We start from the raw sequence: 57,671 nt of genomic DNA on the forward strand, positions 1-57,671 counted from the left end.
ACGTCCAGGGTTTGATGATCGTGAAGTGCGTCATCACAACCGAGGGAAAGGTCGAGCGCTGCCGAGTCATCAAGCCGCTCCCTCACATGGAGAAGGCGGTCCTGGACGCGCTGGCGGCCTCACGCTACAAGCCGGTCATGTTCCAGGGGCGCGCTGTCCAGGTTGATTACACCTTCAATATCAAGCTTGCCATGCCGCGTTGAAGAACGCGTCACGAAAATAAGTAGCAGCGACGATTTTCCCCCGCGCTCGTGAGGAGGAGCGCTCGAAAGCCATGCACTTTACCCTTACTGAAATCTGGGCGCAGACGGGCCTCTTTGCCCGCCTTATCATCATCACCCTGGCGATCATGTCAGTCTCTTCGCTGGTTGTGATGGCGGAGCGCATCTTCGTCTTCCGCAAGACGCGTTCCGACAGCCGCAACTTCGCGTCCAAGATGGGCGCCATCCTCGCGAAGGGCGACCTGACCACCGCCGCGAACACCAACCTGGGCAAGGACGTGGGCCACCTGGGCCGCGTCATCAACTCGGGTCTGACGGCCTACCGCATCAGCCCTGGGAACAAGGAAGTCGCGGTCGAGTCGGTGGCTCGTGCACTCGAGCGCCAGGCGCAGCGTGAGGTTCAGAGCCTCAAGCGCGGTCTGGGCGTGCTGGCGACGGTCGGCTCCACGGCCCCCTTCGTCGGTCTGCTCGGCACCACGATGGGCATCATCAACGCCTTCTCGATGATGGCCGAGTCTGGCGCCGGCGGTTTGGGCACCATCTCCGGCGGTATCTCGGAGGCGCTCATCACCACCGCGTTTGGTCTGCTCGTGGCCATCCCCGCCGTGATGGCATACAACTTCCTGCAGGGCTGGGTGGATGCTCGTGCGGTGGACATCTCTGAGTCCTCCAACGAGTTCCTGGACGTGGTCGCCCGGCACATGGCCGGCGGCGGGACGCAGTCCTCGCACGCGGCCTAGTTCCCCGCGCACGCGGGGGAGTCAGGGCCCGCCTCGGCGGAATCTCCGAGAGGCGGGCCTCTCCATCCAGATCCAGGTGCACGCATGGGAATGTCAGCAGGCCCCAAAGGGGGCATCAAGAGCGAGATCAACGTCACGCCCCTTGTCGACGTGGTGCTGGTGCTCCTCATCATCTTCATGGTCATTACCCCCATGCTCCAGCGCGGAAAGTCCGTGGAGCTGCCCAAGGCCACGGAGATTGACAAGGACAAGAAAGACACCTCCGAGCCGATCATCCTGTCCATTACCCCTGACAAGAAGGTCTTCGTCGAAAACGACGAGGTGAACGAGCAGGGGTTGCAGGAGAAGCTCGCCGCGGAGCTCGTGAAGGATCCGAGCAAGAAGATCCTGCTCAAAGGTGACAACGCGCTCAACGTGGGCGACGTGCGCAAGGTGCTGGACATCGCCCGTAAGGCGAAGGCGAAGCAGATCGCGCTCGGCGTCGAGGAGAAGAAGTAATGGCCCGCGGACACAAGTCGCGCCAGTGGGTGCAACCGCAGAGCGCCCCTAATTCGGACATCAACGTCACGCCGCTCGTGGACGTGGTGTTGGTGCTCCTCATCATCTTCATGGTGGTGACTCCGCTGATGGAGAAGGACATCGTTGTCCGCGTCCCCGACACGGAGATGCAGGAGAACACGCCTCCGGATCCCAGCGACGATCAGCTCGTTGTCCAGGTCGACAAGAACGGCGGCTACTCCATCAACACGGAGCAGATTCCCGCGTCCGACTACGTCGCGCGCCTCAAGCGGATGCTGAACGCCAAGAAGCCGGACGACCGCATCGTCTTCTTCATGGCGGATGACTCGACCAACTACGGGAAGCTCGTGGGTGCGCTAGATGGCGCCCGTGCCGCAGGGGCCAAGATCCTCGGCATGGCTACGGAGCTGCCTGAGAACGCGGTCGTCCAGGGCACCCAGTCCGGCCAGCCGGAGACGCCTCCCGCCACGCCGTAGTCCAAAGCATTGCTGGCTCGTGTCCCAAGCGAGCCGAGATGAAAGAATGCCCGTCGGCCGGAGTACTCCTCCATATGGCCGGCGGGCATTCGCTTTTATGGCCTCTGGGAGCCTCGCTGGACAGCGCCAAGGCCTCACACCGTGTGCTCCGAAACTCCGCGCTTCCGCGACGCCCATGACGCCATTCTGGACGTCTCGTTGAACTGGACCAGCATCCGACCTGATGGACGCCCTGCCCTGCGTTTCTGCTTGGGGCATATCAGGTACGACGTTTGCTCTCCTTTCCTCACAAGAAAGGGAGGGGAGCGCAATGCTGGCAAGGGTGCGGTCGGGAGCCTTGATGGGCGTCGACGCGGTCGTGGTGGAGTGTGAGGTCGATATGGCGCTGGGCCTGCCCTACTTCAACGTCGTAGGGCTTCCGGAAGGCGCGGTCCGCGAGTCCAAAGTTCGCGTCATCTCCGCACTGAAGAACGCGGGGTTCGAGCTTCCCCAGAAGCGCATCACGGTGAACCTGGCTCCCGCTGAGCTGCGGAAAGAAGGCGCTGCCTTCGAACTCCCCATCGCGCTGGGTGTGCTCGCCGCTGCGCGCATCATCGAGGCGCAGAGCCTTGAGCCCTTCCTGTTTGGGGGCGAGCTATCGCTCGACGGCACCGTGAAGCCCATCAAGGGCGTCCTCGCGCTCGCGGCAGCTGCACGTGACCACGGCTACGCAGGCGTCATGGTCCCCACAGCGAACGCTGCCGAAGCCGCGCTGGTCGAGGGAATCCAGATCCTTCCCGTGCCGCATCTGCGCAGCGCGGTCGAACACCTCACCGGCACCTCGATCTTGCCGGCCTACGCCAGAGACATGAGACCTCGGGCGAAGGAGCGGGAAGCCATGCCTGACATGGCGGATGTGCGTGGGCAACCTGAGCTGAAGCTCGCGCTGGAACTTGCCGCAGCAGGAGGCCACAACCTGCTCATGTGCGGGCCTCCTGGCTCTGGCAAGACCATGCTTGCGAGAAGGCTGCCAGGAACTCTCCCAGAGATGGCATTCAGCGAGGCCCTTGAGGTCACAAAGATATACTCAGTCCTGGGGCTCCTTGGAGAAGAACAGGCGTTGATGTGTGAGCGACCGTTCCGCGCTCCACACCACACCCTCTCGGATGCGGGACTCGTTGGAGGAGGCCCTACTGCGAGACCCGGAGAGTTGTCCCTCGCCCATCATGGTGTCCTGTTTCTCGATGAGCTTCCCGAGTTCCGGAAGAACGTCTTGGAAGTGCTCCGACAGCCGCTTGAAGAGGGGGCCATCCATCTCGCACGTGCCAATCAGCACGTGACGTACCCATGTCGGGTCATGCTGGTTGCCGCCATGAATCCGTGCCCCTGTGGCTACTTCAACGTCCCCAGCCGGACATGCACGTGCTCGGAGCACCGCGTCTTCGACTACCACTCCAAGGTGAGCGGCCCCCTTCTCGACCGCATCGACATCACGGTGCAGACCCGTGCCGTGGAGTACCACCAGCTCTCATCGACAGCCCCACCGGAACTCCCCAGCCTTCACTATCGACTGCGCGTCGCCGCCGCGAGGGAGCGCCAGCGCGAACGGTTCAAATCCGAGACTGGCGTGCACTGCAACGCCCAGATGCCGGCTCACTTGCTACGTCGGTATTGTGTCCTCGCGCCCCGCGCGGAACGAACACTCGAACTCGCCGTGCGCCACCATGGACTCTCAGCTCGTGCGCATGACCGCATCCTCAAGCTGGCCCTGACGCGTTCCGACCTGGAGGGGCATGCGCGCATCGAGGACGTCGACATGCAACTCGCGGTCGACTGCCGGATGCTGGACAGACGAACCTGGTTGCATGCCAACGCACAGGGCAGCCGCTCCTCCAGGAGCGACACATTCTCCCGCCTCCTCGAGCCTTCTTGAGCCTCGCTCTCAGCGAGGCGATTGAAGCGGCTCGGACTCGGCTGGGCGTGCGTCGTGTTGCGGCGGTGCAGGAAGTGCCGTTGGATGAAAACTCTCCTCAAGTTTATCCAGACGCGGCACAGCACCCGTGATGATGCGCGCAGAACGGCCAAACGTCAGATACGAATAGGACCAGTTGAGGAGCACCGCCAGCTTGCTGCGGAAGCCGATGAGGAAGGTGATGTGGATGAACAGCCAGGCAAACCACGCGGAGACACCTGCCTGTTTGATGCGACGGAAGGCCACTCCCACGGCCTGTCCGCGACCAATCACCGCGTACGTTCCTCGGTCCCAGTAACGGAACGGCAGCATGGGCTGCCCCTGAACCTGTCGGAGGATGTTGAGCGCAGCATGCTTCCCTTCCTGCATGGCCGCAGGAGCTACGCCGGGGACAGGAGTTCCATCGTCCTGCTTCACGAATGACAAGTCGCCAATGACAAAGACATCCGTTCTCCCGGGCACTGTCAACGCAGGGGACACCAACACCCTTCCGGCGCGATCCAGCGGCGCACGCAGCGAGCGCGCCACGGGTGAGGCAGAAACTCCCGCGGCCCAAAGTACTGTCCGCGCCGGCAGATGCTCCGAGCCAATGAAGACCCCAGTCGCATCGATGCTCGTCACCCGCGCCCCCGTCAGGACCTCCACCCCGAGACGCTCCAATGCCTTGCGCGCGCGAATCGAGAGCGCTTCGGGGTAAGTAGGGAGAACATGGCCCAGACCCTCGATGAGCAGGATTCGCGCTTGGTTCGGATCGATGTTCTGAAATTCGCCAGGCAGTGAGTTGCGACTGATCTCCGCGAGCGCTCCGGCAAGCTCCACGCCCGTAGGTCCCGCGCCAATGATGACGAAAGTCAGCAGCGCTCGCCGAACATCGGGATCGGGCTCTCGCTCGGCCATCTCGAAGGCAAGCAGGACCCGGCGGCGGATCTCGACTGCGTCCTCAATGGTCTTCAGGCCCATGGCGTGTCGCGCCCACTCGTCATGGCCGAAGTAGGAATGCGTTGCACCCGTGGCCACGACCAGAAAGTCGTAGCCCAGCTCTCCGTCCGCGAGCAGCAGCCGCTTGTGCTCCAGGTCGACCCCGGTTGCCTCCGCCAGCAGCACCTGGATGTGATGCCGACCCAAGATGCTTCGTAGAGGGGCTGCAATTTCGCTGGGGCTCAGCGTCGCCGTGGCCACCTGGTAGAGCAAGGGTTGGAAGAGGTGGTGGTTGTGTCGATCCACCAGGGTCACCCGAACCGGGGCCTTACGCAGCTGCCGGGCTGCATAGAGGCCACCGAACCCTCCACCGAGGATGACCACGTGCGGCAGGTCTGCGCGGTTCTTGGTCACGAGTGGAAAGGTTGGGCAGCGCTCCTCGAATTTCAAATGCAGGAAGCCCCGACTGGCATGGAACCGATTGTGCGCACGGCGCCTCGGTCCCTTGCCCTCCTGGAGAACAGGCGTCCTCGCGAGGCGGAGTCACTCCAGTTGGTCGGACTCTCTGAGTCACTCTGGACGCTTGACGAGACAGCCTCCGAGGGCGCGCAGCGGCATGGCCATTGCTCGATGGGGCCAGCGACGCGTGACCGGCTCAACCTCGACACTTCCGGGAGCGCATCGAACATCACCCATCAAGGCGGCGAGGGAGTCGGACTCAATGAGCAAGCTGACGGAGAAGCTGAAGGCAGTGGCGGCCGCGGTGGCGGCGATCGAGAAGCAGTTTGGCCGAGGGGCTGTGATGCCTCTGGGGGCCGAGGCAATGGTCCAGAAGGTCGCGGTGATTCCCACGGGCTCCGTGGGGTTGGATCGAGCACTCGGGGTGGGGGGATACCCTCGAGGCCGCGTCGTGGAGTTGTTTGGGCATGAGTCCTCCGGAAAGACCACGCTGACCCTTCATGCCATTGCCCAGGTCCAGGCCGCTGGCGGTGTCGCGGCGTTCATTGATGCAGAGCATGCGCTGGACGTGACCTATGCGCGCAAGCTGGGCGTTCGCGTGGAAGAGCTGCTGGTCTCTCAACCCGATACGGGGGAACAGGCGCTCGAGATCACCGAGCACCTCGTTCGCTCCGGCGCCGTGGACCTCATCATCGTGGACTCGGTCGCGGCCTTGGTTCCTCGCGCAGAGATTGAAGGCGAGATGGGAGACGCTCACATGGGCGTGCAAGCACGATTGATGAGCCAAGCGCTCCGCAAGCTCACGGGGGCAGTCAGCCGCTCCGGCACCTGCATCATCTTCATCAATCAGATTCGAATGAAGATTGGTGTGATGTTTGGGAATCCCGAAACCACGACGGGTGGAAACGCACTGAAGTTCTATTCCTCGGTGCGCATGGAGATCCGCCGCACCGGCAGCCTCAAGGAGGGCGACTCCGTCGTCGGCTCCAGGGCCCGGGTGAAGGTCGTGAAGAACAAGGTCGCTCCACCGTTCCAGGAAGCAGAGTTCGATGTGCTGTATGGCTCAGGCATCCATCGTCCCGCCGAAGTCCTCGACATGGCAGTCGCCAGCGGACAGGTGGAGAAGTCCGGCAGCCACTTCAGCCTCCGCGGGGAGCGAATCGGGCAGGGGCGCGAGCGAGCCATCGAGTGGCTGCGCGAACATCCCGAGACCTTGGAGTCGCTCGCCCGTGAGCTGGTGGGCGCCGTCGCCCTCCCCTGCCCGCCTGTCTCGGCCGAGGCCGCCTAACCTTGGACGGCTGCCAACGACATGGGGACGGGCACCCGACGCTGCCCCGCGCACAAGAGCAACGCGCCCTCCGGCCCCTCTTCGAGGAGCTGGCCCAGTTGGTACTGCGCGTCGCGCGAGAAGCGGGCCTTGGCCCGTCCCTGCTTCACTCGGCAGCCCAGAACCCCGTCCGACTCGACATGCAGGGTCGCGACATCGAGGGCCTCGGCCGTACGGTCACTCAGCCGGATGGAGACGACGTCCGACGGAGACACATCCACGGTCCGGACTTCGTAGGCCGAGTCCTCCACCTGGACGTAGCACCAGTCATTCCCAATGCGGAGCTGGTAGCGCCCTTGCTCGTCCAAGACGAGCGACGCATTGAACAACTCGACAATGCGCGGGTGGAGGATGGACTCGTCGTCGTGCCACCAGCGCAAGGTGGAATCGAGGCGGATTCCACTGTCCTCGCGGGTGTGCCAACGCTTGCCTGGGGGCGGCGGACCACTGGGGGGTTCCATGACCTTCCTTATCTGCTCCCGCGAACGGGACGGAGCAACTTCTCGTGGCCTGGAGGTCCCGCCCTACCAGTTCCGGACGAGTTCCGTGTAGCCACGAAAGGCTACCGCCCCCCAGAAGTTCACCAGCATGCCCAGTACGACCACTCCCAGGACTGCTCGGTTGCGCAGCGACCATCCGCCCAGCGCGAACAGCACGAGCAGATACGGCGTGTAGTCCAGGCTGAATCGGAAGCCGAACTGCATGTAACCGGTGTTCTGGTAGAACAGGCCCGGAAGTGCGCACACCGCCACGGTCAGCCACATGGGCCAATGCAGGCGCGGTCGCTCCTTGGGAATCAACAGGAAGACAATCAGCGGCAAGGTCAGCAGGAGCGTCAGCCCATATGGGTCATACGCAAGGCGCAGCGGCTCCCAGGAGATCCGCGGGAGATTGAGGAACGCCGCCTGAAGGTTGCGTGCCAGATAGACGACGTTGAACAGCCCCCAACGATCGATGTCTGCGTTGACTCGATTGTTGAAGAGGAACGCGTGTCCGAACTCCCCCGGACGCCCGAAGCGATAGACATTGTAGGCGGCAGCGAGCAGGCCCAGGGGCGCAGCTCCCGCCGCGAAGAGTCCCAGCTTCCGCGCCCCGGCCCTCCAGTTCACACCAAGCGCCTTGAGCTGAGCGAGGCGATCAGGCCCAGGACACAGTGCCTCGAGGACGAAGAAGAGCCCCGCGAACAACAGCGGGGTCCGCGTGAGCACCGCCATCGAGAAGAACAGGCCCGCAAGCACAGGGCGACGTGCCTGAACCGCATTGCGCACATAGAGACAGGTCCAGGCCACCCCCATGACCTCGGCACTGAACCAGACTTCGCCCCGGATGGCGCAATAGAAGAACAGCGTTCCGAACGCGAGGATGAGCGACAACGCGATGTTGTCATTACGGTCGCGCGAGGTCTCCCCTTCCTTCGCCAGGAAGCGCAGCAGCGAATAGAAGAGCGCCACCGCCAGTGCACCAACGAAGACTCCAAAGCTCGTGTCGTTGAACTGGTACCCGTGCAAGGCAACAAACGGCAGCATCACCACGGCGGGGAACGAGGGGAAGCTGACGAACCAGCGATCCTCCGCGAGGGGCCTGCCTTCACAGCGCACCTTCGCGCCATTCACCTGACGCACGCAGGCCCAGTCCTCCAAGTTGGGCAAGACCTGCGGGTCCACATCCAGACGCCCCTCCAACCACGACTGCGCCTGGTAGATGAAGTGAGGCGCCGCGCTCTGCCTGAGAAACCGCTGCGAGCTGAAACTGGCGAGCACCGCGAACGACACAAGGAAGAGGACGACCTCGACACGGTATGCGCCGAGCCAGATGCGAACGGCCGAGGTGCCGACCGACCGCGGCGTGGGCTCGGCCGACGACAACGGGGCAACAGGCGACTCCGCAGAGGGGGGAACCGCGGGCTCGGCCCCGGACGGGCCATTCTGTTTGGATTTGGAGCGACTCATGGGGTGGCAGACGCGGTCAGCAGGTGCCGCCGCAACATTTCCAGAGAGTGAGAGGCAGCAAAGAGGCGCACACGCTCGCGATCGCCATGAATGAAGATGCGCTCATATCGCGCCGGCACCCCGGGCCCGGCCATCCCGCAATACACCGTCCCGACCGGGTCTTCTTGGGTTCCACCGCCCGGCCCCGCATACCCTGTCACCGACAGGCCATACGTGGCTCCAGTCACAGCGCGAACACCCTCGGCCATCGCCAGAGCCGTCTCCGACGACACGGCGGAGTGCCGCTCGAGGACCTCGGCGGGAACGCCCACCCAGGCGGACTTCATCTTTTCCGAGTACACGACAGCCCCCCCCAGGAAGACGTTACTTGCCCCTGGGACGCTCGTGAGCTGCTGCGCGATGAGTCCGCCAGTGCAGCTCTCCGCCACGGCCAGGGTCGCGCCGACTTGCGCCAACATCCGCACGAGCACCGCGGCGTACTCATCGCCGTCCACGCCGAAGACATGCGCCCCGAGCACGTGTCGAGATGCGGCCTCCGCGGCATCCAGCGCAGCATCCGCCTCGCGCTGCGAAGCGCCCTCCGACATCAGCTTCAGATGGTTCTCTGGTGCGTGTGTGCGGAACCCGAAGACGACGTGGGGATGCCGTGGTGCCAGCGGCATCACGGTCTGATCCAGCATCGACTCAGACAGGGAGACCGTGCGCAACAAGCGGAAGGCTCGGAAGGTGCGCCCCGGAGCGGATTCCAAGGCCGCGCGGAGTCGAGGGAGGATTTCGCCATCAACGAGCGCTCGATACTCGCGAGGAACACCGGGGAGAAAGAAGAACTCGCAGTTCCGGATGCGCAGGTGGACCAGGGGTGCCGAGCCCACGGGATTCTGGATGGCCTGAGCCCCCTCGGGAATCCGCGCCATCCGCAGGGCACTCGGATTCAAGGGCACTCCTCGTGCCGCGAATCGCTCCTCCAACCACCGGACGACCTGGGGCTCGTTCTTCAGCGGTACTCCCGCCGCCTCTGCCGCGCACTCCAAGGTGAAGTCATCTGCAGTGGGGCCCAATCCGCCAGAGACGATGACGACGTCCGCCCGGTCGGCGGCCTCCACCAATCGATCCCGGATGTCCGACCGCACGTCGCCCACCAACACAACTCGCCCCACCTTCACGCCCAGGTCGAAGAGCCGGGCCTCCAGGTAGCTGCTGTTCGTGTCCGTGACGAGGCCAGTGACCAGTTCGTCACCTGTGCACAGAAGTTCGACGCGCATGGGTGGGACATCCTACCGGCTGCACAGGCCCAGAGCACGGACGACGCGTCCCCTTCACTCCGCCGAGCAAGCACTCGCCTGGAGTGTCCCTGCGCCATCGAGCGCGCTCCCCTCTCTTTGCTGGCGCGGGGCCGTTGGGTTCCCCTCTGTGTCCCAATGGGAGGGGGCCCGATTACTGGGCGATTCATCCCATCGCTCAGCGCAGTTCCTCCATGGGCGTTGGGGATGGGCCATTGGTCGAGGATGCGCGCCTCGCCCTCCGGGAAAGCACCACGGGGCTTTCTCTGCGTGCCCAAGCGCTGGGTCCGTGCAGTTGGGTCCTTCGGTCAGCCGCGCGCCACACGCCAGGCCCCTTTGTTGTCGAGGACCTGCCCGTCGTCCTTTGAGCAGGCAGCCCAACGGACTCTTTTCAGCATCATTCCTGCGGGTTCTTCAGCGATTGACGCTGCTCACAACTCCACACCGAACGTCTTCGCGACCTCGTGGAACCCGCCGAGCCACGGTGCGGAACCCAGCTGGCGCATCTTTGCCAGTACGAACTCTGGCAGTGAGGACTTGGGGTCCGGCGACCCGAACGCTAACGAGTCCGCGTCTCCACCGGGATGTCGAAGTGCAACACATCTTCTCGCGTGCCGAGGCTCGTGTAGAGCGCAATGGCCGGTTCGTCTCCGTGGTCGGCCTGGACGAACACGACATAGGCCCCTCGCTCGGCACCGAGTTGCTGGAGTTCTCGAATCAACGCTGTCGCAATGCCTCGGCGACGATGCGATGACGCCACTGCGAGGTCGTAGATGTAGATTTCGCTGCGCTCTTGCTCGAACTTCCGCAGTTCGTATGCCGCCAGCCCACCCACGACCGTCCCCTCGTCCATCGCCACGAGGGCAATGAATGAGTCTCCCGAGAGCAAGCGCCCAAAGTAGTCGGCACTCGGACGCGCTCGGCCATACGTCTCGACGTCTTCAAAGGCCTCGCCGAATACGGCCAGCATGCCGTGCATCAGCTCGACATCGGACGGGGCCAGGCGTTTGAGCATCAAAGGGGGCGTCTCCATTCGCCGAATCTACTTCGCAACTCCGCGGCACCACCAGAAGCGTGAGGCCTTGCGGTGGATACGGTCTTCCGCGCCTCGCCGCCACGCCATCCTGGGCCGCCTGTGTTTGATTGATTCAGCGAACAGCGCGCTGTGCGCCCATCGGCATCACGCCTTGCCGAGACCGATGCCCACTTCGACCAATGGGTCGGGCCTCATGCTTGGGAGCGAACCGCCCTCTTCATTCTCACAACGTCGACCTGCTTGCCCTCGCGTCAGGATCCAACCGAGTCGTTCTTGGTGCGTGTGTTCAAGTCGCCCCAACACAGCAGTCGAGAATCCTCGGTGGACCTGCACCTCATGGATGAGACACGGATACTCGAGCGGCCACCACGATTGCGTTTGAGTGAGAGTCACCGGCCTTGCTGATGCGGCCTGCGACTTCAGCTCGGCACTCCGCTCGTCCTCGACGGAGCTGACTTGGCCGAGGACGGCGTGCGGCGCCTGTGGCGACAGAGCGCATCGATGACTTCTTGCATCCACCGCAGCTCTTCGGCTTCGCGCGTTGCGACGCCCCGTGAGCTTCACGCTGTACGCCGGCGAGGACTACCGGCAACCCCTGGCCTTCGGGGAATCGAGTGCAGCATGAGCCGCAAGTGCACCTGCTGGGACAACACCTTGACCGAGAGACTCTTCAGCACCTTGAGGCTGTGGCTCGTCCACGCTGCGGACTGCGCGACAGGGCCTCGCCACGCTCTTCGAGGACATCGAGAGCCTCTGCTGCCGTCGGCGCCGTCGCTCCCCGCTGGGCGACGTGAGCCCCGGAGGGTATGCGCGGCTCGACCCATCGGCAGCGCTGGCTACAGGGCCACGCTGTCCACGGAGCTGGAACAAGCGCTGGGCCTTGGACTTCAGAGGTAAGCCGGGCCGTCGCTTCCGGGACCTTCGTCCTCGTCTTCGTCATCGTCGATGACCGCTGCGACGGCTGCGGCACCGCCTCCGACCTTGCGCGCCACCAGCCGATTGCCCACCTGCGCCGCCGACTCCACCAACCCCAGGAGCAAGTACACGAAGCTGTAGGCGACGAGGACCCACGCGGGATGGAACTGCCTCGCAATCACTCCGCCCGCGACCGCCATCACCCCACAGACCAGGGCCGTCTTCCTCGACGGCCGAGCGTCCTTGAACGTTCGATAGCGCACCGTCGACACCATCAACAGCGACAGCGCAACCACCGCCACCGCCACCGGCACCCGCGCGCCCACCGTCAAGGGCTCCCCCGCCGCCGCCACATGATGCGAGATGATCAACGACACCAGCACGCCCGCCGCCAACGGGATGGGCAACCCCACGAAGTAGCCGCCCCCACCCCCATGCGGATCGCGCTGCGCCAACACGTTGAAGCGCGCCAGACGCATCGCCCCACACGCCGCGAACGCGAAGGAGATGAACAGCCCCAGGAACCCCATCGGCGCAAGCGCCCACTTGTACACAAGCAGGGCAGGCGCCGCCCCGAACGAGGTCACATCCGCCAGGCTGTCGAGTTGCATCCCGAAGTCGCTCTGCGTCTTCGTCAGTCGCGCCACTCGACCATCGAACCCGTCGAAGAACATCGCGAAGAAGATGGCCAGCGCCGACTGGTAGAACTGCACCGGACCCGCCTCGCCCGTGCACAGGGTGATGGCGTAGAACCCACAGAAGATCGACGTGACGGTAAACAGGTTCGGGAGCACGAACATCAGTTTCCGCAGCTTCATCGTTCCCTCGACTTCCCCTGATGGCCGTGAGTCCCGGCGACAGAAACGGCGAGGGAACGGACCTTAGCAGGGTTTTATTCGCTGCGTCGTCCGACCCGAGTCGGTAAGGAGACGAAATGGGCGCCGTGCGGTGGGCCATGTGGGGGCTGGTCGCGGTGCTGGCCCTGGTGCTGTGGAACGTCGCCTGGGTGGCGCTCGTCAGGCGCTGGTACCGACTCCGAACACCTCCCCCGCAGACCTTGCGGGCTCGCTGCGCGGACGGGTGGGAGCTGGCCGTCCATGTCCGCCGCGCCCCCGTTCGGCGCTTCCAGGAACCCGTCCTCCTGTGCCACGGGCTGGCCGCCAATCGATTCACGTTCGACTTCGAGCCTCCCTACTCCGTCGCCCACGCCCTCACCGAGGCCGGCTTCGATTGCTTCAGCGTCGAGTGGCGCGGCACCGGCCACTCTCGGCGCCCTCCGCCTGGCCGGCGCTACACCGACTTCTCCATCGATGATCACGTCCTCCAAGATGCCCCCGCGCTCCTCGCGCTCGCGTTGAAGGAGACCGGTGCCACGCGCGCATTCTGGTTGGGGCACTCGCTTGGCGGACTCGTGGGCTACGCGGTGGCGCAGGGCCCCGTGGCCGCTCAGCTCGCGGGACTCCTCGTGCTCGGCTCACCGGTGCACTTCAAGTCCGAGCCCTTCCTCCGCACCCTCATCTCCCTGGGCGTCCGTGCGGCCTGGCCCGGTCAGCTTCGCCAAGAATGGATGAGCGCCAGCCTCGCGCCCTTCCTCGGATACGTCACCCTGCCCCTGTCGGATCTCGTCGTGAACCCGAAGCACATCCCGCCGCGGATCCAACGACAGGTCTACGCCAACATGATGTCGTCGATGAGCCGCAAGGTCCTGCTCCAGTTCCAGGATTGGATCGAGCACGACGCGTTCCGCTCGTATGACCGGCGCGTGGACTGGCGCGAGGGCATCTCTCGGCTCCAGCTCCCTGTGCTCGTCATGGGTGGCAGCGCGGACCGACTCGCCACCTCGCAGAACGTCGAGGCCCAGTACGCGCTCCTCACCACTCCCGACAAGTCCCTCCACGTCTTTGGTCGCGACCATGGCGACCAGCAAGACTATGGGCACGGAGACCTCATCTTCGGTCAGGGCGCCCCCACCGAGGTGTACCCCGTCATCCGGGAGTGGTTGGAGCGACATGCCACTCCGCTGGCCATCGATGCGGCCTCGGGTCAGAGCGCGTAACGCGATCACCTTCGACGCGATGACTCCCCCTTGACGCATCCTCTGTGTGGAGGAGAGCGAATGAGTGCACAGGGGCATGGCGCTCCGTGTGCCCTGTTCGAGTGGGCCTGAGCGAACGGGACTGTTCCGTTCAGGGTCGAGGACTCGTGGTCGGCTCGCTGGGTCGCGTTTCCAGGCACAGGACCTGCGTCTTCTCCAGATTCGGCGCGCGGACCCGACCGAGGATCACCTTCGTTCCGCTCTCGCACTCCGCCCAGAGGAAGGGCTCCGTGGGCTCCTCCACTCGCAGCCCATCGACCGACAACACGCCCCCGTTCATGGCCGCCAGCGCGTGTCCCTTTCCGCTCACTGAAATTCCATTCGCCTCCAGGTGAGCCTCGGTGTCCACGCTGAGCCCCGCCTGCGTGCACCCTCGAAGCGCGGCGTCACGGAGCAACACCCGCGCGGCCTGCGCCGCCCACACGCACGCTCCCTCCACATCGCGCACTTCGAGCCCCGCGACGTCCGCGGCCACCTCTCGCAGGTGCAGCCCTTCTCCCGTGTCTCCAGTCGCCGAGCGGACTCGCGTCACAGCGCCATCCCGAAGTCGCAGCGAGCCTCGCACCGCCACGAGCCCGTATTCCGCGGCACCGTCCACCCGCAGCCCACGAATCGTCACCTTCGAGTCCGTGAGCTGCACGCCCCCCAGGGTCCCACTCGCCTGGACCACCACGCCTTCCATCAGGACGTCCGACCCGGACACGCCGAGGCCGGCGCGCTCCGCTCGCACCGAAGTGAAGTCTCGCACCGCGACCTTCGCGTGCATCGACGTGAGGCCGTATTCATGTCCGAGCACTCGAACCCGACTGAGCGACATGCTCCCTTCGACGACGCTGAACGCTGGGCCGCGCCCTCCCTCCGCCACTGCGTTCACCAACTCGACCCACCCGCCGTCCTGCCCTACCGCAGTCTGGGTTCCGTCGAAGTGAACGTCCTGCAGTCTCGCTCGGCCTCCACCTCGCACTCGCACCGCGCGCCGATAGGGCCCCACGAACTCCGTCTCTCGCACGTCCAATCGAGGTTCACTTCGGGAGCCCTCCCGGGCCTCGACGTGAATCCCCACGGCGCTCGTTCCTCGAGGGTCCCTCACCTGGGCCTCGGCGTGCGGCCCGGTGGACTGCGCCCCTTGGGCCTCGAAGTGGCTCCGTTCCACCCACAGCGTTCCTGCCGTCAGGTGGATCGCCCCGTTCGACTGGCCGCTGAAGCGCGCTCCCTTCAGTCGCACCTCGGAGTCCGTGTCCAGGACGAGTCCCCACTGTCCACCTTGGAACGCCAGGCCCGATAGCTCGGCGCGTCCCTCCAGGCGGAGCACCGCCTCGGCTCCGGCTTCGGCCCACACCACCGTGTCCTGGCCCGCGCCGATGAGCCGCGCCCCGTCAGGCACCCGGAACGGGCCGACGTACCGCCCCGGCGCCAGGTGCACCCGGGGACGGCCCGGCCGCGCCAGGGCCTCGGCCAGCGAGCGCAGGGGGTGCTCCCGCGAGCCGTCGCCGGATTCCCGCCCCGCCACGTCCACCCACACCGCCCCTCGCTCGCCAACCTCCGCCAGCGGGCCCGGGCTCGCGGACACCGGCCCTCGGCAGGCCGTCAGCACGAGGGGCACGTAAACGAAGAACCACCGGGACATGGGGCCGCAGTCTACCCGACGGGGCGTCCACCCACGCGATCAGACCCACCCGCCAAGTGATCGATTTTCCAAAGACATTCATCCCAACGCGATCATTCCCAAACCATTTCCAGCCAGTCCGGGGTGCGCCGGTGTGTCAAAAGATGCGATCAGACTCCTGTCTACGCTTTGTGTTTCAAGCGGCCAAATTTTCGTCCAGAGGCCGATTTTCCGGCTCGGGAGCGCCTGCTGCATTGACAGTCGAAAGCGCGATTTGTTACCTCCGCTTTCCGCTCGTTCAACGCCAGACAACGCACAGACGGAGGGGCGTAATGACCAAGGCAGAGCTCGTGGAGGTGGTGGCAGCGCAGACGCGGCTGACCAAGAAGTCGGCAGCCGAGATTCTCGACATCGTCTTCACCAATATCGGCAAGGCGGTGAAGAAGGACTCGCGCTTCAGCTACCCCGGGTTCGGCACCTGGTCCATGCGCTCTCGCAAGGCCCGGAAGATCCGCAACCCGCAGACGAATGAGATGATGAAGCTCAAGGCGTCGAAGACCATCGGCTTCCGGCCGGCGAAGGAACTGAAGAACTCGCTCTAAGAAGCGGCCGTGCGTGTGGCGGATGTGCTCATCAGGGGCGCTGACCCGAGGTCGTCGGGTGGCGCCCCTGATGCGTTGCGGGCCACGCACTTCCACCATGCGCCACGGGCTCCGAGCCCGCCGCATCCGGAGTCCCCAGCGCGTCCAGCGGATCCATGGACTCGCCGCCGTGCCACAGCTCGAAGTGCAAGTGCACTCCCGTGGCCAGCCCGGTGTCCCCCGCGAGGCCGAGCGCGTCCCCTCGCTCGACGACCTCGCCGGGCTGCACCAGCACCTGGGACATGTGGCTGTAGCGCGTCACCCACGGCCCCGCGTGCTGCACCTCCACCTGCAAGCCGTGGTCGCCGTTCCAGCCCGCGCGCAGCACCACACCCTTGGCCGCGGTGTAGATGGCCTGTCCCGGCCGCGCGGCCAGGTCCACGCCCAGGTGGCGCCGACGCTCGTTGATGATGGGGTGCCAGCGCTCTCCGTAGAGGCTGGTGACCGTCACCGGCTCCACGGGCCAGACGAGCGTGGGCGGGCCTCCCACGGGCTCGGGCGGGTGCTCCAGGCGCCGCAGCTCGGCCATGCGCACCGCGAGCCCTCCCACGCGCAGCACGACCCCTTCCGCCAGGGCCGAGGACATGTCGCCGTACAGCCGCGCGTCCTGCTCCAGCTCGGCCTCCAGCACGCTGCGCGCTCGCGCGACGTCTCGTGAGTCCGTGCGCTCCACCGGACGCGCGAGGAACGCGTCCAGCGCGGCGTTCATCCGCTCCCAGTTCCGGGCCTCGTCCGCGGGCATCGCGCTCCCCCGCTTCACCTGCTTGCGGAGCGCCTTCGCCTGCTCGGCGAAGTCCGTCAGCGTGCGCTGAAGCTCCAGCGCGGGCTCGGGCGCGAGGAGGAGGGAACGCCCGCTTCCGGACAGCGCGTTCGTTCGCTCCCGAGCCTCGGGCATGGCCGTCGCGTCATCGGGCCGGCCACGCGCGGTGGCATACAGCTCGTCGAAGCTCATCTTCTCGGCGCGCGGCGTGGCGCACGCGGAGAGGAGCATCAGGGAGAGGACGGCAGGTCGGCGCACGACGGCAGAAGCCTACCATGCCGTCGCGGGCACTCACGTTTACGGCCGGAGTGCACCGTCCTCCACCGCGCTTCGCACGCGCGCCACCGCGTCGTCGATGTCCGCCCCGGACACATCCAGGTGGCAGACGAAGCGCACCGCGCTCGCCCCCATCCCGTTGGCGAGCACCCCGCGCGCGGCGAGCACGCGAGCCATCTCGGACGCGGGCTTCGAGAACTCGGCGAAGACCATGTTGGTCTCCACGAGCGTCAGGTCCACGCGCACCCCGGGAATCCTCGCGAGCCCCTCCGCCAATCGGCGCGCGTTCGCGTGGTCCTCCGCGAGCCGCGCGACGTGGTTCTCCAGGGCGTAGAGGGCAGCGGCCGCCAGGATGCCCGCCTGCCGCATGCCACCGCCCAAGCGCTTGCGCAGCCGCCGCGCCTCGCGAATGACGTCCGCCCGGCCCGCGAGCGCGGAGCCCACCGGCGCCCCGAGGCCCTTGGAGAAGCACACCGACGTCGTGTCCGTGAGCTTCGCCCAGGCCGAGGCAGGCACGCCCAGCGCCACCTCCGCGTTGAACAGCCGCGCGCCATCCAGGTGCACCGCGAGGCCTGCGGCTCGGCCCGCCTGCACCACCGCGCGGAAGCGCTCCACGGGCCACACCGTGCCGCCGCCTCGGTTGTGCGTGTTCTCCAGCGAGAGCAGGCGCGTGCGCGGGTTGTGGATGTTGTCCTCGTGGACCGCCGCCTTCACTTGCTCGGGCGACAGGAGGCCGCGCTCTCCCGGGATGGGCCCGGGCTGCACGCCCCACAGGGCCGGAACGGCGCCGCCTTCGTACTGGATGATGTGGCTGCCCGCCTCGGTGAGCACCTCATCGCCCGCGCGGCAGTGCGCGCCGATGGCGATCTGATTCGCCTGCGTGCCCGAAGGGACGAAGACCGCCGCCTCCAGCCCCAGGCGCTCGGCCACGCGCTCCTCCAGCCGGTTCACGGTCGGGTCCTCGCCATAGACGTCATCGCCCACGTCCGCTTCGGCGATGAGGCGACGCATGGCGGGGGTGGGCTTCGTGACGGTGTCGGAGCGGAAGTCGATGGGCTTCATGGTTCTCCAGGGGCTGCGTCCAGGGCTTGGGCGCGCAGCAGGGGTGACATACAACGGCGGCGTGGCTCGGCGAGAAACGGCGGCGGAGAAGCGGCAGCGTGCGGTGACGGTCCTGGACAGGCTGGAGGCGGCCATGCCGGACGCCCGCATCGAGTTGGACTACCGCACCCCTCTGGAACTCCTGGTCGCCGTGGTTCTTTCCGCCCAGTGCACGGACAAGCGCGTGAACATGGTTACGCCCGCGCTCTTCCAGCGATTCCCGGACGCCGCCGCCTACGCGCGCGCGGAGCCCTCGGACGTGGAGCCCTTCATCCGCACGTGCGGGCTGTATCGCGCCAAGGCGAAGAACATCGTCGCCGCGGCCCGCGTGCTGGTGGAGGAGCACGGCGGACAGGTGCCGCTCGTGCGCGAGGTGCTGGAGAAGCTGCCGGGCGTGGGGCGGAAGACGGCGGGCGTCGTGTGCATCCACCTGGGCGGAGACCTGGCCTTCCCGGTGGACACGCATGTGAAGCGGCTCGCCTACCGGCTCGGCTTCACGACCCGCGAGGATCCGGACCAGGTCGAAGCGGACATGCAGGCCCTCGTGCCTCGTGAACGGTGGACGCTCGGGCACCAGCTGCTGGTGTGGCACGGGCGGCGCACCTGCTTCGCGCGCTCACCCGATTGCGAGCATTGCCCGGTGGCGGACCTGTGCCCGAAGCGCGGCGTGAGCACCGCGAAGGCCGAGCCCGCCCCGAAAGCTAAGCCGACGACGCGGCGTCCTCCGCGCGCGAAGTCTTGAGCCGCTTCATCTTCCTGCGGATGATCTCCCGCTTCAGCGTGGAGAGGTGGTCCACGTAGACGGTGCCATCCAGGTGGTCCGTCTCGTGCTGCACCGCGATGGCGAGCAGCCCATCGCACTGGAGCGTCTGCTCCTGGCCTTCCGCGTCGAGGAAGGTGACGGTGACGATGGCGGCGCGGTCCACGTCCTCGGCCTCGCCTGGGATGGACAGACAGCCCTCGGTGTACGTGGTCTCGCCCTCGGTCGCGATGATGCGCGGGTTGATCATCGCGAGGGGCTTGGACTCCGGCTGGCGGGGCGAGGCGTCGATGACGACGATGCGCTGGAGCACGCCCACCTGCGGGGCGGCGAGGCCCACGCCGTCGGCGGCATACATCGTCTCGAACATGTCCTTCACCAGGGCGCGGACGGAGTCGTCCACCTTCGCCACGGGCTTGGCCTTCTGCTTCAGGATGGGGTCAGGCCAGATGAGGATGTCTCGGACCATGGCCGCCGTCTTAACTCCGCCGCGCGGGACGGGCAACCATCGGCGCCCGCTCCGTCCCCTTCCAGGCGCGGGGCCGTCCACCCTCCGTCAGTCGAGGAGGTTCCTCGCATACTCCGCGCGCAGCCGGTCATCGCCCAGGGCTCGAGCCGCCTCGGAGAGGATGACACGGACCTGCTGCGCCCGATGCTGGAGGGCGGCATCCGGGTGGCCGGCGAAACGCAGCGGGTGGAACTCGGCGGACAACAGCTCGTAGGCGCGCTTGACCTCCTCGCCCCCCGCCGAACGCGCGAGCCCCAGCACGGTGAAGTAGTCCGCGTCCTGCACTTCTTCGAACTTCGCTTCGAGACGCCGCACGTCGAGTTCCGGCGGATGATCCCCCGCGCCGTCCAACGTGTCGGGCTGCAACGCGACGAGGCCCAAGGTGCGCGCCACCGAGAGCGCCTTCAGCGTGACGTCCTGCGGCATCCCCGCGCTCAGCAGGAGCGCTTCGAGCGTGCGCTCACCATCCACCCCTTCCAACAGGTGGAGTTCGCGCGATGGGAAGCCGAACTCGCTGGGTGCGACGTGGGCATCTCCTCGCGTCACGCGGGCTCGCAGTGAGCCCGCTGTCTCCAGCAGGGACTCGGAGGTGAGGGTGTTGCGCAGAGCCTCCGTCAACAGATGCAGCGGTGGGCGCGTGGCGGCGGCCAGGGCCACCTCGTGAGGCGCCGGCTCCTGGACGAGGCGATAGAGCGTGGAGGGCTCGGCCAGCGCGTCCAGGAAGACCTGCTCGGTGTAGCGCTGCACGAGCGGCACGGCCTCGGTCTCGCGCAGATAGCCGCGTCCGCGCAGTGCCTCCAACAGCGCGCCCGTGGTGGCGCTGCGCACGAGCCGCAGCTCGGCTTCCTGTCGCGCGTCGATGAGGCCATCCGCGCGCGCTCGGTCGATGAGGGACTCTCCCGCTGCGGACGAGGCCGCGCCGACCAGGGTTCCATCTCGCAGCCAGAGAATGCGCAGGGCGTTGACGACCTTCAGCTCCAGCCGCACTTCCATGCGCGCATCGCACAAGCGCAACAGCAGCCGGGACAGGCCCTCTTGCGTCACGCTGCCACTGCGCGCCACCGCGAGCTCCGGGCGGCCCGGGGCCTCCAACGGGAACAAGGACGCGCGAGCCTGGGCCGCGGCCTCCTCGGCATCGCGATGCGCACGCTCCTCCAGGGCCAGCCGCTCTCGCTCGGCATGGGCACGTTGCTCGATGGCGTCGGCCTCCAGCTTCGCTCGGGCGGCGCGCTCCTGGAGCAGCGCCTCGTGATGGCGACGTGCCTCGGCCTCCGCTTCTGTGCGGGCTCGTGACTCCGCGTCGAGTCGCGCCTCGGCATCCGCGCGTCCTCGCGACTCGACCTCCATGCGGACTTCCAGCGCGGTCCGATGGCGCCCCTCCGCCTCTGCTCGCTCCATCGCCTCGGCGCGGCTCCGGGCCTCTGCCTCGGCGCGGGCCTCGGCTTCCGCGCGGGCTTCCGCCTCTGCCTCGGCGCGAGCCTCCGCGGCCTCGCGCGCCCGAATTTCCGCCTCCGCGCGCGACTCCATCTCGGCGCGGGCCTGCATCGCCTGCTCCGCGCGGAGTTCGGCCGCCGCTCGGGCACGCTCTCCCGCCGCGACCTGAGACTGGGCCTCCTCGCGGGCTTCAACTTCGCTGGCGACCCGGCTCTCGGCGGCGGCGCGTGTCTCCGCGTGCGCCGCGACCTCGCGTGTCAGCCGCGCTTCGGCGGCGGCTTGCGCCTGTTCATGGGCGGCCCGCGCTTGGGCGAGCAGCGCTTCGGCGGCGGCGCGGGCCTGTTCATGCTCGGCCATCTCTTGCGTCAGCCGAGCCTCGGCGGCATCGAGCTCCAGCCGAGTCACCTCCGCGCGGGCCTCGGCTTCGCGATGGGCCTTGCCCTCCGCCGCGACCCGCGCTTCCGCGTCCACTCGACCACCGGACTCAGACGCGAGCCGGGACTCGAGTTCCTTCAGGGCCTTGAGCGTCTCCGCCCCTCGGGACTCAGCCTCGAGGCGCGCCTGGTGCTCTCTCGTGAGTTTTTCCGCGAGCGACGCGCGGCCTCGCGCCTCGGCTTCTGCTCGCGCCTCCGTCTCTAGGATTCGCGCGGTCAGCAGCTCTCGCTCCGCCTGCGACTCACGCAGCCGTGTCTCCAGGTCCTCGTGCGCGTGGAACTCCGACTCGGCACGCGCCTCGGCGGTGGCTCGCGTCCGGGTCTGCTCCGCGAGGGCTCGCTCAAGCTCCGCGAGTCGCGACTGAAGCGCGGTGACGTCCTGCTCACGGCGCTCGACTCGTGCGAGCGCGGCCTTGGCTTCCGCGTCCACCGCGGCGCGGGCCGTCGACTCCGCCTCGATGCGCGCACGCGCCTTGTCGAGCTGTGCTTGCAGCGCTGTGGTCTGTTCCGTTGAGCGGGCCTGGGTGTCAGCCCGCAGCGTGGACTCGCGCTCCAGCGCGTCGTTCAACTGCGAGAGCTGCGCTTCGAGTTCGGCGATCCGCTGCGCGGAGTCGCTCGTCAGCCGAGCCAGCTCCGCCTCGCGGGCTTCGAGGGTCTCGGACTGGTGCGCAGACAGCTCTCGCAGCGTCTGGAGGTCCGCCGTGAGCGCGGCCTCGCGCGCGCTTGCGCCCACGAGAGACTCGGCGCGCGCGTGCTCGGCCTCCGCGCGTGCTCGTTCCTCCGCGACACGGGCCTTCGCGAGGTTGGTCTCGGTCTCAGCTTGCTCGGCCTGCGTTCTCGCGAGGTCCAGCGCCGCACTGGCCTCCGTGGCGCGCGCGGTCGCGGCATCGAGCAGCGCCTGGAGTTCGGCGACCTGGGCTTGGGACTGCTGGGCTCCAGCCTGGATCCGCGCGATGAGTGCCACCGCGGCTTCGGCCTCGCTCCGCGCCGCATCGGCCTGCGCGAGCGCGGCCTCGGCTCGTGCGGCCTCCTCGTGGAAGGCTTGCTCGAAGTGGGTCCGCTGACTCCGTTCGCGCTCCAGCTCCGCGAGGACATGACGCACCCGCTGATGCGCTTCCTCGAACTGGTGCTCGACGGCCTCTTGGTCCGCGAGCTCCGGAGGCACTGCCTCTTGCGCGGGCTCTTCCTCGCTCGGCGCGGGCATCGCGAAGCGCTCGGTCGGGGCCGAGACACCCATCCCACTGCCCTCTTCGCTCAGGCCCGAGAAATCGGTCTCCGACAACGGGGCCACCGCGGTCGGTGGTGGTGTGCTCGTCGCGGGATCTGTCTCGGTGTCGAACCAATCAGAGCCCACCGAGGGTGAGCCTCTCGCGGGTGCCAGCACATTGCCCACGCTGGGCGATTCGGTGTCCTCGGTGGCACGCGCGCGTGCCTCGGCCTGGAGCTGCGCGTCGAGTTCGTCCCAGTTCGACTGGGACATCTCCTCCGTGCCCTCCCCACCTGACGCATCGAGGCGCTCGGCGGCCTCGGCGCGAAGCTGTGCTTCCAACTCGTCCCAGTTCGAGCGGGCTGACTCCGAGCCCTCGGCATCGTCCTGCTCGGACGATGTGGGAGCCGGCCCTGCGACTGGCGCGTCTGGTTGGGAGCTGGCGCCATCTCGCTCGGCGGCTTCGGCGCGGAGCTGTGACTCCAACTCGTCCCAGTTCGAGTGCGTCTCTTGAGGGTCTGCGTCCTCTTGCGCGGAGGGCTCGGATGCAGGGCTCGCTCGAAGCTGCTCTTCCAGTTCGTCCCAGTTCGTGCCGGTTCCGTCAGTCGCCGAGTCCAGCTCGGGATCGGGCGGCAGCTCGGTCCAAGTGCCTCCATCCGCCGCCCCCCGCAACCTTCGGAGTTCGGCTTCCGCGGCTGCGAGCGGATCCGCCGCCCCTGCGGCCTCCGGAGCATCGACCTCGAAGAAGCCTTCGTCCCCCAGCTTGGGCGCGGGCTTCGCGGGGCGCAATCCGGGAGGCCGCAGGTGCTCCTCGCGAAACGCGAGCCGCCCCGGAAGTGGCACGGACTCTGTCGCCGCGGCGCTCTCGGAGGCCATCGCGGGGACGTGTGCGGCCTCACCAGTCCACATGGACTGGAGCGACGAAGCCTCGTCGTGCTCGGCACCGTCGTTGTCGATGAACCAGCTCGCGCTGGGATCGGCATCCGTGGGGCTCTCGCCGGCCTCGGATGGTTGGGGACTCGCGCTCTCGGGTGACTCAGCGCTCCAGTCCGCCTGGGCGCTCACGCCTTCGGACGTCACACCGGACCCGTCCGACTCCGCGCTCGCTCCTTCGGGTGCCGTTGCACTCCAGTCCGTCTCCGCACTCGAATCTGCAGGCGCCGTCGCGCTCCAGTCTGTCTCCGCGCTCGCACCCTCGGACGCCGTCGCACTCGCGTCCGACTGTGCGCTCGCACCTTCAGGGTCCGTCGCGCTCGCGTCTGTTGCAGCAGCGCCCCAGTCCGCCTCCACGCCCGTGGCTGTCGCGGCGTCGCCCCAATCCGGCTCCGCGCTGGCGCCTTCGGACTCCGCGGAGCCCTCCCACTCCGTCGGTGTCCCGTCGACCATCGCCGACTCGGCCCACTCTCCCGCGCTCCCGGCCGTACCACTTCCCGCCAACACCGAGTCGATGGAGGCCATCGCCTCCGCCTCGACCTCCTGATGCGTCTGCTCGAAGGCGGCGTCCATCGCGAGCGCGGTCTGCTGCTCACGCTGCTGGTTCTGCTCCAGCGCGTTGCGCTCCTCATCCGTCATCGCCGCCAGCTCCCAGTCCGTCTGGGACAGCGGCGCCAGATCTCCAAAGAGCGCGTTGGCCAGCGCGGGATCGCCACCCACGACTCGCGGCGCGGTGGCGTGCCACGTCTCTTCTGCCGACGCGCCCGCCTCACTCCCATCCACCGGAGGCGCGAGCGTGCGGCTCTCCATCACCCGCCACCCATCCGCCTCCGCCGGCGAGTGGATCAGCGAGTCCACCAGCGCCACGAAGCTCGGCCCATCCAACGGGAGCGGCGCCACCGGAGCGCTGAAGCCCTCGATGGACTCAGACAGGAGCAGCACGCGAGCCCGGTGCCCCTCCGGGTGCTGCACCAACTCCTCCAACACGACGCGGCCTCGGCCGCTCTCCACTCCCGGCGCGAGCACGATGAGCTCGGGCAGGTGGTGACCGAAGGCGATGAGCGCGTCCGCGGCGGAGGTCGCGAGGATGACCTCGTGTCCTTCGCGCGAGAGCAGGCGCCGCACCGCGGCGATGGTGGCGATGTCGTCGTGTACGAGAAGGACCGAGGCGCCCATGGGGGGGCGCCAAGTCTACAGCATGGCCCCTGGATCCACGTCGAGGACGACCTTCACTCCGGAAGGAACCTCGGCGAGCGCCGCCTCCAGCCGGGCGAGCAGCGGGGCGAGCGAGGCATGGGTCGGCCCTTTGACCAGGAGCTGCCAGCGCGTCTTGCCCCGGATGCGGGCGATGGGCGCCAGCGCGGGCCCCAGCAGTCGCACCCCCGCCGAGGCCGGCGGCATGTGCCGTCCCACGAGGTTGCCCAGATAGCGCGCGACGCTGGCGGTCTGCTCGGGATGCTCCCCTTCCAGCCGCACCGAGGCCATGCGCGCGTACGGAGGGTAGGCCAGGGCCTTGCGCCACTCCAATTCCTGGTGCGCGAATCCGTCGAAGTCGTGGGCGAGCACGCGCTTCACCGGCTCGGCCTCCGGGTTGTACGTCTGCACCAGCACGCGGCCGGGGTCCTTGCCGCGCCCGGCTCGGCCCGCCACCTGGGTGAGCAAGTGGAAGGTCCGCTCCGAGGCGCGGAAGTCCGGGATGGCCAACGACGTGTCCGCCATCACCACGCACACCAGCGTCACGCCCGGGAAGTCGTGTCCCTTGGCCACCATCTGCGTGCCCACCAGGATGTCGATTTCCCGACGCGCGAACGAGGCCAACAGCTCCGTCAGCTTCTCGGCGCTGGTGGCCGAGTCGCGATCCAACCGCGCCACCCGAGCCTGCGGCAGTCGCTCGGCGACCTCCGCCTCCACGCGCTCGGTGCCGATGCCCAGCTTCAACATGGGTCCCGTGCACTCACGGCAGCGGTCCGGCACCGGGAACGCCACGCCGCAGTAGTGACACACCACGCGGTTCTGCGAGCGATGGTGCGTGAGGCACACGTCGCAGTCCTGGCACTTGAGTGACAGGCCGCACACCTCGCACAGCAGGATGGTGCTGTGCCCGCGGCGGTTGAGGAAGAGGATGACCTGCTGGCCCTTGGCCACCGTCTCCTCCATGGCCTGGAGCAGCGGAGGACTGAGGATGGGCGCCTCCTCCGTCACCACGCCATCGCGCGGGCGCTCCACGCGCAGATCCACCATCTCGATGGTGGGCATGGGGCGGTCATCCACGCGGCGCTTCAGCTCCAGCAACTTGTAGCGACCGCTGCGCGCGTTGTGCAGCGTCTCCAACGCGGGCGTGGCCGAGCCCAGCACCACCACCGCGCCCGCCTGCTTCCCGCGCACCACCGCGAGGTCGCGCGCCTGATAGCGCAGCTTCTCGTCCTGCTTGAACGAAGGGTCGTGCTCCTCGTCCACCACGATGAGCCCCAGATTCTCCACTGGAGCGAACACCGCCGAGCGCACGCCCACGGCGATCTTCACCGTGCCCTTGCGCAGCGCCTGCCAATGGAAGAGCCGCTCGCGGTCCTTCAGCCCCGAGTGCAACACCGCCACGTCCCCACCGAAGCGGCTGCGGAAGCGCCCCACGAGCTGCGGCGTGAGGGCGATCTCCGGCACCAACACCAGGCTGCCCCGCCCTCGCGACAGGGCATGCTCCACCGCGCGCAGGTACACCTCGGTCTTGCCGCTGCCGGTGACACCGTGAAGGAGATACGGCTGGAAGCCGGCCGCGTCGACGGCGCCCTGGAGTTCGCGCACCGCCACGTCCTGCTCGGGCGTGAGCTGCGCGGGGCGACCCTGCTGGAGCCCCTCGCGCACGCCGGGCTTCAGCTCCACCTCCTCCATCCGCACGAGCCCCTTCTCCGCCAGCTTCTTCAGCGTCTCGCGTGCACCGGGGATGGCGTGCGCCACTTCTTCCAGCGGCGCGCGACCGCCCACCGCGAGCAGGTACGCCATGGCCGCGGACTGGGCCGGCGCTCGCGAGAGCTGGCGAGGCGCTTCCGTGACGAGCGCCACCGCGAAGTGCTGCACGTCCGCCTTCGCCGCCTTCTCGTCCACGGCGGTGGAGAGGCCCGGCGGCAGCGCGCCGCGGATGGCCTCGCCCAACGGATAGCGATAGTGCTCGGCCGCGAAGCGCAGGAGCGAGATGAGGTCCTTGGGCAGCGACGGCGAGTCATCCAGCACGCGCTGGATGGCCTTGAGCCGAACGCCCCCCTCCACGGGCGGTGTCGCGGGCCCCAGGTAGAAGCCGAGCGCCATGCCTCGCCCGAAGGGCACCAGCACGCGCTGGCCTGGAGCCAGGTTGCCCGCGAGCGCCTCCGGGACAAGGTAGGTGAACTCCCCGCGAACGGGGCGACCGACGGCGACGGACGCAAGAAGTGCGGGGGTGGGACTCACGACGGGCCGCACTGTAGCGGTACGTGCCGCGCCCGGAAGTTCCCGGCGGAGGTTCGCACGCAAGGTACGCAGGGGCATCGAACCCGGAGTGGCAGACAGGTCGTCGCGGAAATCCGGCGGCTTCAGCTCGAAGTGCTGCTGCTCCATGGCACCCTCGGCACGCGTGGCCCCAGCCCCTCCCCCATCACCCAGGGCCCACTGTGCCCGCCCCCTCTGACATGCCCTCTCTCAAGGGTCGCCTACGCAACGGGGCCCCTCGACGCCCGAAGGCGCGGAGGAGCCCCGCGAACTGCCCGAAGCCGTGGTGTGGATCAGCGGCCCGTGACGCGCTTCCATGACGGGCGCGTGCTCACGCGGTTCCACCACGCGTTGAGGCTCGGGTACTGCGCGACGAGCTCCGCCTGGCCCACCGCGAACAGGTACTCCATGTAGGGCGCCCAACAGACCTCCGCGAGCGAGAACGCATCTCCCGCGAGGAACTGCTGCTGGGCCAGCACGGCGTCAACGACCTCGAACGGCCGGCGCAGCGCCTCGCGTCCAGCCTGCACGTTGGCCTCATCCATGGGCAGGCCCCGCATGGGCTTGAGCAGCCGTTCGTAGATGATCTTCATCGCGGCGGGGCTGAAGTAACAGTGCTCCACGCTGATGAACTGCTCCATGCGCGCGTAGGCCTTGGGGTCCGCCGGCGTCAGCGCCACGCCCGGCAGGGTGCGATCCAGGAAGCGGACGATGGCGCGCGACTCGTACATCTGGAAGCCGTCATCCGTCTCCAGCACCGGCACCACGCCAAAGGGCTGGCGTGCCACGTGCGCGGGCAGCTTCTGCTCGCCCTTGGAGAGGTCGATGAGCACGAACTCGGCCTCGTGCCCCTTCTCCGCCAGGACCGTCAGGACCGCTCGGGTACACGTGCTCGCTGGATGACCGTAGACCTTCATGTGCGGGAACCTCCGAGCAACGGCCGGGCCCTGCCCGACCGGATGCGCTCGGATGGTTTCCCGCGAGCCCCTCGCTCCGCAACCCCTTCGCGCCGCTACGGCGTGAAGAGCTTGTCCGCCACGGTGGCGCGCGACTCACCCTTGAGCGCGGTGAAGCGCAGCGCGCGCTGGGTGCCCTTCCATACCTCGATGGTGCGAGGCATCCAGTCCCCGGTGGCCGGCGACGTGTAGTCCACGAAGCGCACGTCCCAGGCGTTGCCCGCCGCGTCGCGGTAGCGCACGCGCGCCGCGCGGAAGGTGTCCTTGTACACCCAGAACTGAGGCCGTCCCTCGTCGGGATCGCCGAGCACGTAGGCGACCTCGCCGCCGAAGCGCGCCAGCGAGGTGCGCTTGGTGTCCACGCCGAGGCTGGCCAGGTGCTGCTCCAGCGCCTCGCGGGACTCCTGCGCGGAGCCCATGTCCGTGGCGAGCACGCCGCACACCTGCGCGACGAGCGCCGTCATGGCGGGGACCTCGGGGCCCTCGGCGCGCTTGCGGCCGTTGGCGAGCACCGCGGCCGCCTTGCCACCGCCATCGGGCGTGGTGGCCTCGAAGCGGCAGCGCCCTGGCATCTTCACGAACAGGACGCCATCACCCTGCAGCTCGGGACGCTCCGTGGGGGCGCCCAGGGCCGAGCCCGCCTCCTTCACCGCCGGGCCGGAGAAGATGAGCGAGCCTTCCACGCGAAAGGCAGACAGGTTCTTCTCCGCGCGCGCGGCCACGGTACGGCGAAGGATGGAGCCACCGGGCAGCACATAGGCGCCGGCGGCGAGCGAGACCAGGATGCCCAGCAGGGCCAACGAACGCTTCACGACTTCTCCGTCTTGACGACCTCTCGCAGGTACGCGAGCAGCCCTTCTCGCAGCTCGGGGCGCTTGAGGCCGTAGGCAATGTTCGCCTTCAAGTAGCCCACCTTGTCCCCCGCGTCATAGCGCTGTCCCTGGAACTTGTAGCCAAGCAGGCCGTGGGACTTCTGGAGGGTGGCCAGACCATCGGTGAGCTGGATTTCACCACCCACACCGGGGGTCTGCTGCTCCAGGATGGGGAAGATGTCGGGCGGCAGCACGTAGCGGCCGATGACGGCGAGGTTCGACGGCGCGGTGCCCTTCTTGGGCTTCTCCACCACGCGCTCGATGCGGATGACGCCGTTGCCCAGGTCCGTGCCCGCGGCGATGCCGTACATGTGCGTCTCGTCGTCCGGCACTTCCATGAGCGCGATGACGGCCTGGTTGTACTGGCGGTAGACGCGCGCGAGCTGGCGGATGCCCGGCTCCTCGGCGTCAATCATGTCGTCGCCGAGCAGCACGCCGAAGGGCTCGTTGCCCACCGCGCTCTTGGCGCAGAGCACCGCGTGTCCGAGGCCCTTGGGCTCCTTCTGGCGGATGCTGACGACGCGCACCATGTCCGCGATGGCGCGCAGCTTGTCGGCCTCGCTCGTCTTGCCGCGCGCGCGCAGCGTGGTCTCAATCTCGAAGCCGATGTCGAAGTGGTCCTCGATGGCGCCCTTGCCGCGGCCATTGATGAGGATGACGTCCTCGATGCCCGCGGACACCGCCTCTTCCACGATGTACTGGAGAGTGGGTGTGTCCACGATGGGCAGCATCTCCTTCGGGACCGCCTTCGTCGCCGGAAGGAAACGGGTGCCCAGACCGGCGGCGGGAATGACGCACTTGCGGATCAGCGGCGCTGCCTTCGATGGAGTGGAGGACATGGGTCAGGGAATCTATTGATGGCGTTGCACCCCAGCAAGCCGGATAGAGTCATCCAGCCATGTCGCTCCGTTCCGCCGTCCTCGCCCTGCTCAGTGTGTTGTCTGTCTGTCCCGCGGCGTTCGCCGCCGAGCCCGCCGAGGAGCTGCGAACCATCTCAAGCGCCCGCGCAGTGGGCATGGGCAATGCCTACCGCGCATTGGGCCAGGGTACGGAAGCACTCCAGGGCAACCCCGCCGCCATGGCCTTGTTCCCGGCCTACCGGGTCGAGGCGACTGGTTCATGGGATACCCACACCAAGGACGGATACCTTGGCATCGGGTTGATGGACTCGAGCACCAGCAAGTTGGCGCTCGGCGTGGACTATCACTGGGTGAGCCTGCGCGGCGCGGGGAGCCGGGCCAGCGCGCACTTGAGTTCGCTGGGTGCCGCGGTGCCGTTGACCCAGGGCGTGATGGTGGGCGTGATTGGCCGCTACCTGCGGTTGTCGGGACAGGACCGTTACGCCAACTCCACCACGTTGGACGTGGGCGCGCTCTTGCGATTGAGCGAGGCCATCGTGGTGGGCTTCTCCGCGCACAACCTCATCGACACGCACAACGCCGAGCTGACGCGCTACTACTCCGGGCACCTGGGCATCCTGGCCGGCACCGTCACCGCGGCGTTCGACGTGCGCGGTGACTTCACGACGCGAGAGTCGTCCGTGTTCACGTACAACGGCGGTCTGGAGTACGTGCTCGACCAGGTGGTTCCGCTGCGCGTGGGCTACACATACGACGGCTTCAGCCGCTCCTCGAAGCTGGGCCTGGGCCTGGGCTTCATGTCGCCGGGCGGCGGTGGCATCGACCTGGGCTACCAGCACGAGTTCGGCGGCGCGAAGGGGCGCCTGCTCATCCTCACCTTCCGCCTCAACGTGGGTGGCGGCGGAGGGTGAGGTCGCTCAGCGCCCGGAACGCTCGGGAGCGGAGCGCAGCGCGAGGTAGCGCTCGGAGGCAGCGAAGCGCAGCAGCTCGGTGAGCTCGGGCTCTCGGACGCGACGGGCGCGCAGCGCGGCGAGCGCGGGCCCCACGCCACCACACGCCACGAGCCCCGCGCGATTCACGGAGTCGCGCGCGGCATCCATCAACGTGGAGGCCTTGAAGTCGCGCGTGCCGGCGTCCATGAGCGCGGCGGCTCGCTCCAGCGCGCGGGGCGACAGGGCCTCGCGCACGATGCGGGCCTCATCACTGGTGGCGCGTGGATCCTTGAGCACGGAGGACAGCAGGGCCAGGGCGCGCAGCAACTGCATCTCCTTGAGCGTGCGCAGCGCGAGGAGATCCGGTGACAGGGAGAACAGCGCGCGGCCCGCGTGGAAACGCAGCTCGGCCACGGGCATGGCTTGACGCACGCCCTCTCGGCCCACCACGAGTCGCGGAGCGGTCGTGTAGACCACGGTGAAGGGCGGCCCATCGTCCTCCGCGAGCACCAGCTCAGGGAGGGGCACATCCATCATCCGCGCGACGGTGTGGAGCGTGTCGAGGATGGCGGGCGCGCCGGGGCCTGAAGCCGAGCGCAGGGGCTCGGTGACGCCGGCTGTGCGGCCCTGCGTGGGGAACAGGCGGCACAGGGCGAGGCCCGCGCATGCGAGCAATTCGCCGGACGGTGTGCGCAGACCCGGGTGCCTGAGCCCTGCCCGCTCATCGGCGGAGAGCGGCGCGCGCAGGCCGCGAGGCGCGGGCATCTCCTTGCCTTCGAGCGCGTCCGCGGTCTCTTGCATGAGCGCGGCGCGGGCGACATCGCCTCGGGACTCGAAGTGCTCGACGAGGCCGCGGTATGGCTTCGGGTCGAGCGGTTGCTCTCGCACGAGGCGGAAGACCGCGGGCTCCGCGGTGGCCGGCTCGGGCTCGACGATGGAGACGGCCTCCCGTGTCTCAGCCGCACCCACGAGAGGCTTCGCGACGGGCTCGGGGGGACGGCTGGGCGCGGGACCGGAGACCGTGCCCTCCGAGCGCGGTCGGTGGAGCCGACGAACTGGATCCATCCGGCCGGGAGGCGCCTCCCAACCAATGACCTGCGTGGCGTTGATGGCGTCCGGGCGCAGGTCCTCGCCATCGTCGATGAGCGAGCGCGACTTCGCCCCACGATTCTGCGCGGCCGGTGGCTCAGCGGGCGCGGCCTTCGGCGCGGCGGGGGCATCCTTCATGCCCTTCGCGCTGGAGGATGCCGCGTCCGCGCCCTTCGCGGACTTGGGCGCGGCGGAGTCCGGAGCCGCGGACTTCGACGCGGGCGCGCCCTTGGATGCGGCGGGCTCAGCCGGCGCGGCGGGCTTCGATGCGGGCGCGCTCTTGGATGCGGCGGGCTCAGCCGGCGCGGCGGGCTTCGATGCGGGCGCGCTCTTGGATGCGGCGGGCTCAGCCGGCGCGGCGGGCTTCGATGCGGGCGCGCTCTTGGATGCGGCGGGCTCAGCCGGCGCGGCGGGCTTCGATGCGGGCGCGCTCTTGGATGCGGCGGGCTCAGCCGGCGCGGCGGGCTTCGATGCGGGCGCGCTCTTGGATGCGGCGGGCTCAGCCGGCGCGGCGGGCTTCGATGCGGGCGCGCTCTTGGATGCGGCGGGCTCAGCCGGCGCGGCGGGCTTCGATGCGGGCGCGCTCTTGGATGCGGCGGGCTCAGCCGGCGCGGCGGGCTTCGATGCGGGCGCGCTCTTGGATGCGGCGGGCTCAGCCGGCGCGGCGGGCTTCGATGCGGGCGCGCTCTTGGATGCGGCGGGCTCAGCCGGCGCGGCGGGCTTCGATGCGGGCGCGCTCTTGGATGCGGCGGGCTCAGCCGGCGCGGCGGGCTTCGATGCGGGCGCGCTCTTGGATGCGGCGGGCTCAGCCGGCGCGGCGGGCTTCGATGCGGGCGCGCTCTTGGATGCGGCGGGCTCAGCCGGCGCGGCGGGCTTCGATGCGGGCGCGCTCTTGGATGCGGCGGGCTCAGCCGGCGCGGCGGGCTTCGATGCGGGCGCGCTCTTGGATGCGGCGGGCTCAGCCGGCGCGGCGGGCTTCGATGCGGGCGCGCCCTTGGATGCGGCGGGCTCCACGGCTGCGGACTTCGGCGCAGACGCGCTCTTGGATGCAGCGGACTCAGCCGGCGCGACGGGCTTCGCCGCGGGCTTGGGTGGATTCGAGTCCTCGGCCCCCTTGGCCTGCTTGGGCGCGGCCATGTCCTTCTCGACCTTGGACGCGGGGGCATCCTTGGGCGCGGAGGGCGCACTTCGCACAGGGCGCTTCGCCGCCGACGCGTTGTCGGATGACGGCCCTCGGATGTTCGCGCCTCCGGGCACGCCTTCCAGTTCGAAGTCCGTGTTGGACGTCGTCTCCTCGGACAGGTCCGTGCTGCCCGCGGGCGTGAGACTCACCGTCGCGGGAGGCGCCACCAAGACCGAGCGCGGGCCGCTGGGCTCGCGCTTCGGAATCGCACTTCGCGGGGGCTCGGGAGGCGGCGGCGCGCTCGCCTCGCGCGCGAGTCGCATGTTCTCAGCCCGACGCGCGTACTGCTCGGCACGCTCGGGATTGCGGAGGACCTCGCGGCAGAAGACCGCGAGCCGCTGCCATGCTCGCTCGCGCTCCTCTTCGTCCTCCATCGCGGTCGCGGCGTTCTCGAGCGCCCACGCGGCCTCGCCCAACTGGCCGCGAGCACTGAGGCGATCCGAGAGCATCAGCCAGGCGTCCTTGTGTCCAGGCTCGAAGCGCACGGCCTGACGCAGCTCCGTGAGCGCACCCTCCGAGTCCCCTGCCGACTCCAGGGTGGACACCAGCTCCAGGCGAGCCTCGCGCGCGGCGGGCCCTCGGGGATCACGCGTGAGCTGCGCACGCAGCAGATGGCCCAAGGAAGCCAGGTCACCCAGGCGACGTGCGAGAACGACCAGACGCTCCCGGGCCTGTTCGCTCTCAGGGCTCTCCGAGAGCGCCTCCGCCCAGGCCCACTGCGCGAGCCGAAGGTCTCCGAGCACGTTCTCGGCCGTGCTCGCGAGCACCTTGAGCGCATCGAGTCGGTCCACCGTCCGACGAGGCGCGGCGATGCAGGCCTGCTTCAGCCGCTCCGCGACGGTGGGGCGCTCCGAGTCCGCGACGCAACGCACGAGCCCCGCGAGCACCGGCAACACGCCCGGCGCAATCGCCTCGGCCGCATGGAAGTCCCGGCGCGCCTTTCCCAACTCCGCAAGGTGCAGCCACCGCTCGCCTCGCGTCAGGAGCGCGCTCGCGCGAGCCCGCGGCGTTCGCGCATTCAGGATGGCTTCATCCAGCGCGCGCCGCACGACACTGGCGTCGCCACGCTGGGTCAGCAACCGCACCTGCTCACGGAGCGCATCGCGATCGCCGGTCAGCTCGACGATCTCCCGGTAGACGCGGGCCGCGCCAACCGGATCCTTCAGCTCGGTCTCCATCACCTCCGCGAGGCGAGTGAGCACCTCGGCCCGAGCCTGGGGCTCTTTCGTGAACTCCGCGCGCTTGAGGTAGAGCTGCGCCAGCTCGCGCCAGGAGCGCTTGGCGATGAGCTGGGCCTCCATGCGCTGTGAGCGGGCCAGCTCCGCCGAATCCTCCGATGCGGTCGCGGACGCGGGGCGCGCCACGTTGCTGGCCTCGGATGAATCGCTGCTGCTCTTGCCATCGCTCGGGCGAGTTCCCGAGATGGAGGGTGGCCGCTCGCGGCCGGGCTCACCTCGCGGAGGGGCACTCCCGGAGCTTCGCGCGACGGAGGCAGCTTCATCCACGGGCAGAGGGGGAACGGACTCCGCGGTCGGAAGCTCGTCTTCGGGTGGCGCGCCACGGACAGGCGCGGGGACCCGCACCGCATCGGAACGCTTCGACTTGTTCGATGCCGTGCCCGCCGACACCGCGGCATCACCGAGCGCCGGTACCTGGACCGTATCCGTGCGCTTCGGTCCAGCCGTGGCCGAGCCCAAGAGCGACTCGACGTTCAGCGCGGGCACCAGCACCGTGTCCGAGCGCTTCGGCGAAGCGCCCGCGCCGCTGACTGGGACCTCCGCACCGAGCGCCGGCACCAACACCGTGTCCGAGCGCTTCGGCGAAGCGCCCGAGCCACCCACGTCCTCCGCGCGCTTCGGGGAGGCACTTGGACTCCCGGCATCCTCCGTGCGCTTCGCGACGGGGCGCATGCTGCTCGCCGGAACATCCTCTGCGCGCTTCGCCCCAGATTCAGCTGCAGCGATGTCGCCGCCGACCACGGGAACAAGCACTGTGTCCGAGCGCCGAGGCCCCACTGGAGAGGCCGAACTCAGCCCTTGGGGGGGACGCTCGCGGCTGGATGCAGGCGCGGCCTTTCCTGGCCCGTCGTCTTCCCATGGGAACTTCGGCGCATCGACCTTGGTCGCCTCCAGCGGAAGGCCGACCAGCGGCACCTCGACCGTTTCAGCGCGAGCACGGTCCCAAGTCGCCGAAGTCGTGGACTCAGGGCTCGGAGCCTTGTCCTGCGAAGGAGACGGGCGAGCCTTCGCGGCCTCCAACGCGTCGAAGCTCACCGCCTGCATCATGATCGTCGGACGTGAGTCCAACGGAGCAGCAGGACGGGGCGCAGCGCGAGCAGCGGATGCAGACGACGAACTTGCGAGGGGCGTCACACGCGACGCAGTGGACTCCGGAATCGAAGAGAACGATGCGGCACCGTCCACATGCGCGGTCTGCGCAGGAGCGCCCGCAGCAAGTTCGTCAGCGGACTCCGGCTGCAAAAGGGACGACGCGCCAACGCCATCAGCCAGCATCGCCTGCGCGGGCTCTGATGGTCCGTTCGGTTGCAGTGTGGCTGCTGGCGCCGAAAGCGCGGAGGAGACATCCGCTCGCGGAGCAGCCGACGATTCTTGCGACGCGGTCGCCTTCGAGAACTCGGAAGCTGAGTCCAAGCGCGACTCGTGCGCCTCCAACTCCCCTGCGGCCAGCTCATTCGTGGAGGACCTCGGCGTGACCTCGCCAGACAGATCCTCTTGGCGTGAAGCCGCCGCTGCGGGCTCAAAGCCCACGGCGGGCATCACGACGGTCGCGCTCGGTTCGGAAGCATCGCGCGCTTGGAGTCCAACTTCCCGTTGGGGGGCGGTTGCGACTGTCGACGCGTTCGGATCCGCGCTCTCGCGGGTTGCGTCCTCGCCGGCTGCCGATTGCGGTGCATCGGGCTCGCCCAGGGACAACGGCAACACCAGCGCCCTGCCCTCACGCGGCTCTTGAGCCAGGGCATCGACACCTGAAGGCTCGGAGCTGCTCTCGCGCTCTCGACGCAGCGCGAACTCCTCCGCGTTGAGGATGATCGGCTCCAGTCCTTCACGGGGAGGCATCGCGCTCGGCGTGCCTGCCTCCGCGGGCGAGGCGTCCGGCGAGGAAACCGCGGACTCTCCTTCGTCCAAGTTCCCCTCGCCGAGCCGCGCCTTGCGCGACACCCTCTGCGATGTCCCCTCCATGCGCTCGCGCACGGTCATCAGGACGAAGCGAGCCCGGTCATCTTCGGGCGCCTCGGAGAGCAGAGCCTCGAGCGCGGACACCGCTCGCGACGGCTGGTCCACCCGACGCAGCACGCGCGCGAGCTGTCGCCGAGCCTCCTGCCGCACGGCATCGCTTCCCGTGCGCGCCGCGGTATCCAGCAGGGTGATGGCGGCGGCCTCGGTCCCCGCCCGCAGCGAGAAACGCACGAGCGCGGCGGCCAGGCGCGGGGTCATCGGCAGGGTGCGGCTGGCCCGCGCGAGTTCCCCAAAGGCCCGCGCGGCATGCCCTTCTCGGAGCAGGCTCGCGGCGTCATTGCACAACCGGACCACCGCGGCGTCTACCTCGCGCGCGGAGCCTCCTGCGAATGCGCCGGCTCGGAGTGCTGGCTGCTCTGCAGCCGCAGACTCCGGCATGCCAGTGCCATTGCCGTTTCTCCCGCCACCCATGGGTGCGGCAGTCTACACACGATGCACGGCCCGGTGGGGCTCTCATCAAGCCCCTGTCCCTCGCTCACGTCCATTGACAGCCGAGCGACTTCCGCCCCCCGCAACCCGTCAGTGAGTCGCGATCGCCCAAGGCGTCACGTGCCGCCCGAGGCCGGTCCCTGAACAGGGACCACCGGGCCGCTCGGAGGATCGACCTGCGCCGCGGAGAAGAAGCGCCGCAGGTCCTCGGGCACGGGCGACTCCACGAGCCACACCTCCCCCGTCCGAGGATGGCGCAGTTGCAGGGCCTGAGCGTGCAGCAGGCACCGAGGCGCCGCGACGCCCGCCGCCTGTTTCGCCCCACCGTACCGGGCGTCCCCCAGAATCGGAGCGCCCAGCGCCGTGAGGTGGGCCCGGAGCTGATGCGTGCGTCCCGTGCGCGGCCACAGCTCCACGAGACAGAACTCCGGCCCCGCATGGAGCGTCTGGAAGTCCGTCTCGGCTGGCACGCCATTGGCCGAGCGCGTCGCCCGCCAACGACCGGGGCGCGAGGGATCCTTCGAGAGGGGCAGGTCTACCGTGCCGCGCGCGGGGAGGCCCGGGCCAGTCGCCGCCACGTACCGCTTGCGCGCCTGACCCTCGCGGAACTCCGCAGCCAACGCCGAGGTCGCCCGCGCCGTCTTGCCAAACACCGTCACCCCGGACGTCTCGCGGTCGAGCCGGTGCACCAGCCCCGCCTCACTCCCGAGGTACGTGCTCACCCGGTCCACGAGGCTCTCCCCGACCCGCCCTTCCGAGGGCTGCGCATTGATGCCCGCGGGCTTGTCCACCGCGATGACCTCCGCGTCCTCGAACAACACCCGCAACTCCGGAGCGGGCGCGGGCGCCGCGAGGGAGCTCGTGCCCGCCTCCTCCAGCACCACCGTCACCACCTGCCCCACGCTCAGCCGAGTCCCCGGGTCACGTGCCCGCTTGCCGACCACGTACACCGCTCCCACCTCGACGAGTCGCCGCGCCTCCTCGGGGGACACCCCCAACTCGGAGGCGATGGCGGCCCCCACCGCGAGCCCCGCCTGCTCGACCTTGAACGTCCGCCGCTTCACGCGCGACCTCCACGTCCCGGATGGCCGCAGCGCCGAACCCCACAGCTCGGCGAGCGGGCGAACGGGCGCGCATCCGTGACGAGCGCGGGTGAAGAAGCCATCCCATCGGGCATGAAACGCATGCGGCGCACTCTATGTCCGGAGGACTGCCACGCCTCGGGGTTCCTGTTACCTTGCGCCCCCCCATGGACCGTCCCCTGCATTCCGTGCGTACGCGGCTGGACGAGTTTCTCGTCGAGCTCGCCACCCTCCAGTACCGGCACGGCGCGGGACTCGCCGCGGACCTCCCCGTCGCGCGCCTGTACGCCGCCTTCCCCGAACTCTCCGCCCCCGACACGTTCGCCGCCGCCTCCGAGGCGCTCGCCAAGGCAAAGACCCGCGACGATGCGCTCGCCATCCGCCGCGTCGAGCTGCTGCGAGAGCTCATCGCCACCCAGGTCGAAGAAGGTCTCGCCGCGCGCCCCCGCGAGGCCATCGCTTCACTGGAGGCCCGCTCGGCCATCCCGGTGGATGACCAGACGCTCGGGCTCGGGGACATCCTGTCCCAGATTCCGCGCGAGTCCGACCGCGTCCGCCGCGGCCTGATGGAGCGCGCCGCCGGGCACTTCCTCTGGGAGAACCGAGGCCGCTACGGGGACCGCCACGAAGCCGCCCTCCGCGTGGCGGAGCGACTGGGTGCGCGGAACTACCTCGCCCTGCGCCAGGACGTCACCGGCATCGATACGACCAAGCTGGCGGAGGCCGCCGAGGAGACGCTCCGCCGCACCGAGGACGCGTATCGCGACGTGCTCGGCTACGCGCTGCGGAAGCTGGAGCCCAACCTGCGCGCCCTGCCCGGCGGGGATGCGCGCCGCCACGACGTCCAGGCCACGATGCGCGTCCCGTGGATGGACCCCTACTTCCGCCGCGAGGACACCTTCCCCGCCGTGACGCGCTGGCTCGGGGACTGGGGCTTCCACCCCAGCGCCGAGGGCCGCATCCTCATCGACGACGAGGAGCGTCCGGGCAAGGCGTCCCGCCCCTTCGTCGTCGCGGTGCGCGTCCCGAGCGAGCTTCGGCTGGTGCTCCAGCGCCAGGGCGGAATGGAGCCCCTGGGCAGCCTCCTGCACGAGATGGGACACGCGCAGCACCTGGCCCACGTGGACGCGGACGCGTCCGTGGAGCTGCGCCGGCTGGGGGATGCCTCCATCACCGAGGCCTACGCGACGACCTTCGAGCGACTGCTGCTGTCCCCCGGCTGGCTCAAGCGCTACCTGGGCCTGCCGTCCTCCACCGCGCAGGACGCCGCGAGGATGGCGGCGTTCCAGGCGCTGGCCGTCCTGCGCCGGCATTGCGCGAAGCTCGGCTACGAGCTGTCACTCGCCACGCGAGGCCCCTCACCCGACCTCGCGGATGAGTACGTGGTCGGACAACGCCGCGCGCTCTTCGCCGAGGCGCACCGTGGCTTCTTCCTGCATGACGTGGATCCGCAGCTCTACGTCGCGCGCTACCTGCGGGCCTGGGCTCTGGAGACCCGGCTCACCGCCTCACTGACCGAGCGCTTCGACGACGACTTCTGGCGCAACCCCTCGGCACGAAGCTGGCTCCAGGGGTTGTTCAAGCGCGGTGGCCAGACCGATGCAGACAGCCTGGCCACGGAGCTCTCGGGCACGCCGATGGCCCTGCCCGAGGCGGGAGCACGCCTCGTGGCCATCCTCAACCGGTAGGGGGTCGAGCCCCCGGGGACTACTTCTTCTTGCCGCGCAGCGCGCGGACAATCTTGTCCTTGGTGGGGTTCGCGGCAGCCTTGGGCGCGGCCACCGTCGCCTTGGGGGCGGTGGCGCGAGCCTGAGCGGCGCGCGCGCGCATCGCCTTCATGAGCTGCATCTCGATGACGAGCAGCTCGTCCGCCAACTCCTCGTTGTTGCCCGCAGCGCGCGGGAGCGGCGCGCGGGTGCTGGAGGCACCAGCGCCATGCCGCATGCGCAGGGCCTTCTCCTCCTCGGCCGTCAGCGTGGTCGACTTCTCCAGCGCTGCCTTGACCTCCTTGGCCGTCACCGTGCTACTTCCGACCTTGCGCTCCATCTCCGCTCCCTTGCTTGTTCGCGCCTGAACACCCGAGCATGTCGGATGCGTCCGAGCCGCAACCGTCGAGGATTGTAGAGGACGCAAGAGGACGGTCAAATTTTCTTCCAACAGGTCGAAGCCACGCTGTAGCGACAGGTCTCGCACACTACAAGTGAAGGCCCAGACCCAGGTACAGGGAGCCCAACACCTGACGTTCCCCTGAGAACGGCTCTCCGCGCGCGGACACGTTCTGGTAGCGCGCCTCGGCGGACAGGAAGAGTTGCCCGCCCAGTTCCAGGCCCACGCCCGCGCTCAGCTCGGCCCCCATCTGGAGCACGCGGGGGGCCGCTGACTCGGACCGGGCGTGCGCGACCAGCAGGGTCGCCCCCAGCCCCAGGTAGGGGCGAATCGGCGCATCCCCCAGCGGCGCCCAGCGCAGGGGCAGGGGCGTGGCCTCGGTGAGCAGTCGGCAGGAGGACACATGCCCTCCCATCTCCAGCATCGAGCCGGACTTGCGGTAGGCCCAGCCCAGCCCCGCGCTGAGCCCCGAGACCTGGGTCCGCGAGGGCCCACGCAGCACGAAGCCCCCGACAGGCGCCAGGGTGAGGTCCACGCCCCGCTCCGAGGCCGCGCGCGCGGGCAGCGCCAGCAGCACACCACCGCAGAGCAGCAAGCCGGAGCGCCAGGACATGCCCCCGGCCAGAGCAAGCGCGAGGCCAGGGCGAGTCTCCCAGGAGACTCAAGCCTCTGGCCCGCTGCCTCGCGACGCCCGCCAGACCGCCGCGTCAGGGCAGCCAGGCGGGCACGCCGCTCAGTTTCCGTCGTCCTCGTCGGGCTGCTCGGCCCCTTCGCCGCCCGAGGCAGGAGTCCCCGTGGCGTCCCCGGGCTTGGAGCGCGGCATGCCGAAGTGGTCCAGCGCGTCCGCGATGCCCTGCGGCTTGTCCGCGTCCGGGAGGAAGTCCTGGGGCGGCTGGAGGCGAGGGTCCTGCCCCACCTCCGTCAGCGTGGACTCCAGCGTCATGCGCAGCTCGGCGGCCTCGGGCGTCTTCTCGGAGGGCACGCCGATGCGGCCATCCAGGCGCGCCTTCAGGACGACCGAGGTGTCCTTGTCCACCAACACCTCGCCATCCAGCGAGCGCGGCAGGCGGTGGGCGAAGAAGTTGGCGCGGCGCTTCGAGGTCTCGTCCACGCCGTTCTTGGGCGCGAACAGGGCCGGCAGCTTCTGCGCCGGGCCGGAATCGACAGAGGGCCCCAGGGACACGGTGTACTTCCAGGCCGTGCGCCCCTCGTAGGAGACGGTGCCCTCGGGCGTGAGCTTCATGCGGCCCTGGAAGAGGCTGTCGAAGTCGCGGATGGCGCCGGTCAGCTCCGTGCGGGTGCGCTCGGCCATGCCGCGGTCGCGCAGACGCTGGCGGAACGGGCCGTAGCGGTTCTTGGCGAAGACCTGCCCGCCTACCCGCATGACCTCGAGCCCCTGGTCTCGCGAGTTCTCCAGGACCCCGTCGAAGTCACCGCTGACGCCCCCGCGGCCGGCGCGGAAGGTGCGGGTCTCGGTGAGCTTCACCGGGTTGGCGCTGTTGGGGCCGCCCCACTCGTAGCTGACGGTGGCCTGGTAGCGATGGGGGCCGATTCGCTCGGTGACCTCGGCGGCGTCCATGCCGAGGATGCGGCGGGCGACCCGAGGGTTTTCCGCGACGTCTTCCGGAGGAAGGCTCTGCTGAGCGGACGCGACCACCTTGGGCGGGTCTTCCGGCGAGAAGATGCGGGCCTTGGCAGCCTTGTCGACCGGGTCGGTGCAGCCCACGGCGGCCAGCGCCAGGGCAAGGGTGACGGTGGACTGGGTGAACCGACTCACGACTCCTCCACAGCGGGACGGACGGCGGGAGCGGCAAGTTACGTGGCGCCTACAGGTGCGGCAAGCGATGGCTTGCATGCGGCCGTGCAAGGGATAGAACGCCCAACCCATGCAGAACCTGCGCGACAAGTTGTTGAAGGCGGGCCTTGTCTCCGAGGAGCAGGCCAAGAAGAGCGACGCGCCGTCCCAGACGAGCCGTCGCCCGGCGCCTTCCTCGGAGAGCCACGGGGCGCCCTCGGGCCGTCCCCCGGCCCGCCGCGACCGTGATGAGAACCGGACAGCCGGCGGCCCGCCCCGCCGCGAGGGTGGCGGTGGACCGCCGCGCCGCGACGGAGGCCGTCCCCCGTACCACGGAGGCTCGGGGGGCCGTCCCGCCGCCGCGACGACGGCGTCCGAGAAGCCCATCCCCAAGCTGCCCCCCATGCCGGGCTCCAAGGCCTACCAGCGCGCCGAGTCCAAGAAGCAGGTGGAGCTGGACCGCGCCCTCCGAGAGCTGGTGCTTGGAAACCAGGTGCCACTGGAGGCGGGCGAGACGGCGTTCTACTTCATGACCCGCAAGGGCAAGCTGCGCCGCCTGGAGCTGAGCCCCGCCCAGGCCAAGCAGCTCGAGGATGGCGAGCTGGGCGTCGTCGAGCGTCCGGAGCCCGCGCAGATCGAGCACTCGCTGGTGCCCGCGTCGTCGGCGACGCAGATGTACGCGCTGTCGAAGAAGTCGGTGCGCTTCCTCAACCGCAAGGAAGACCCCGTCGGCTTCATGAACGACGAGGAGCTCAAGGCCCGGCAGGACGCCGAGGCGGCTGGAACCGCCCCGGAGATTCCCGACGAGCCCGAGTCCACTGACGAGTCCAGTGAGTCGCCCGCGTCCGACGAGGACACCTCCGGCGGCAGCACCCCGTAAACCCACCCCTGCCCCCCGCTCCCCGAGCCCGCATGACGGACGCTCGGCGCGGGGGGTGGGCCTCCCGTCGCGTCCGCGTCAGTTGAACGCGTCGATGCCGGTGATGGCCTTGCCGAGCACCAACGTGTGCACCTCGTGGGTGCCCTCGTAGGTGAAGACGCTCTCCAGGTTGAGCATGTGCCGGATGGGCGGATAGTCGTCCGTGATGCCGTTGGCGCCGTAGATGCTCCGGGCCACGCGCGCGATGTCCAACGCGCTCTTCACGTTGTTGCGCTTGGCCAGGCTCACCATGACGGGCGTGCTCTTGCCCTCGTCCTTGAGCCGCGCGAGCCGCAGGCCCACGAGCTGCGCCTTGACGATCTCCTGGAGCATGTCCGCCAGCTTCTCCTGCGTGAGCTGGTAGCTGGCGATGGAGCGACCATCGAACTGGACGCGGGACTGCGCGTATTCGCGCGCGCCCTCGAAGCACGCGATGGCGGCCCCGGTGACGGCGAACGCGATGCCGAGGCGCGCGTTGTTCAGACACGACAGTGGCCCCTTGAGGCCCACCACGCCGGGCAGCACGTTGCTCGCGGGCACGCGCACATCCTGGAAGGACAGCTCGCTGGTGACGGAGGCGCGCAGGGAGAACTTGCCGGGGATCTCCCGAGCGGTGAAGCCCGGCATGCCCTTCTCCACCAGGAAGCCGCGCACGGACTCGGGGCCTCCGTCATCCGTCTTGGCCCAGACGATGGCCACGTCGGCGATGGCGCCGTTGGTGATCCACGCCTTGGAGCCATTGAGGACGTAGTGGTCGCCGTCCTTGCGCGCGCGGGTGCGCATGCCGCCCGGGTTCGAGCCGAAGTCGGACTCGGTGAGGCCGAAGCAGCCGATGCGCTCGCCGCGCGCCATGGCGGGCAGGAAGCGCTGCTTCTGCTCCTCGCTGCCGTAGGCATGGATGGGGAACATGCAGAGCGAGCCCTGCACCGACGCGAACGAGCGCAGTCCCGAGTCCCCTCGCTCCAGTTCCTGGAGGATGAGGCCGTAGGTGACCGTGTTCATGCCCGCGCAGCCATGGCCCTGGAGGTTGGCGCCCAACACGCCGAGTTCCGCCAGGCGCGGCACGAGGTGCGCGGGGAAGGTGCCCTCACGGAAGTGCTTCCCGATGATGGGCAGGACCTCGGCGTCGACGAAGCGGGCCACGGTGTCGCGCGCGGCCTTCTCCTCAGCGGACAGCAGGTCGTCGATCCGAAACAGGTCGGTGATGTCAGCGCGGGGCATGAGTGCGGTGCTTAACGTCGCGCTCCGACGTCGTCAAACGCCCGGGTATGCTGCGCGCCCATGGCTCCAGAGACGATGAAGACGGTGGTGGTGACGGGCGCCAGTCGAGGCATCGGTCGCGCGGTGGCGCTCACCTTCGCCCGCGCGGGATACGGCGTGTGGGCGCTCGCCCGCTCGGAGGAGGCGCTGAAGTCCTTGCGCGCCGAGGGCGGCGAGGCCATCCGCACGCGGGCCGTGGACGTGGCGGATGAGTCCGCGCTGCTGGCCGCCTGTCAGGCCATCCTGGCCACGGGAACGCCGCGTGTCCTGGTGAACAACGCGGGCATCACGGTGTCGGCGCCGCTGACGAAGACGCGGACCGAGGACCTGGCCAAGGTGATGGCCGTGAACGTGACGGCGCCCTTCATCCTCTGTCGCGAGCTGATGCCCGCGATGGCGTCGGCCGGTGGAGGCCGCGTCATCAACATCGGCTCCATCGCGGCCGTGCGCGGAGCGAAGTACACGTCCGCTTACTGCGCGTCCAAGCACGCCCTGCTGGGTCTCACGCGGGCGCTCGCGGTGGAGTACGCGCGCAAGCAGGTGACGGTGAACAACGTCAACCCGGGCTGGGTGGAGACGGACATGTTCGCCTCGGCGACCTCGGCCATCACCCAGTCCACGGGCCGCTCGCCCGAGCAGGCCCGCGAGGCGCTCGCGTCGATGAACGCCATGGGACGCATCATCCAGCCTGAAGAGGTCGCGGCGCTGTGCCTGTTCCTCGCCTCGGACGCGGCGGCCGGCATCACCGGCGCGGCCTACGCCATCGACGGCGGAGAAGTGGGCTGACGGCAAGCTCCGGAGGCGCGGACGAATCGCGCCTCAACTCCGAATGAGAAGCAGGGCCGCATCTCTCCGCGCGGACGGGAGAGGCGTTCCGCGCGCGTCGCTCACAGGCGGTACTGATTCACGATGGAGCTGACGTCATGCGACGCGGAGGTGAGGCGCGCGGCGGCGACGGCGCTCGTGGCCACGCGCTCGACGGTCTCGTCCGCGAGGGTCGTCAGGTCACTGAGCGCGGCGAAGAGCTCCGCGATGCCGGCGTCCTGCTGGCTCACCGTCTCCGCGATGCTGCGCACGGCCTGACTGTTGTTCTGGATGAGGGTGGCGAGCGCACGAAGGCTCTCCCCCGCGGCGCGGACCTGCTCCAGCCCGCCCTCCACCTCGCGAGAGCCGCCCTCGCTGGTCCGCACCGTCTCGGAGATGGCCTTGCCGATGTCCGCGAGGATGGTCTGCACGCGCGCCGTGGCACTGGCGGACTGGTCCGCGAGTGACCGCATCTGCCGAGCCACCACCGCGAAGGCGCGACCGGACTCGCCGCTGCGCGCCGCTTCGATGGCCGCGTTGAGCGCGAGCACGTTCGACTGGTCCGCCAGGTCCTTCACCGTCCCGGTGATGTCCCCCACCTGCCGCGTGCGCTGCTGAAGCCCCGTCACCGTGTTGAAGATGCGGTCGACATGCGAGCGGATGTGCGTGAGTCCCCCCACGCTGCCCGCCAGCGCGGACTCGCCCGCCTGCCCCAGCGCCCCGGCCTGCTCAGCCTCGCGGAGCACGCCCGTGGCGCGCTGCGCGGCGGCGCGAGAACTCTGCTGGAGGTTCTTCGCGGCGATCTGCGTCTGGTGGAGCGCGGCCGCCTGCCGAGTCACCGCGAGGTTCTGATCCGACGCGGACGTGGCCAGCTCCAACGCCGTGGCCTCCAGCTCCTGCGCCGAGCCGCGCAACGCCAGCAGCACCGAACGCAGCCGCGCCATCATCTCCGCGAACGAGGACGCGAGCTGTCCAATCTCGCCCGTCGAGCGCACGTCCAACGTGCGGCTGAAGTCCCCTTCCGCGACCACGCGCGCGGCGGCCTCTCGCAGCGCGCTCAGCGGAGCCATCACGCGGCGCACCAACAGGAAGATGACCACGCCCGCGATGGCCGCCGTCACACAGCCGAGCAGGACGATGAGCCCCAGCGTCGAGCGCAGCCGAGCCAGCTCCAGCTTCGCGCTCCGGGCCAGCACCAACTCGATGCCGTCACCCACCGCCACCCGAGTCACCCGCAGCGGCACCCCGGCCAACTCCAGCTCGCTCACCGAGGCACTCGCCTGCGCGGGCAGGTTGCCCAACAGCGCGTCCGGCGCGCCAGACGTGAAGGCATGCGCCACCAGCTTCGGCCCCAGATGAAGCACGGGCTCCACGCCCGCGCGCTGCTGATGCAGCCGGCGCAACAACGCGCTCCCGAGCTGGGTCCCCACCACGACGTGCCCCACCGTGCGCCCACCCTCCTCCACCGCCTGGGACACGGCCTGGTAGGGCTCGCCCGCGAACGTGATGAGCGCGAGCCCCTCGCGACGCAGAAGCTGTCCGAGCCCTGTCACCGCCCCATCCCGACTGCCCGCCAGCAGCGCGCCATCCGCGCCCGCCAGGAGCAGCACGTCCACGCCGAGCAAGTCTCGCTGTGCTCGCGCATGGGCCTGGAGCGTCTTCACCTCGGCCACGCCCCGCGTCAGCTCCGCGCGCAGCACCGGCCCCGCGGACGCGGCGCGAGCCACCGCCACGAGGGCCCGCTCCTCCTGCTCCTGCAAGGCGTTCCACGCCGCCTCGTCCTGCTCCAGGCTGGAGGCCAGCCCCGCGTTCATCCGCGAGCGCAGCGACATGCCCGTGAGCACGACGCTGCCCGCGGTGAGGACCAGGAAGACGAGGATGAAAGCCGCCGTCAAGCGCGCGGCGAGGCTGAGCGTCATATGCGACGGTGCTCGGGCTGGAAGTGAGACGCCAGAGGAGGGGGGAAGCGCAGACTATCCCGGAAGCGGAGAAATGTTGAGGGATGCACGCAGTCCCCGAGCACCCCGTCCGCGCACGGGCCCTCGCCACCCGGGCGGGTCCAGGACGACGACCCCGCAGCCTCCTCCCTGGGTCTCAGGCCTCCGGCACGCGCAGCACGACCGCGGTGATGTTGTCGCGTCCTCCCGCCTCGAAGGCCGCGCTCACCAGCGCATCACAGGCCTCTTGCGCGGTGGCGGCATGGAGGCGCGGCACCAACCCGTCCAGGCCCAGCGGCTCATAGAGACCATCCGAGCAGAGCAGGAACACGTCCCCGGTGCGCGCATCGAGCCGCTGGACCGTGGGCTCGGCGTTGTCCGTGCCCAGGGCCCGCGTGATGAGGTGCCGGAGATTCGCGGGTCCGCCGGGAGGCTCCATGCCCGCCGCGCGCAGCTCCTCGATGAGCGAGTGGTCCCGCGTGAGGGCCTCCAGCTTCCCATCGCGCAGGCGATACAGCCGACTGTCGCCCACGTGCACCACCGCGGCGCCATGCTCGCCCACCGCCAGCGCCACCACCGTGGAGGCCATCTCCCGGAGGCGCCCCACCCGTTGTGCAATCAAGTTGCGTTGGGCCAGCGCGGCGCACGCGGCCAACATGTTCTCCTCGCGACTCCTGCGAGGGTCCACCGCGTCCGGCCACGTCGCGTCCCGGTCCTTCTCCAGCCGCAGCCCGAGCCCCGCGAAGGTGTCCACCACGCAGCGGCTCGCCACCTCACCGCCCTCTTGACCGCCCAGCCCGTCCGCCACGACGAACAACCCCAGTTCCGGCAGGACACAGTAGGCATCCTCGTTGTGTGGCCGCCGGCCGACATGGGTCTGTCCCGCGCTGTCGATTCGCATGACTGCTGCCTCCTCGTTGCGCTCCCACCCAGCAAGCGGGAGGCCACCGACCGCATTCGCCCGGCCTGGGGACGCGGTCCCTGTTCCTGCCCTCCAAGACGCACCGATGCCATGTTCCTCCGACATGAGCGCCCCACCTGTCAGGAGTCGGACGATGGCGGCGCTCGGGCGTCTACACTCGCCCTCATGCGTGGGGGGAGCCCCCCAACATGTGTTCACGACCCAACGTTTCCCGCACCGCGTCGCGAGGAGAGGAGCACCGCTCCCATTCATCACACGCCGGGTCCCGGGCGCGCCATCACGCGTCGCGCCTAGCAACTTCCCCTCGCCCACGACGACAATCCGATGCGGCCCGTCTTGCGCGCCGCCACCGAGGTGACCGAATGAGCTCCGTCCGCCGACTGCCCTCCGGTATCGCCTCGCCCGCGACGCGATCCATCGCGGAGTACGAGGTCACGACCCCCATCCGCCACGAGCCGCCCGCGCCCGTCCCCGCGGTTCGCCATGGCTTCTCCGACGCCAGCGACTTCCAGGCCGGGGAGGATGACCTGGCGCCGCTGCTGGAGGGCCACGACGTGTCGGGCGCGACGGACGCGGGGCCTGGCGCCGACGCCATGGGACCGCCGCCCGCGGCCTCTCACCTGCTGGAGCATGCGCAGCTGCGCACCCTGGCGGGCATCAGCGACTTCGAGTCCTCGCGGCCTCGCTACGCGCAGGTTCTGGGCAGCCCCCAACCCTTGGCGGCGTCGCCCTCCCCGCTCCCGAGCTTCCGGCCCACGGCCATGCCTCCGCGCGAGGCTTATGCGAGCGAGCTGAACCCGCTCGACATCCTGTCCCCCGAAGCTGCTGCCTGGGAGTTGCAGAACCTGGACACCTCCACGCCCACCGTGGATGAGCCCGAGGATCTGCTCTTCATGCTGGAGCCGCCCGGCACCAGCGACCTGGACAGCCTCTCCATGGAGCTGGGGCTCGACGACCTCGATGACGAGTCCGGGTTCGAAGCCGAAGGCTCGCTCGACGCGAACGGCGAGACGCCTGACTTCCTCGCGGACGTCAACGACGTGTCCGCGCCGGAGCCCGAGTTCCTCGCGGACTCCACCGATGTCGCGGCTCCCGTCCAGGAGCCCATCGCGCAGGAGGCCGCGTTCGAAGCAGCCGCACCCATGGAGTCATCCGCGTCCTCCGCGATGGAGGAGTCACCGTCAGGGACTTTCGCGACCGAAGCGGCAGCGGTCATGACGGCGCAGCTATCCGAGGAGACTCACGCCGCCTCGCTCACGAAGACAGCGTCCGAAGCAAGTTCGCATCCCGCGCCCTCGAGCGCAGGGGACGAGGTCACGACTCGCGAGTCGTGAGGCACGAGCACGCTCGTCCCTCGTTCGGATGAGGCAGCGTCGCGCGAGCATTGGCCTGATGCGCGGGTCGTGCCGCGCTGCGAAGTCCCGTAGCGAGCGAGCCCTGAGTCTTGCGCTCCGCGACCTCAATGCTTGCGCGGCGGGTCATCGACTTGTGGCTCGGGCGTGTCTCCCCGGGCCGGCGGCTCCTTCTTCGGCGCAGGCTCGTTCTTCGTGTCGGAGTCCTGCCGCGCTGGGGGTTCCTTCTGGGCCGGAGGCTCCTTCTTCGGCGCGGGCTCGTTCTTCGTGTCGGAGTCCTGCCGCGCTGGGGGTTCCTTCTGGGCCGGAGGCTCCTTCTTCGGCGCGGGTGCCGGAGTCCCCGTGGAGTCGCGTTGCTTCTTCGCCTCGTCGACGTCCTGGGTCAGCCGGTTGATGTAGCGCGTGCGCTCCTCGCTCTGCCACTCGGCGGGCGAGAAGGCCGTGGGGACGTACTCGCGCGTGGTGTGCACCGGACCTCGCAACGTGGCCATCAGCTCGCGATCCGGATCCCCCGACTCCTTGAGCAAGAAGCCGTCCACGTCGCGCAACAGCAGCGGGAACGTGGGCGCTTCATCGATGATGAGCTTTCCAAAGACAGTCAGCTTCACCTCGTGCGAGCCCTCGGGCAGCTCCTCGTTGAAGGACACATAGGCAAAGGCCACACCGCTCTCGTCATCCAGTCTCCCCGACACGACATACCGTCCTGCCTTTCGGACCTGGATGCCGAGATAGAGCTGGAGTGAGCCGTTCTCGATCACCTCGCGCACCTTGCGGGTGAAGGTGGCCGGAGCCGCGGGCGTGTAGAGAATGTCGAAGAAGCTGGAGTCCTCCACCTGCCCCGAGCGCACGCGCACGTCCACGCGCAGCGTTCCCGAGTACAGCGGGAAGCCCTGGCGAGAGGGCTGGAAGCGCCCGGTGATGACGCCGTCTGCCGCCCGCGCATCGCCGTCCGCGCCATCATCCGCGAACGCGAGCGGCACGCCTTTCACGCCCCCCGAGCCCGGCACGTGCTCTGCTTCATGCGCGACGGCGGACACCACCTCGCAGGGGCGCGGCGTGTGGCGTTCGTCCTCGCAGGCCACGCTGAAGAGCACCGACTCATCGCCGACGACGAAGACCTTGTCTTGCTTGAGCCGCATCTGCACATCCGAGACGCTGTCTCCCGAACCGCTGCGGCTCACCAGTCGCCGCGTGCGCTCGGGCTCGGGCAACTCCATCTGGTCCGGATGCTCGCGGCTCGGACGCGAGTCGGGGGGATAGCGCGTGGCCGCGACATACGACTCGAGCGTGCGCTGGGCGCGCTCCAGGCGCGTCTCCCACAGCGCGCGGCGCTCCTCGCGCTCCCGCTCCTCCTGGCTCATCGCGGCCACGCTCGCAGCGGAGCCATTCGAGGAGGGTGGCCCCCCTCGCGTCGGAGCACCCGGGGAGGGGCGCTCGTCTCGCGAGGATGGGGCCGCATCGACGGGCGGCGAGGACTCAGACTCCGCGACAGCGCCGACTCCGCGGCTCCACCACACCACGGCCCCCAGGATTGCGAGCGCCAGTGGGAGGAACACGAGTCGCCAGCCGCCACCTCGCGACCGCGACGACGCGGAAACGGTGCCATCGGGAGTCATGGAGTCCTTCATGCCCGCGCGCTAGTAGGCGTACGTCACCATGTCCGCGCGGACCTTGGAGACAATGCCACCCCAGTTGCCGTTGGCGTAGTGGTTGACCGATTCGCCGTCGTCGCGGAAGTCCACGCTGTGGTTGGTCCACTTGGCGCGGCCATCGCTGCACGCGGCCGTGCCCGTGTTGAGCGTGCCGCCGCAGAACCAGTCACCCGGGTTGCAGTACGACCCCCCGGAGCTGCCAGACACGCCGCCCGTCGAGTGGTACGCGACGGCCTCGTCATCCTGCCCGGGGAGGATGCCCGAGTAGAGCGTGCCCTTCGCCGCCGCGAACATGTAGAGCCACACGTTGCGCGTGGTGTTGTGGTTGTACATGGCGCGCGCGGTGGTGGTGACCAGGTCGCTCACCAGCGGCTCGCTCACGGCCCACTCGCCCACGTCCGCCAGCTCGCTGCCGCCGCCCGCGCCCGAGGCCACGTCCACCCACCGGATGTTCCAGCCGGTCTGCGTGCTGCCATCCAGGTTGCCGCACACGCCGCTGGAGTTGGGAGACGCGTTCTTCTTCGTGCGCGTGGAGCCGCCGTAGAGCGACAGCGCGTAGCCGATCTGCAGGTCCCCCGCCGAGTGCGCGGCGATGTAGCACCAGTTGTCGCCGGTGCAGAAGCAGTCCAGCGCGTCGCGGATGCGGCCGTTCTCGTTGCCGACGCGCTGCGTGCCGTTCCAGTTCACCGCCTTCTTGTTCACTCCCGCTGCCGTGCTGGCCGGGCCCCAATAGCTGAAGTCGTTGTAGTTGCCGGCCTGAGTCCCGCCACCGTTTCGACCATGAATCCAGAGCGTGTAGTTGGTGGCAGCGGCTTCCGTGCCCACGAGCATCACCGCGGCAGCCACGGCCGCACCGAACAGCGTCTTCATGCGAGTGCCTCCTGCACAGCCTCTCAGGGGGAGAGAGGACAATCCGCCCGGTTGCCCTCCGGGCAAGGGGGACGCAGTCTAGGTCTCGCGTTTGAAGAAATCGAGAACGGGGAAAACTTGCTGCTCAAGGAAGAACCGACGCGGTGCGGCAAATGGCGGTTCAAGGGCGCGGCGGCTGCTGGATGAAGCGCTCCAGTCGCGCCAGCGCCTCGGGGAGGTTGTCGCGGCCCAAGCCCAGCCGGAAGTGATTGCCGGGAAAGTCATACACCTCGCCCGGCAGGAGCAGGACGCCCTCGCGCTCGACGAGCCGTTCGATGAAACGCGACACGGGCTCGCTTCCGAGCAGGCGCGGGAACGCGACGCTGCCCGCGCGCGGACGCACCCAGTGGAAGGTCTGCGGGTGGCGCGCGAAGAAGGCATCCAGCAACGCGAGGTTGCGAGTGAGCAGCGCGCGGCTTCGTGCGAGGACCTGCTCCTTCGCGCGCAGTGCCATCAACGCGAGCACCTCGCTGGGGGCGCTGTTGCAGATGGTCGTGTAGTCCTTGTAGGCCATGAGGCGCTGCATCAGCGCCGCGTCCTTGGACGCAAGCCAGCCGACGCGCAGGCCCGCGAGGCCGAACGCCTTGGACATGACGCCCAGGCTGAGTCCGCGCGTGAAGCGCGTCGCGGCGGCGGGCAGCAGGTCGCGCGGCTCGTACTCCAGCAGCCGGTAGACCTCGTCGGACAGGAGGTAGATGCCGCGCTCCTCCGCGAGCGCGCACAGCGCCTCGAACGTGGCCGCGTCCGGCAGCGCGCCCGTGGGGTTGTGGGGGAAGTTGACGACGATGAGCCGCGTGTTCGGGCGCAGCTCGCGGCGCAGCGCCTCCACATCCAACGCCCAGCCGTTCTCCTCGCGCAGCGCGTGCAGCGTCACCTCGGCGCCGGTGGCGCGCGCCACCTCGTGCAGGGACTGGTAGCCCGGCCACGTGACGACGACGTGGCTGCCCGGCCCGAGCAGCACGTTCATCAAGATGAAGACAGCTTCCTGGGCGCCCGCGAAGGTGAGCACGTCGCCTGCGGACAGACCGGGATAGAGCCCGGCGATGGCCTCGCGCAGGGCAGGCAGGCCGGTGGACTCCGTGTAGCCGAGCGTCAATCCCTCCCATCGAGCGAGCGAGTCCGGGTCCGCGAGCGCCAGCAAGTCCTTCTGCCGCCAGCCCTCGATGTCCGACGAGCACAGCAGGTAGGGCGCGGCGAACTCCCAGCGCGCGAAGTACCGCTCCAGCTTGAAGTCGGGGATGTGCATGACGCGGCCAGCTCTCTTGGGGTCGGCCCTCCCGCCAGGGGAGGGGCTGCTTGGATGTGGCGCCGACCGGACGGGCGAGCGACGGGTGGACGTGCCCGGGAAAGCCTGCGCCCCCCATGCATAGCTTGAGTCGCGTCCTCCTGAAGCCCTTTCGGCGGAGTCCGCATGCCCACGCTCAACATCCCCCTCACGCTGCTCGACCCGGATGGCGGATGGGTGAATGCCCCGGTCCATGTCTCGGAACTCGACGGGCTGCCCGTCCTGCTCCACTTCTGGTCCATGGACTGCTCGGACTGCGCCAAGCAGTTCGACACGGTGAGTCAGTGGATGGAGGAGTTCGGTCCTCGGGGCCTGCGCGTCATCGGCGTGGACGTCACCCACTCGGCCCGCGAGCTGCGTGACACCAACGCCGTGGAGGCGTTCGCGCGAAAGCAGGGCCTGCACTACCCCATCGCGGTGGATGACGGCTCCATGGCCCGCGCCTACGACGTCCGCGAGCATCCCGCGTTCCTCGTGTTCGACGCGGAGTCGCGTCGGCTGCGCCACGTCTTCACCGGCCCCTCCGCGCTCCAGCGAGTCCGGCCCGTGCTGGAGCGCTACACGCAATACGAGCGCTCGGCCGCGGCGCCGCCTCCCTGAGTCCACACGGAGGCGCCTCTCCACCTCGCCACCGACGGAGTCCGACATGACCACGCGACGTCGCTCGCTCAGCTCTGGACAGGCCCTCGTGGCCGTGGCCGCCGTGGGCCTGGGATGGTTCCTGCGAATGCGGCGGGCCGCGCGCCTGCGCTTCGACTTCCACGGGCGCACGGTGCTGATCACCGGGGGCACTCGGGGCCTGGGGCTCGTGCTCGCGCGACAGTTCCTCAGCGAGGGCGCGCGAGTCGCCATCTGTGGCCGCGATGTCGCGACGCTGGAGCGGGCGCGCGAGGAGCTGGCGCGGTCCGGAGGCCAGGTGCTCGCCGTGACGTGTGACGTGCGCGACCAGGTTCAAGTGGAGGCCCTGGTGGCGCGCGTGCACGAGCGGTTCGGCGCGATTGACGTGCTGGTGAACAACGCGGGCATCATCCAGGTGGGCCCGCTGGAGTCCCTGTCCCTGGAGGACTTCCGCGAGGCCATGGACACGCACCTGTGGGCATCGCTGTACACGACGCTCACCGTGCTCGGCGAGATGAAGCGCCGGGGCCGCGGGCGCATCGTCAACATCGCCTCGCTGGGTGGAAAGGTGGCGGTGCCCCACCTCGCGTCCTACTGCGCGAGCAAGTTCGCGCAGGTGGGCCTGTCCGATGCGCTGCGCGCGGAGCTGGCCCAGGATGGCATCGTGGTGACGACGGTGTGCCCAGGTCTCATGCGCACCGGGAGCCCGCGAAACGCCGCGTTCAAGGGCGACCACGCGCGCGAGTACGCCTGGTTCGCCGTGGGCGACGCGCTCGCGGGCCTCTCTCTCCGTGCCGAGCGCGCGGCCCGGCTCATCGTGGAAGCGTGCCGGCGCGGAGACGCGGAGGTGCGGCTGGGGTTCCCCGCGAAGGCGGCGGTGCTTGCCTCGGCGCTGGCGCCCCGCGCTTCGGCTCGCGTGCTGGAGGCCGTCAATCACTGGCTGCCGCAGGGCAGCAGCCAGGACCGCTTCAAAGGCAGCCAGAGCGAGACGCGGCTCACCCGCTCCTGGCTCACCCGACTGAGCCGGCGCGCCGCCCAGCGCAACAACGAGGGCGGCGTGCCCACCCACTGAGGGGCAGCGGACTCAGTCCTGTCCGTCCATCTCGGCCATCTCCATGCGCCAGTGGCCGCGGTGCTCGTAGGCGCGCTCCAATTGCTCGCGCAGGGCGGCAATCATTCGCGTGTTGCCGTCCTGCTCGTAGCCGGCGAGGGCCTCCTGGCACTTCGGCACGCGCCGGAGGAACTCATTCAGCGCGTCCACGGTGAGGGCTTTCACATACATGCCGTAGCCCAGCCGCTCCAGGTACAAGGCATTGAGGACCTGCTCGAACTGGCCGCCCACCGGCAGGCTCAGCATCGGCTTGCGCAGGTACACCGCCTCGCTCATGAGGGTGTAGCCCCCGCCCGCCACCACCGCGCGCGCCGTGCGCAGGTCGTTGATGAAGCCCGCCTCGCTGAAGGGCCGGTAGGTGAGATTGCCATCCACCCAGTCCTCGGTGAGGTCGCGCCGCAGCCCATAGACGCGACACGGGACGCCGGACTGCTTGAGAATCTCTGGCAGCGCCGTGTTGGTCGTCGCCGTCTGGTACACGAGCAGGTGCTCGCCGGGCTCGGACTTCGCCGCCAGGATGTCCGGCCGGAGGATGGAAGGCGCCAGCGTGGTGCGGCGCTTGCGCAGCTCCGGATAGAAGAACGTCGTCACCAGGTAGTGGAAGGCCCCGGGCAGCTTCGCCTTCACGATGGCGCGCGTCGCCTCGAAGCTGTCCTCGTGCCCCGCCAGCAGCATCGGGTCATGCTTGCAGCGGTTGATGACCTGCATGTTGTCCACGCTGATGACGGGCAGCCGGTGGTTCTTCGCCACCAGATAGCTGAACGTCTCGAAGTCGCTCACCACGACGTCGGGGCGGAACTCCTCCACCAGCTCGAAGTACTGGCGCACGTTCTGCGGCCAGCCCTTCACCGCGCCGGACAGGTTCTGCAGCACCGTCTGCCACTTCTTCACCGAGTTGCCTTCATAGGCAATGGTGAGGCCCCAGATGCCGTGCACGTTCTGGAAGCGCTTGGCCAGGTAGTCCTGCGCCCGGCCGGACACGACGATGTGGACCTCGTGCTCCTTCGTCAGCTCCTCGAGCAGCACACGCGAGCGCGTCGCATGGCCCATCCCCTCGCCGACGACTCCATACAGGATTCGCATGGGCGCGGAGCATACGCGGGACACCTGCCCCGTTGCCCTTGCCTCGCCGCCCGGCTATAGCGCGCGCGTCCATGCCCTCGGCCACTTCCAGGGTCTCCGGTGTCCTGCGCGCGGCCGTCCTCGGCCTTGCCGCGGGCCTGATGCTCGGCGGCGTGGGCCTCTTGGTGGTGGGCGTGCGCGGCGTCTTCGGCTCGCCCGACTGCACGGACCTCACCGCCCCCGAGTGCCAGCTCCTCAGCGAGTCCGCCCGCGACCTGGGCCGGCTCCAGACACTCTCTGGCGGAGCGCTCATCGCGCTCGGCGCCGCCCTCATCGTCCTGGCCCGCGGCCGGGCCCCCCTTCCCCCGAATGAACCCCCTTCGACCTTGACGCCCACGTGAGCCGTCCTTCGGGTGCTGAACGGCCGGACAGGCCAGGCACCCCGCTGTCGGATTTTCAGCGCGAGGAAGGTTCACTAATTACTTGTGGCCCAGTCATTAGGTTTGAGGGTAGGAGACGGCCTTATGCAGCTCGAATCCCTGAAGATGTTCTGTGACGTCGTGGAGACCGGCTCGTTCTCTCGCGCGGCGCAGCTCAACCACGTGACGCAGTCCGCGGTGAGCCAGCAGATCCGCGCGCTGGAGAACCGGTATGAGCAGAAGCTGCTGTCGCGCAGCGCTCGGCAGGTGACGCCGACGCCGGCGGGCGAGCGACTGTTCCGGGGATGCAAGGAGATCCTCGCGCGCTTCGCGGAGGTGGAGCAGGAGATTCGCGAGCAGGCCACCGAGGTGCAGGGCGCGACCACCGTGTCCACCATCTACTCGGTGGGTCTGCATGAGCTGAACCAGGTGCAGAAGCAGCTGTTGAAGACGCACCCCAAGGTGAACATGCGCCTGAACTACCGGCGCAATGATCAGGTCTACGACGACGTGATTCTGGGAGCGGCGGAGATTGGCATCGTCGCCTATCCGCAGCCGCGCGCGGGCGTGGACATCCACCCGTTCCGCGACGACAAGCTCGCGGTGGTGTGCGCGCCCAACCACGCCTTCGCCAGCAAGGCCAAGGTGAGCGTCACGGCGCTGTCGGGCGTGCCCTTCATCGCGTTCGACCGCGAGGCCCCCACGCGCAAGGCGCTGGACCGCCTGTTCCGCGAGAAGAACATCGACATCACGCCGGTGATGGAGATGGACAACGTGGAGACCATCAAGCGGGCCGTGGAGATGGGCCTGGGCGTAGCCATCCTCCCGGTCTCCACCGCGCAGTCGGAGATCAAGCAGGGCACCCTGGTGGCCAAGCCGTTCGCGGAAGGGCCCGTGTCCCGCCCCATCGGACTGCTCATCCGCAAGGGCAAGTACCTGGACCGCGCGTCCGCGGCGGTGCTGGAGGCCTTCAAGCAGGCCTCACAGCTCCCCGTGGAAGACTGACTTCTTCGCTGCTCTTTTGTGCCGCCCTCACGGGGCGGCGGTGGCCTTATCAGGCCACGTCTGTCGCTGGGTCGATGAGCCAATCCTCGTCCTTGAGGGGCCCACCGAACTCGTTCTCCACCGAGCGGATGAGGTTGACGTTGCGCTGATCATTCTCGGTCAGCCGCGCGTCGGTGTACGTCGGGTCCAGCTTGTACCAGCCCATCTCCGCGAAGTGCGCCTGGAGGACCTTGCTCTTGAAGGGCCGTCCGCGCCGCGCGTAGATGGTGTTGCGGAGCAGGCGCAGGTCGCGCAGCGACAGCTGGCGCAGCTCCGTGACACTCAGCACCCGCTCCAACGACTGCTGCGAGGTCTCCAGCTTGCCCGAGTCGCTCGCGTAGCCCCCGAGCGCGCGGCTCAACAGGCCCAGCTCGATGCGCGCCTCCGCCGTCAGCTTGGCGTCCGTGTACTTCGGATCCGGGCGGTACCAGTGCTCGGCCTTGTAGTGGCACGCCATGGACTCGCCCGTCTCGCAGCGCATCTCCACGCAGGGCAGGTCCTCGTTGAGCGGCTCCTGGGGCTCGTCGCAGCCCTTCACATGCCGGCCATCCTTGAGGACCCACTCGTAGACGTCGTTCCACGTCTTGCCGGCGCGGGCGTAGACGTCGTTCTGCATCCAGCGCAGCTCGCGCTCGGAATAGGACTGCTCGCGCACGGCGATGAAGTGCACGTTCTTGCGGTCCGCGTCGGACAGGCGCTTGTACGTGAACTTCGGGTCGGCCTTGAACCACGGCTGCTGGAAGAAGTGCTCCTTCAGCCAGGGCTTGCGGTAACCCGCCCAGCCGTAGCGGGCGAAGATGGTGTTGCGCAGGAT

Annotated in this window: 45 protein-coding genes and 2 pseudogenes (2 of these 47 running past the window's edge); 18 read left to right on the top strand and 29 right to left on the bottom strand. The window is 69.0% G+C overall.

Going from position 1 to position 57,671, the window contains the following annotated elements:
- The 5 genes from JGU66_09390 to JGU66_09410 form a co-directional block, all read left to right on the top strand.
- Window positions 1-203, top strand: partial view of an energy transducer TonB gene (locus JGU66_09390; GenBank protein ID MBJ6760977.1) — the end only. It extends 547 nt beyond the left edge of the window; only the last 203 of its 750 coding nucleotides appear in the window; the start codon falls outside the window, past its left edge; the stop codon is at window positions 201-203.
- 71 nt (window positions 204-274) lie between these two features.
- Entirely contained in the window at window positions 275-961 is a 687-nt protein-coding gene (locus JGU66_09395) for a MotA/TolQ/ExbB proton channel family protein (protein ID MBJ6760978.1), read from the top strand.
- 84 nt (window positions 962-1,045) lie between these two features.
- A complete protein-coding gene (locus tag JGU66_09400; protein ID MBJ6760979.1) occupies window positions 1,046-1,459 on the top strand; it encodes a biopolymer transporter ExbD in 414 nt (137 codons plus the stop codon).
- The gene (locus JGU66_09405; protein MBJ6760980.1) at window positions 1,459-1,956 is read left to right on the top strand and encodes a biopolymer transporter ExbD; all 498 of its coding nucleotides are present in this window, start codon (window positions 1,459-1,461) and stop codon (window positions 1,954-1,956) included. The genes JGU66_09400 and JGU66_09405 overlap by 1 nt, the downstream gene beginning before the upstream one ends.
- 310 nt (window positions 1,957-2,266) lie before the next feature.
- Window positions 2,267-3,868: a YifB family Mg chelatase-like AAA ATPase gene (locus tag JGU66_09410; GenBank protein ID MBJ6760981.1), complete on the top strand. Its 1,602-nt coding sequence runs from the start codon at window positions 2,267-2,269 to the stop codon at window positions 3,866-3,868.
- 9 nt (window positions 3,869-3,877) lie between these two features.
- Here the strand turns inward: JGU66_09410 and JGU66_09415 are convergent, their stop codons facing one another.
- The gene (locus JGU66_09415; GenBank protein MBJ6760982.1) at window positions 3,878-5,209 is read right to left on the bottom strand and encodes an NAD(P)/FAD-dependent oxidoreductase; all 1,332 of its coding nucleotides are present in this window, start codon (window positions 5,207-5,209) and stop codon (window positions 3,878-3,880) included.
- 337 nt (window positions 5,210-5,546) lie between these two features.
- Here JGU66_09415 and recA point away from each other — a divergent pair, with 337 nt between their 5' ends.
- Complete coding sequence (gene recA / locus JGU66_09420; protein ID MBJ6760983.1) at window positions 5,547-6,572, top strand: recombinase RecA; 1,026 nt, start codon at window positions 5,547-5,549, stop codon at window positions 6,570-6,572.
- Here recA and JGU66_09425 read toward each other — a convergent pair.
- From JGU66_09425 to pssA, 5 genes are all read right to left on the bottom strand, one after another.
- Window positions 6,569-7,072, bottom strand: coding sequence for a DUF1285 domain-containing protein (locus JGU66_09425; protein MBJ6760984.1), 504 nt, complete (start codon window positions 7,070-7,072; stop codon window positions 6,569-6,571). The two genes, recA and JGU66_09425, sit on opposite strands and share 4 nt — an antisense overlap.
- Window positions 7,073-7,135: 63 nt before the next feature.
- Window positions 7,136-8,560, bottom strand: a complete 1,425-nt coding sequence (locus tag JGU66_09430) for a hypothetical protein (protein MBJ6760985.1) — start codon at window positions 8,558-8,560, stop codon at window positions 7,136-7,138.
- The gene (locus JGU66_09435) at window positions 8,557-9,822 is read right to left on the bottom strand and encodes a CinA family nicotinamide mononucleotide deamidase-related protein (protein ID MBJ6760986.1); all 1,266 of its coding nucleotides are present in this window, start codon (window positions 9,820-9,822) and stop codon (window positions 8,557-8,559) included. Before JGU66_09435 ends, JGU66_09430 begins: the two co-directional genes overlap by 4 nt.
- A gap of 577 nt (window positions 9,823-10,399) precedes the next feature.
- Window positions 10,400-10,873 (bottom strand): AAC(3)-I family aminoglycoside N-acetyltransferase, encoded by a 474-nt coding sequence (locus JGU66_09440; protein ID MBJ6760987.1) that lies wholly within the window; start codon window positions 10,871-10,873, stop codon window positions 10,400-10,402.
- Window positions 10,874-11,763: 890 nt separating this feature from the next.
- Window positions 11,764-12,609 carry a CDP-diacylglycerol--serine O-phosphatidyltransferase gene (gene pssA / locus JGU66_09445; GenBank protein MBJ6760988.1) on the bottom strand — a complete coding sequence of 282 codons (846 nt, stop codon included), beginning with the start codon at window positions 12,607-12,609 and terminating at the stop codon, window positions 11,764-11,766.
- 116 nt (window positions 12,610-12,725) lie between these two features.
- Here pssA and JGU66_09450 point away from each other — a divergent pair, with 116 nt between their 5' ends.
- On the top strand, window positions 12,726-13,847 hold the full coding sequence (locus JGU66_09450) for an alpha/beta fold hydrolase (GenBank protein ID MBJ6760989.1): 1,122 nt from the start codon (window positions 12,726-12,728) through the stop codon (window positions 13,845-13,847).
- A gap of 130 nt (window positions 13,848-13,977) precedes the next feature.
- Here JGU66_09450 and JGU66_09455 read toward each other — a convergent pair whose 3' ends face one another.
- On the bottom strand, window positions 13,978-15,513 hold the full coding sequence (locus tag JGU66_09455) for a hypothetical protein (GenBank protein MBJ6760990.1): 1,536 nt from the start codon (window positions 15,511-15,513) through the stop codon (window positions 13,978-13,980).
- Between the two features lie 311 nt (window positions 15,514-15,824).
- Between JGU66_09455 and JGU66_09460 the strand changes: the two genes are divergently transcribed.
- Window positions 15,825-16,094 carry an HU family DNA-binding protein gene (locus JGU66_09460; protein MBJ6760991.1) on the top strand — a complete coding sequence of 90 codons (270 nt, stop codon included), beginning with the start codon at window positions 15,825-15,827 and terminating at the stop codon, window positions 16,092-16,094.
- Between the two features lie 31 nt (window positions 16,095-16,125).
- Here the strand turns inward: JGU66_09460 and JGU66_09465 are convergent, their stop codons facing one another.
- A complete protein-coding gene (locus JGU66_09465; protein ID MBJ6760992.1) occupies window positions 16,126-17,151 on the bottom strand; it encodes a M23 family metallopeptidase in 1,026 nt (341 codons plus the stop codon).
- Window positions 17,152-17,190: 39 nt separating this feature from the next.
- Entirely contained in the window at window positions 17,191-18,231 is a 1,041-nt protein-coding gene (gene ltaE / locus JGU66_09470) for a low-specificity L-threonine aldolase (GenBank protein ID MBJ6760993.1), read from the bottom strand.
- On the opposite strand from ltaE, the gene nth reads away from it, so the two are divergent.
- Window positions 18,230-19,012 (top strand): endonuclease III, encoded by a 783-nt coding sequence (gene nth, locus JGU66_09475; protein MBJ6760994.1) that lies wholly within the window; start codon window positions 18,230-18,232, stop codon window positions 19,010-19,012. The two genes, ltaE and nth, sit on opposite strands and share 2 nt — an antisense overlap.
- Here nth and JGU66_09480 read toward each other — a convergent pair.
- The 6 genes from JGU66_09480 to galU form a co-directional block, all read right to left on the bottom strand.
- On the bottom strand, window positions 18,972-19,499 hold the full coding sequence (locus JGU66_09480; GenBank protein ID MBJ6760995.1) for a peptide deformylase: 528 nt from the start codon (window positions 19,497-19,499) through the stop codon (window positions 18,972-18,974). The two genes, nth and JGU66_09480, sit on opposite strands and share 41 nt — an antisense overlap.
- Window positions 19,500-19,586: 87 nt before the next feature.
- A complete protein-coding gene (locus JGU66_09485; protein ID MBJ6760996.1) occupies window positions 19,587-24,722 on the bottom strand; it encodes a response regulator receiver protein in 5,136 nt (1,711 codons plus the stop codon).
- A 15-nt stretch (window positions 24,723-24,737) separates the two neighbouring features.
- Window positions 24,738-27,131: a primosomal protein N' gene (gene priA, locus JGU66_09490; GenBank protein MBJ6760997.1), complete on the bottom strand. Its 2,394-nt coding sequence runs from the start codon at window positions 27,129-27,131 to the stop codon at window positions 24,738-24,740.
- A 164-nt stretch (window positions 27,132-27,295) separates the two neighbouring features.
- Window positions 27,296-27,919, bottom strand: coding sequence for a glutathione S-transferase N-terminal domain-containing protein (locus JGU66_09495; protein ID MBJ6760998.1), 624 nt, complete (start codon window positions 27,917-27,919; stop codon window positions 27,296-27,298).
- Window positions 27,920-28,014: 95 nt separating this feature from the next.
- On the bottom strand, window positions 28,015-28,770 hold the full coding sequence (locus JGU66_09500; GenBank protein ID MBJ6760999.1) for a hypothetical protein: 756 nt from the start codon (window positions 28,768-28,770) through the stop codon (window positions 28,015-28,017).
- On the bottom strand, window positions 28,767-29,669 hold the full coding sequence (gene galU / locus JGU66_09505; GenBank protein MBJ6761000.1) for a UTP--glucose-1-phosphate uridylyltransferase GalU: 903 nt from the start codon (window positions 29,667-29,669) through the stop codon (window positions 28,767-28,769). Before galU ends, JGU66_09500 begins: the two co-directional genes overlap by 4 nt.
- Before the next feature lie 86 nt (window positions 29,670-29,755).
- Between galU and JGU66_09510 the strand changes: the two genes are divergently transcribed.
- A complete protein-coding gene (locus JGU66_09510; GenBank protein MBJ6761001.1) occupies window positions 29,756-30,601 on the top strand; it encodes a hypothetical protein in 846 nt (281 codons plus the stop codon).
- A gap of 6 nt (window positions 30,602-30,607) precedes the next feature.
- Here the strand turns inward: JGU66_09510 and JGU66_09515 are convergent, their stop codons facing one another.
- The 3 genes and pseudogenes from JGU66_09515 to JGU66_09525 all read right to left on the bottom strand — a co-directional run bounded on the left by JGU66_09515 (window position 30,608) and on the right by JGU66_09525 (window position 37,644).
- The gene (locus tag JGU66_09515) at window positions 30,608-34,804 is read right to left on the bottom strand and encodes a tetratricopeptide repeat protein (protein MBJ6761002.1); all 4,197 of its coding nucleotides are present in this window, start codon (window positions 34,802-34,804) and stop codon (window positions 30,608-30,610) included.
- Window positions 34,805-36,094: 1,290 nt separating this feature from the next.
- Window positions 36,095-36,562 (bottom strand): annotated as a pseudogene (locus tag JGU66_09520) (tetratricopeptide repeat protein).
- A gap of 134 nt (window positions 36,563-36,696) precedes the next feature.
- Window positions 36,697-37,644 (bottom strand): RluA family pseudouridine synthase, encoded by a 948-nt coding sequence (locus JGU66_09525; GenBank protein MBJ6761003.1) that lies wholly within the window; start codon window positions 37,642-37,644, stop codon window positions 36,697-36,699.
- A gap of 185 nt (window positions 37,645-37,829) precedes the next feature.
- Here JGU66_09525 and JGU66_09530 point away from each other — a divergent pair, with 185 nt between their 5' ends.
- Window positions 37,830-39,350 carry a peptidase M3 gene (locus tag JGU66_09530; protein ID MBJ6761004.1) on the top strand — a complete coding sequence of 507 codons (1,521 nt, stop codon included), beginning with the start codon at window positions 37,830-37,832 and terminating at the stop codon, window positions 39,348-39,350.
- A 19-nt stretch (window positions 39,351-39,369) separates the two neighbouring features.
- On the opposite strand, the gene JGU66_09535 is transcribed toward JGU66_09530, so the two are convergent.
- From JGU66_09535 to JGU66_09545, 3 genes are all read right to left on the bottom strand, one after another.
- Entirely contained in the window at window positions 39,370-39,708 is a 339-nt protein-coding gene (locus tag JGU66_09535) for a hypothetical protein (protein MBJ6761005.1), read from the bottom strand.
- 148 nt (window positions 39,709-39,856) lie between these two features.
- Complete coding sequence (locus JGU66_09540; GenBank protein ID MBJ6761006.1) at window positions 39,857-40,381, bottom strand: hypothetical protein; 525 nt, start codon at window positions 40,379-40,381, stop codon at window positions 39,857-39,859.
- A 120-nt stretch (window positions 40,382-40,501) separates the two neighbouring features.
- A complete protein-coding gene (locus JGU66_09545; protein ID MBJ6761007.1) occupies window positions 40,502-41,545 on the bottom strand; it encodes a hypothetical protein in 1,044 nt (347 codons plus the stop codon).
- 109 nt (window positions 41,546-41,654) lie between these two features.
- Here JGU66_09545 and JGU66_09550 point away from each other — a divergent pair, with 109 nt between their 5' ends.
- Window positions 41,655-42,443, top strand: a complete 789-nt coding sequence (locus JGU66_09550; protein MBJ6761008.1) for a DUF2058 family protein — start codon at window positions 41,655-41,657, stop codon at window positions 42,441-42,443.
- A 78-nt stretch (window positions 42,444-42,521) separates the two neighbouring features.
- Here JGU66_09550 and JGU66_09555 read toward each other — a convergent pair whose 3' ends face one another.
- Window positions 42,522-43,703 carry an acyl-CoA dehydrogenase family protein gene (locus tag JGU66_09555; GenBank protein MBJ6761009.1) on the bottom strand — a complete coding sequence of 394 codons (1,182 nt, stop codon included), beginning with the start codon at window positions 43,701-43,703 and terminating at the stop codon, window positions 42,522-42,524.
- 60 nt (window positions 43,704-43,763) lie between these two features.
- On the opposite strand from JGU66_09555, the gene JGU66_09560 reads away from it, so the two are divergent.
- Window positions 43,764-44,528 carry an SDR family oxidoreductase gene (locus JGU66_09560; GenBank protein MBJ6761010.1) on the top strand — a complete coding sequence of 255 codons (765 nt, stop codon included), beginning with the start codon at window positions 43,764-43,766 and terminating at the stop codon, window positions 44,526-44,528.
- Window positions 44,529-44,629: 101 nt separating this feature from the next.
- Here JGU66_09560 and JGU66_09565 read toward each other — a convergent pair whose 3' ends face one another.
- The gene (locus tag JGU66_09565) at window positions 44,630-46,465 is read right to left on the bottom strand and encodes a methyl-accepting chemotaxis protein (GenBank protein ID MBJ6761011.1); all 1,836 of its coding nucleotides are present in this window, start codon (window positions 46,463-46,465) and stop codon (window positions 44,630-44,632) included.
- A 175-nt stretch (window positions 46,466-46,640) separates the two neighbouring features.
- Window positions 46,641-47,384 carry a serine/threonine-protein phosphatase gene (locus JGU66_09570; protein ID MBJ6761012.1) on the bottom strand — a complete coding sequence of 248 codons (744 nt, stop codon included), beginning with the start codon at window positions 47,382-47,384 and terminating at the stop codon, window positions 46,641-46,643.
- A gap of 383 nt (window positions 47,385-47,767) precedes the next feature.
- Between JGU66_09570 and JGU66_09575 the strand changes: the two genes are divergently transcribed.
- Complete coding sequence (locus JGU66_09575; GenBank protein ID MBJ6761013.1) at window positions 47,768-48,739, top strand: hypothetical protein; 972 nt, start codon at window positions 47,768-47,770, stop codon at window positions 48,737-48,739.
- Window positions 48,740-49,116: 377 nt separating this feature from the next.
- On the opposite strand, the pseudogene JGU66_09580 reads toward JGU66_09575, so the two are convergent.
- From JGU66_09580 to JGU66_09590, 3 genes and pseudogenes are all read right to left on the bottom strand, one after another.
- Window positions 49,117-50,373, bottom strand: a pseudogene (locus tag JGU66_09580) (hypothetical protein).
- 21 nt (window positions 50,374-50,394) lie between these two features.
- Entirely contained in the window at window positions 50,395-51,279 is an 885-nt protein-coding gene (locus tag JGU66_09585; protein ID MBJ6761014.1) for a hypothetical protein, read from the bottom strand.
- Between the two features lie 160 nt (window positions 51,280-51,439).
- Window positions 51,440-52,564, bottom strand: a complete 1,125-nt coding sequence (locus tag JGU66_09590; GenBank protein MBJ6761015.1) for an aminotransferase class I/II-fold pyridoxal phosphate-dependent enzyme — start codon at window positions 52,562-52,564, stop codon at window positions 51,440-51,442.
- Between the two features lie 165 nt (window positions 52,565-52,729).
- On the opposite strand from JGU66_09590, the gene JGU66_09595 reads away from it, so the two are divergent.
- Both JGU66_09595 and JGU66_09600 read left to right on the top strand, forming a co-directional pair.
- Complete coding sequence (locus tag JGU66_09595) at window positions 52,730-53,203, top strand: TlpA family protein disulfide reductase (protein MBJ6761016.1); 474 nt, start codon at window positions 52,730-52,732, stop codon at window positions 53,201-53,203.
- Window positions 53,204-53,249: 46 nt separating this feature from the next.
- Window positions 53,250-54,293, top strand: coding sequence for an SDR family oxidoreductase (locus JGU66_09600; GenBank protein MBJ6761017.1), 1,044 nt, complete (start codon window positions 53,250-53,252; stop codon window positions 54,291-54,293).
- A 12-nt stretch (window positions 54,294-54,305) separates the two neighbouring features.
- On the opposite strand, the gene JGU66_09605 is transcribed toward JGU66_09600, so the two are convergent.
- Window positions 54,306-55,415 carry a teichoic acid biosynthesis protein gene (locus JGU66_09605; protein MBJ6761018.1) on the bottom strand — a complete coding sequence of 370 codons (1,110 nt, stop codon included), beginning with the start codon at window positions 55,413-55,415 and terminating at the stop codon, window positions 54,306-54,308.
- A gap of 71 nt (window positions 55,416-55,486) precedes the next feature.
- On the opposite strand from JGU66_09605, the gene JGU66_09610 reads away from it, so the two are divergent.
- On the top strand, window positions 55,487-55,795 hold the full coding sequence (locus JGU66_09610; GenBank protein ID MBJ6761019.1) for a hypothetical protein: 309 nt from the start codon (window positions 55,487-55,489) through the stop codon (window positions 55,793-55,795).
- Window positions 55,796-55,918: 123 nt separating this feature from the next.
- Window positions 55,919-56,818, top strand: coding sequence for a LysR family transcriptional regulator (locus tag JGU66_09615; GenBank protein ID MBJ6761020.1), 900 nt, complete (start codon window positions 55,919-55,921; stop codon window positions 56,816-56,818).
- 49 nt (window positions 56,819-56,867) lie between these two features.
- On the opposite strand, the gene JGU66_09620 is transcribed toward JGU66_09615, so the two are convergent.
- Window positions 56,868-57,671, bottom strand: partial view of a YARHG domain-containing protein gene (locus JGU66_09620; GenBank protein ID MBJ6761021.1) — the 3' portion only. It continues 234 nt past the right edge of the window; 804 of the gene's 1,038 nt are visible here — the last part of the coding sequence; the start codon falls outside the window, past its right edge; its stop codon occupies window positions 56,868-56,870.

Source organism: Myxococcaceae bacterium JPH2 (assembly GCA_016458225.1).
GTDB lineage: Bacteria > Myxococcota > Myxococcia > Myxococcales > Myxococcaceae > Citreicoccus.

Coding starts and splice junctions, on each gene's coding strand:
- JGU66_09585 (MBJ6761014.1), bottom strand. CDS start 51,279: ATGAAGACGCTGTTCGGTGCGGCCGTGGCTGCCGCGGTGATGCTCGTG.
- JGU66_09425 (MBJ6760984.1), bottom strand. CDS start 7,072: ATGGAACCCCCCAGTGGTCCGCCGCCCCCAGGCAAGCGTTGGCACACC.
- JGU66_09405 (MBJ6760980.1), top strand. CDS start 1,459: ATGGCCCGCGGACACAAGTCGCGCCAGTGGGTGCAACCGCAGAGCGCC.
- galU (MBJ6761000.1), bottom strand. CDS start 29,669: ATGTCCTCCACTCCATCGAAGGCAGCGCCGCTGATCCGCAAGTGCGTC.
- JGU66_09455 (MBJ6760990.1), bottom strand. CDS start 15,513: ATGTCCCGGTGGTTCTTCGTTTACGTGCCCCTCGTGCTGACGGCCTGC.
- JGU66_09450 (MBJ6760989.1), top strand. CDS start 12,726: ATGGGCGCCGTGCGGTGGGCCATGTGGGGGCTGGTCGCGGTGCTGGCC.
- JGU66_09540 (MBJ6761006.1), bottom strand. CDS start 40,381: ATGTCCTGGCGCTCCGGCTTGCTGCTCTGCGGTGGTGTGCTGCTGGCG.
- JGU66_09410 (MBJ6760981.1), top strand. CDS start 2,267: ATGCTGGCAAGGGTGCGGTCGGGAGCCTTGATGGGCGTCGACGCGGTC.
- ltaE (MBJ6760993.1), bottom strand. CDS start 18,231: ATGAAGCCCATCGACTTCCGCTCCGACACCGTCACGAAGCCCACCCCC.
- JGU66_09550 (MBJ6761008.1), top strand. CDS start 41,655: ATGCAGAACCTGCGCGACAAGTTGTTGAAGGCGGGCCTTGTCTCCGAG.
- JGU66_09590 (MBJ6761015.1), bottom strand. CDS start 52,564: ATGCACATCCCCGACTTCAAGCTGGAGCGGTACTTCGCGCGCTGGGAG.
- pssA (MBJ6760988.1), bottom strand. CDS start 12,609: ATGAAGCTGCGGAAACTGATGTTCGTGCTCCCGAACCTGTTTACCGTC.
- JGU66_09460 (MBJ6760991.1), top strand. CDS start 15,825: ATGACCAAGGCAGAGCTCGTGGAGGTGGTGGCAGCGCAGACGCGGCTG.
- JGU66_09530 (MBJ6761004.1), top strand. CDS start 37,830: ATGGACCGTCCCCTGCATTCCGTGCGTACGCGGCTGGACGAGTTTCTC.
- recA (MBJ6760983.1), top strand. CDS start 5,547: ATGAGCAAGCTGACGGAGAAGCTGAAGGCAGTGGCGGCCGCGGTGGCG.
- JGU66_09570 (MBJ6761012.1), bottom strand. CDS start 47,384: ATGCGAATCGACAGCGCGGGACAGACCCATGTCGGCCGGCGGCCACAC.
- JGU66_09495 (MBJ6760998.1), bottom strand. CDS start 27,919: ATGAAGGTCTACGGTCATCCAGCGAGCACGTGTACCCGAGCGGTCCTG.
- JGU66_09435 (MBJ6760986.1), bottom strand. CDS start 9,822: ATGCGCGTCGAACTTCTGTGCACAGGTGACGAACTGGTCACTGGCCTC.
- JGU66_09400 (MBJ6760979.1), top strand. CDS start 1,046: ATGGGAATGTCAGCAGGCCCCAAAGGGGGCATCAAGAGCGAGATCAAC.
- JGU66_09485 (MBJ6760996.1), bottom strand. CDS start 24,722: ATGGGCGCCTCGGTCCTTCTCGTACACGACGACATCGCCACCATCGCC.
- JGU66_09565 (MBJ6761011.1), bottom strand. CDS start 46,465: ATGACGCTCAGCCTCGCCGCGCGCTTGACGGCGGCTTTCATCCTCGTC.
- JGU66_09430 (MBJ6760985.1), bottom strand. CDS start 8,560: ATGAGTCGCTCCAAATCCAAACAGAATGGCCCGTCCGGGGCCGAGCCC.
- JGU66_09600 (MBJ6761017.1), top strand. CDS start 53,250: ATGACCACGCGACGTCGCTCGCTCAGCTCTGGACAGGCCCTCGTGGCC.
- priA (MBJ6760997.1), bottom strand. CDS start 27,131: ATGGAGCAGCAGCACTTCGAGCTGAAGCCGCCGGATTTCCGCGACGAC.
- JGU66_09605 (MBJ6761018.1), bottom strand. CDS start 55,415: ATGCGAATCCTGTATGGAGTCGTCGGCGAGGGGATGGGCCATGCGACG.
- nth (MBJ6760994.1), top strand. CDS start 18,230: ATGGTTCTCCAGGGGCTGCGTCCAGGGCTTGGGCGCGCAGCAGGGGTG.
- JGU66_09480 (MBJ6760995.1), bottom strand. CDS start 19,499: ATGGTCCGAGACATCCTCATCTGGCCTGACCCCATCCTGAAGCAGAAG.
- JGU66_09595 (MBJ6761016.1), top strand. CDS start 52,730: ATGCCCACGCTCAACATCCCCCTCACGCTGCTCGACCCGGATGGCGGA.
- JGU66_09440 (MBJ6760987.1), bottom strand. CDS start 10,873: ATGGAGACGCCCCCTTTGATGCTCAAACGCCTGGCCCCGTCCGATGTC.
- JGU66_09575 (MBJ6761013.1), top strand. CDS start 47,768: ATGAGCTCCGTCCGCCGACTGCCCTCCGGTATCGCCTCGCCCGCGACG.
- JGU66_09395 (MBJ6760978.1), top strand. CDS start 275: ATGCACTTTACCCTTACTGAAATCTGGGCGCAGACGGGCCTCTTTGCC.
- JGU66_09560 (MBJ6761010.1), top strand. CDS start 43,764: ATGGCTCCAGAGACGATGAAGACGGTGGTGGTGACGGGCGCCAGTCGA.
- JGU66_09610 (MBJ6761019.1), top strand. CDS start 55,487: ATGCCCTCGGCCACTTCCAGGGTCTCCGGTGTCCTGCGCGCGGCCGTC.
- JGU66_09535 (MBJ6761005.1), bottom strand. CDS start 39,708: ATGGAGCGCAAGGTCGGAAGTAGCACGGTGACGGCCAAGGAGGTCAAG.
- JGU66_09615 (MBJ6761020.1), top strand. CDS start 55,919: ATGCAGCTCGAATCCCTGAAGATGTTCTGTGACGTCGTGGAGACCGGC.
- JGU66_09515 (MBJ6761002.1), bottom strand. CDS start 34,804: ATGCGCCCCGTCGCGAAGCGCACGGAGGATGCCGGGAGTCCAAGTGCC.
- JGU66_09555 (MBJ6761009.1), bottom strand. CDS start 43,703: ATGCCCCGCGCTGACATCACCGACCTGTTTCGGATCGACGACCTGCTG.